We start from the raw sequence: 57,671 nt of genomic DNA, 5'->3' as shown, positions 1-57,671 counted from the left end.
CGTGCGGCTGCCGTCGCTCATGCACGCGCTCCTTCGGGAGCCAGCCGGCTCGTTGAGCCGGAGAGAAGGCGGAAAGAGGGAAACGGAAAAGAGGGGGGACAGGAAGACGTGAAGCGGAGGGGCGAACGAACGGGTCGGGCGAACGAACGGATCAGACGAACGAACGGGTCGGGCGAACGGATCAGGCAGGCAGCCAGATTGGGCAGACAGGTCGGGCGGGCAGATCGGGCAGACAGATTGAGCGGGCAGATCGGGGCGAACGGCCGGTGCGGACCGGTCCGTTACCCCCTCGATGCTAATCCGTATCCGGCGCCCCGGCTGCGCGCTCGCCCGTACGGCTCCGGCACTCGAACGCGCGACCGCCGTCAACCCGCCGCCCCGGCTCCCACGTTCACCCCCGCGTTCACCCCCGCGCCCGCACACGACCACCCCGCCGCTGCCGCTGCCGCCGGCCGGACTGACCCGGCTGGACGGGCTGGACGGGCTGGACGGGCTGGACGGGCTGGACGGGCTCGGCGGGCTCGGCGGGACGTAGGACGTACCCCTCGCCGCGCCGGGTGTGAATCATCGGCGCACGCCCCGCGTCGAGTTTCCGCCGCAGGTAGGAGATGTACAGCTCGACGACGTTGGCCTGTCCGCCGAAGTCGCTGTTCCAGACCCGGCTGAGGATCTGCGCCTTGCTGAGCACCCTGCGCGGATTGCGCATCAGATAGCGCAGCAGCTCGAACTCGGTGGCCGTCAGCCGGATGCCCTCGCCGCCACGGGAGACCACCCGGCTCTCCTCGTCCAGCTCCAGGTCCCCGACGACGAGCAACGCCTCGGCCTGCGGCGGCCGTTCGCGCGGCGCACCCTCCCGCCGCAGCAAGGCCCGCAGCCCCGCGACCACCTCGTCCACCCCGAACGGCTCGGCCACCCAGGCATCCCCCGCGGCGCGCACCCCCGGCATCGGCCCCTCATCCGCGCTCGCGCCCGCGGCCCGCCCGGCAAGGAACAGCGCCGGCACCTCCGGCACCTCCCGCCGCACCAGTACCGCCGCGAACCCTTCCGCCCCGGACGACACGTCCAGCACGAGCGCATCCGGCCGCCACTCCCGCACACACCGCATCGCGCTGAGCATCTCACTCTCCGTCCTGACGGCCCACCCCTCGTACCGGAGGGCCATGCGCACCAGTTCGGTCCGTGACGGCTCCTCGTTCACCACAAGCACCCGCGGTGCTCTCTCGGCCCTTGCTCGACTGTCCATCCACCCACAGTCGGCCGAGCCCGTGAGAGAAGCCTTGCGGGTGCCTGTGAATACGCTGAGAAACTGCGCCCGCCTGCCCTGGCACCCTCCCCCGTGGTTGTCTTGCGGCCCGTCCGACGGCCGGGACGAAAGTGCCTACTTCCTGCGCTTCCGACTCGCGCTTCCGGGAGCCCCGAGCTGATTCTGGGAGCCCGGGGCCGGCTGAGCGTATCGAGTCGCACCGCCCGGACCCGTTGCCCCTTGGTTCTGCCGATCGCTCAGCTCCTGAGATGCCCGGCGCTTCGCCTGCGAGGGAAGGTGCGTACGAGCACCCTGAGCGACGAACTGCTGAAGAGCGGCAGCCCCCTGAAGCGGCTGGGCAGCGGCCGGTTGCGAAGGATGAGCGACCTGCGGGGTGTCCGTCAGGCCCGGCCCGGCCACCGGTGCCTGAGCTCGGCTCTGGCCCTGGGTCCTTTGTGGCTCGGACTGCTGCGAGGCGCTCAGCCTCGCCGCCCTGGCATAGAAGTCCGCTGTCGCAGGCGGCGGCTGGGGTGGCGAGCTGCCCCACGACGGGGCACGGAGGTCCGCCCAGTCCCGGGAGAGCCGCTGGGCCTCACCTCGATGGGTCGCCCACCACTCGGCGTACGACCTGAGGTTGCCGTCCAGGGCCGCGTGTTCGGTGTGCCGGCCGGATCTCAGGTGCCATTCGGCGTACTGCTGACGGAACACGTCGTATTCGGATGCCTGCCCGTTCCGGGCGAACTGGGCGGCTTCTCTGACGCGCTCCCAAGCCGTCTCCCGGTCCAGTTGCGCCTGTGCGGCCCGCGTCTCCGGCGAGGCACGCGGGTTGTTCATAGAACCGATCAACCGGCCGTTCGGATTGAGCTCATCGGGTTTGCTGAACGCGTCGACGCTTCCGAGAAATTCGGGGCGCATCCCCTTCCAGAAGACAACTTCCTGCTGATTCCGATAGGCCACCTCGGGAAGAGAGGCCATGATGTCGATTCCACCGCGGACGTTCGGGGCGCAGTACCGATACGTTTCAACTTCGTCGAGCCATACGGGTTTGGCAGCCGCTGGATCTTTGTCGCGGGTAAAGCTGACCAGCGCCGTGTCTCGGTGATTGTTCTGATAGTACTGGAGGCTGCTGGGTACCAGATTGTTCTTGTTCCGGAGACCAACCTCGAATACGATCTCGGGCCCGCGGGATTCCCAGCGGTACAGCGGCAATTCGTCCAGCCGATAGACGAATTCGTTGTCGCCCGACGGCCCGCTATTGGCCACCCGGATGTCTTGAGGATTTATCCCGTACTTTGAGTCGCCGTAGCCCACCGCCTCAATCCGGGCCCGCCCGCTCATCCGGCCGGGGAAGGCTTCCAGCGCCTCTTGGACCTGCTCAGGATGGTTGTCCCATCCCTCGTACGAACCCTCCATGCTGTCGGCTTCCGAACCGAAGCCTTCGGCGTCGGAGTAGTCAGCCCGCTCCTGGCTGTCCATCTGAGAGTTGCCTCCCTCTCGCGATCAAGCACCCTGCAACGGAGGGGTTCCTCACGGATCCGGCCCGCTTTCCCGGCATGCTTCCCCTTCAGCAACGAACCCGCGATCCATTCAGTTCACCGGGCACTCGCGACCGGGCCACCGAACGCTTCGGCGCCATCGCCCACCAGGCGATCACGCCAACACCCGGTCTGGCGGACGCTCCATGCCGGCGCATCCCCGGTGTTTCGCTCTCACCGGTCCATCTCAGCGCTGCTGTGGCGCAGTTCGCGACGATCAGCGCCCCATGCGCCGAGCCGGTGAATGTGCCCGCAGCGCCTGCTCGCGAGCGCCGCGTCACCGCTCTTCCTGTAGTCGCGTACCTGTCCGACCCGCAGGGCGACCACGGGCAGCAGCGCCGGCATGAACCACCACGGGGACGAGGAAAGGCCGATGACCCCGGTGGTGAGCAGCAGTTCGGCTGCGATGAGGACGGCGAGGAAAGCCCGGTTACGGGCCGGAGTCGCCCAGGTGGCCAAGGTGCGGCGGCCGACAGCCCGGTCACCGACCGCGTCGGCCGTGTTCGCGAACCCGTCGATCAGCCCATGCCATACGCCGACCAGCAGCGCTTGCAGCAACAAGAAAGGAGTGGGCGGGGCGCTGTCCGACAGAGTGAAGGCCGCCAGGGTCAGGACGATGGAGAAGTACGCCATGAGCGCCTTCCCCATGCCGCGGCGGCTCAGCCGCAGCCCTCAGGAGTACTGCGGGGCCACGCCCGCCAGGACGGCGACAAGGATGACGGCCCACGGGGGACGCTGAGCGGCGGTGGCCACGGCCGCGCCCCGGAAAAGCAAACCGGCCGCCCAGCCGCGGACGCGAATCCCAGCGCCTGACTGCGGGTCAGTTCTCCGCTTTGGAGAGGCTTGCGCGACACCTTGCGCAGCCCCACCCCTGCCTGGTAGTTGGCGGCATCACTGCCGTCGCGGTGTCCGCGCACGTCGTCGAGCGCCGCGGCGGCAGTGAACACTCCCGCCGTGCCGAGCGTGATCAGCGTGACGACGAGCGTTGAGCCGGCCGACAGCCGGGACTCAGACGGCAGGGTGGACCAGCCGCAAGGATCGGCAGGAGAAACAGATCGAGGGAATCGGCCTTGGCCAGCCGTAGGTAGGCACCGGGCCGAGCACTGCGAGAGGCGGCAGGGACAAGTGCGGCATCCATCGAGAGGTCACAGCTCCAGAAACATCGGGCGCGCCTCTCCATTTCCGGCGCCCCATGCGGCCCTCAGCTTCCCGGCCACTCAACCGACTGTTTCCTTGACCCCAACGAAGCATCGGACGCGAGGCAACGGAATTCTCGGACCGGACCCCGGCCACCACTCCCACGCCGCCGGACCACTTCTCCCGGCCCGGTGGACCCACCGCGCACGCTCGCACCCCGCGACACCTGTCGCACACAGCACTGCTGAACCGCCCGACGAAAGAGGCCCCCGGGTTATCCCGGGGGCCTCTCACCTGCTGCGCGCTCGGCAGGATTCGAACCTGCAACCTTCTGATCCGTAGATTCGGGCAGGTGCCTGGTGAAGGCTGCGACCACTTCCCCACATGGTGCGTGCGGTGAGGCCCTGGCAGGTGCTGTGTGTCGCCGTTGACGTCAGCGCTGATGTCACTGCGAGGGGGACGATCAGCCCAGGTAGGGCCGCTCGCGGCGCTCCAAGTAGTGACCGATCCTGAGCCGCTGTGTGTGGTGCATGGGCAGCTGGTCAATCTCCCCCAGCTCGACAAACCGCAGTTCCGTTGACTCGTCCGAGATTGCGAGTTGTCCGCCGACCACTCGGGCGGTGAAGCAGACATTGAACTGCCTGCGCACCTCACCGTCCGTGTACGCGATGACGTGGCGGGGGTCGGTGTATGTACCCACGAGACCGGTGATCTCCACGTCCAGGCCGGTCTCCTCCTTCACCTCCCGGACGGCCGTCCCCGGCAACGAGTCGGTCATCTCCATGCCACCACCGGGCAGCGCCCACAGATCATTGTCCCGTCGGCGCTGAAGGAGAATGCGGCCTTCGCCGTCGGTGACCACAGCGGACGCGGCAACTACCAAGCTGTTCGGCTCAGGAGCTGCCGGGTCGTCGTAGTACTCGGTCCGTGCCATGGTCACCCATTTCATGCTGGCCTCGCGGTCTCCCACACGGCATTGAAGCTGTCGGCGTACGTGTCGAACATGCCGCCCTTGCCGCTGCGCCGAAGATGCCATACGGGAGCCGCAAAGGCGTTCACGCCCCAGACATGGGCATTGACCAATGCTTGGTCGTCGGCTCGATAGATCGAGTTGTAGAGCGTGGTGGCGTGTGTCCGTACCTCGATGCCGGCTACCCCGACGAGGGACCGGTAGTGCATGAGGGCCAAGCGACAGCGGGACTCGATCCCGTGGCCGAACCTCTCCTCTTCTCCTCGCTGCCGGATGTTCTCACTCTCCGAATCACCGACCGCGATACGAACCGCGCAACCCTCGGCGGCTCGCTCTCGCAGCAGATCGTTGAGGCGCGGGTACGCCTCATGCAGGAAGACGGCGGCATACACCAGCACGTCGATGTGCTCGCGAGCCGGTTTCAGCATGTCCACGATGGCGGATACCGGGACGTCCGCCCGCTGGTCGTACAGCGCCACCAGTTCCGGACTGACGGCGCGGGCAGGTCGTGCTTGGCGGAGAGCTGGCCAAAGAGCGTGCACGTCTTCTCCTAGCGTCTCAGCAGCCGCAACAGCGGTGGCCCGGCGCGGAGTACGTCCAAGGTTGACCCAGCGCTCTACGGACTTGGGATCGACTTCGACCGTGTCCGCGAGGGTCGCGTACGTCCAGCCTCCGGCCGCCATCGCGGCACGCAGCCTTTCGTTCGGCATGTGAGTCTCTCCTTGGGTCCGGGGACGGCGCTAGGGACGTTCTACCTGATGCGGGACGTCCCGAAGTGGGGTTTGTCGGAGGTTCCTACGTCCCAGGGAATTGCGTGACGCTCCTGTTCATGGGCACCGAGAGGACGACGAGACTCCGCACGGACGTCAACACCGAGGACGTCAAAGCCACGATCAGCGCAGCCTTGGCGGAGCGATCGGCGTTGCCGCGGTACGAAGAGGTCTGCTGCTTGCGCGAGGCCCTGGTGGGGCACATCACGGTGCTGATGCCCTTGGCGGCAAAGCAGATCGATGGGCTATGGCACGGCTCCCTTGAGTGGTACCGGAAGCGTTCCACGCTGAGCACGATCCCGTACCAGGTGGCCGAAGGGCTTGGGCCGGGGCTGCTGACCGCGACCCGCCGTGTGCAGCGCCTGGGCTACACGCTGCGGTTTCTCTACGAGAACTCCGGGCTGGCGGAGCCGGAGGAAGAGAGCGCGGACGTGAACTCTCCTTCCCGTACCGATAGCTGAACGGCACTACGCCGAACAACCGCATACGAAACCGGACCACCCTCAGTCCTTGGCGGGAGAAGGGTGGTCCGGCGGAGAGTCCCAGTTCAGGACCCTGGTGCCGATGGTACCGGGGCGCTCGTCGTGCTCTCACGCACTGCCTCGGGATGGCTGAACAGAGCGAGTGGAGAGGACTTGAACGGGTGCGCGCCACCACTGGGACGAAGCGTCAAGACGAAAATGGCATGCGCCGTCGAACGAATGCCATTGATACCGCAGTTGAGGAAAATCAGCCACGACGGCGGGATAGATATCCGGACACCTGCACGTGGGTCCCTCAACCGCCCACTGTGCTCAGCCACGCTGCGAGGCTTCTGATCTTTGAGCCGCAGACGCCTCCGCGCAGCCCCAGCCGGCCATCTGGCGATGGCGGGACCGGTTCGCAGACCGCGATGAGACCCGGGCGCCGCTCCACGGACCTGGTCGGCATTTCATGCCTGGCAGTACACGGCCGGTGGGCCGCGTGCCCCTGGTCGTGTTGGTGCTGTCGCGCGCTCGCTGGTCGATCCAGTCGGGCGGAGCACGATGTTCGGATTTCTTTGCGGCGTGCGTGGGTTGCTGTTCCGGGCTGCGCGCTGAGCGGTCCGGGGTCGCCGTGAGCGGGGCGGAGACAGGAGCGTGCGGCGGCCACGGGCCGCCAGCGCGCGCGGCCCGCGACAGCGGGCCGCCTTGACACCCAGCGATCAGCTTTCGACCGCGTCGGGGACGCCCTGCGCGACATCAACGAGGGTGAGGACGAGGACGGTCCAAGCGGCGCTCCCGCCGCGATCTGATCGCCCTCTCGGACGGTTGATGTCAGCGTTGATGTCAACGCCAACGCCAGAGGCCCCTTCCCATCCCGGGAAGGGGCCTCTCACCTGCTGCGCGCTCGGCAGGATTCGAACCTGCAACCTTCTGATCCGTAGTCAGATGCTCTATCCGTTAAGCTACGAGCGCTTGCGTTCCGGTGACTTTCGTGCCGGTCGGCGTTGCGGGAACAACATTACATGACCTGCGACGCGAGGCGAAATCCAATCCGCACAGGTGTCCTGACCTGCACAAACGCGCCTTTGGGACCCCGTGATACCGAGCGGAGGCCCTGCACGGCCACGGCCCTGGGGCATGGGGCAGGCAGCGGGACGGGTGGCGCCGGCTGGCGGTGGCGTGCGTCAGGGCGGGGGCAAGACCCGGCGAACGACAGAAGCCCCGGCCGGGGGCCGGGGCTTCGGCGATCTTGTGGATCGAAAGCGGAGGCTCCGGGATTTGAACCCGGGATGGGGGATCACCCCAAACCGCATTAGCAGTGCGGCGCCATAGACCAGACTAGGCGAAGCCTCCAGACACACTCAGCCTCTCCCCGAAGGGCGGCGAGGTGCGTGCTGATGATGGCACAGCCCGTGGGGCTGTCTCCAATCGGGTCCTACCGTACTCGGTCCCCGCACCGCCGGGCAAAGCGTTAGCCGGATGACGTGGAGGGGCGGATGACGTGGAACGGAAGGAGCGCGGGAGGCCCCGGCCCCGGGCCCTGCCGGCCCCCCGGCCGCCGGGCTCGGCGGGCCCAGTGGGGTCCGGCGGGGCGAATGTGGCCAATCCTGTGCGCAACGGCGGGGCACGACGGGCGTTAGGGAGACGAAGGGCCGGCTGCGCCCGGCCTCTCACTCAAAAGGACTCGGCCCCGTCAACCCGGAGCGGTCCAGCGCCCACGCGGGAACCACTCGCGTACCAGCACGGGCACGCCCCGATCAGCGGCGCCGCGGCCCGCACCCTCGCGATCACCTGGAGCACGCATGGCACGCCGTACCGTCACCGTCCTCGCCGCCGCAGCCATCTCTCTCCTCGCTCTCGTGGGCCCGGCGGGCGCCGCCGCCTCCAGCGGCGCGGGGCCCCGTGACGGCGTCCGCGCGGTGAGCGCCCAGGACGCGGTGGGCGCTCAGGACTCGCAGGTCACCTCGGGCGCCCCGAAGGCCAGGGACCGGCTCGTCTTCACGGTCGCCGGCAGCGGCAGCGCCGCGCACGACGGCTCGTACACCATCCGTTGCCGGCCCTCCGGTGGCGACCGTGCCGGTCTCGACGCTGCGCGTGCGTGTGCGGCGCTGGAGCGGGCGACCTCCGGGGGCAAGGATCCGTTCAAGCCAGTGCCCTCGGATGCCGTCTGCACGATGATCCACGGCGGGCCCGCCACGGCTCATGTCACCGGAACCTGGCACGGGCGCAAGGTCGATGCCCGCTTCAAGCGGATCAACGGCTGTGAGATCGAGCGCTGGAACAGTCTCGTCCCCGCACTTCCCAAGACCGCGTAAGGCCCGTTATGTCCGTACGCAATGACCGGGTTGACCCTCACCCCAAGCCGCCGTAAGCCGTACATCGGAGTACAAGCCGGAGTACAAGAGGGCATGTGCCGGAACATGCGGCCACGTGTGCGGGCGTCGGTGCCGCTCCGCCACGGGCTTCCGTACCGGCCCCGTACCGGCTCGCGCGCATCCGCCGCCGCGCGCACCATCGCTGCCCGTAGACTCCCCCCTAGTGACGCGCCCGGGGCGAACGGCAGACTGGCAGTCGTGGCCCGACCGGACCAACAAGGAAGAAACGGGCGGATGGTCACGAGCACCGTGAGGTCAGCAGGGAGGAAATGTCGCCGTGAGCAGCAGGCCATCCCGAGGCGCTGCTCGCCTCGCCGCCATACTCGACGCCCTGCCCGACGCGCTGCTCCTGGTGAACTGCAACGGCACGGTGGTGAACGCCAACACCATCGCGCTGGAAGCCTTCGAGACGCCGGGGACGGCTCTTGTCGGCCGTGGCCTGCTCGACCTGCTCCCCGAGTTCGACTCGAAGCGGATCCCCGGGTCGATGCGCCGCCCCGACGAGGCCGCCGCCCAGGCGCAGGAGCGTCAGAAGCCGACCCGGATGGTCGCGCGGCGCACGGACGGCAGCGAGTTCCCGGTCGAGGTGACCAGCGCGAACCTTGAGGACGGACGCACGCCCTACGCTTCCGCGTTCGAGGCGGCGTTCGCCGACCACGGCGGCAGCGGGCACAGCGGATATACCGGCGACGAGCTGCTGATGCTCGTCGTACGCGACCTCACCGGCACCCTCGACACCGAGGCCGAACTGGCGCGCCAGCAGCGGCAGACCGAGATGATCCTGCGCGCCGCCTCGGAAGGCGTGGTCGGCGTCGATGCCGGGGGCAATGTCGTCCTTGTCAACCCGGCAGCCGCCCAGATACTGGGATACCGCGCGAGCGACCTGGGCGGGCAGCAGCTCCACCCCCTCATTCACCACTCGCGCCCCGATGGCAGCCCGCTCCCCTACGAGGAGACGCCGCTCGCCGACACCCTCCGCTCGGGCCGCAAGCACCGGATGCGCGTGGGGCAGGTGCTGTGGGCGAAGGACGGGCGCGCGGTGCCGGTCGATATGACGACGGCGCCGGTACGGGACGGCGAACAACTGGTCGGCGCGGTGCTGACCTTCGCCGACCGGCGCCCCTACGACGAGGTTTCGGCGCGCCAGTCGCAGCTGCGCGCCGTGCTGGAAGAGTCGCTGCGCGAGCCGCTGGAGCAGTTGCACGGTGAACTGGCGCAGCTCGCCTCCGACCCGGCAGGACAGCTGTGGCCCGAGGCGAACCAGATCCTCCACAGTCTGTCCGCCGGTTACGCCCGGATGATGACGCTCGTCGACAACGTCCTCAGCTATCAGCGGCTGGATTCCGGAAAGGAACGGCTCAGCTGCGAGTCGGTGCCGATGGACGCGGTGGTCTCCGCCGGCGTCGAGGGCGCCATCGAACTGATCGGGCCGGGCCGGGCGCAGTTCGCCGTGCACGCTCCGCCGATAGAAGCGGAAGTGGATCCGGAACGGCTCGCGGTCGCGCTGGCCCACCTCATCGCCGATGTGGCGGGCGTGGACGCGACAGGCCGCACGCCGACCGCGCCGCCGCCGGGTGTCGATCCGACGATCGTGGTCGCCGCAGCGCAGCGGGGGGAGGTTGTCCGCATCGAGGTACGCGGCCCGTACGGCGGCGGCAGCCCCGTGCACGAGCCGCTGGTGCGCGGCATCGTCACCCGGCACGGCGGCGTCCTGCAGACCCACCAGGTGCCGGGGGCGGCCGGCGGCAGCGCGTATGTGCTGGAGGTGCCGGTCGTCGCGGCGCAGGGGAACGCGTCCCGTTCGGGGCGGCCCCGGGCGCGGGCCCGTGCGCAGGTGACGGGCCCCGGCGCGGGGACGGGTGCGGGTGCCGGTACGGGTTCCGACGGGGATACCGGCGGCGGTTCCGGTTCCGGTACTGGGGGTGGCGGGGGGAGTCACGCCCGGGGGCGCGGGCCCGGCAGCACGGGCGGCCGGGGGCGTGGTCGTACTCGTGGGGCCGTTGGTGCGGGTGGTTCCGGTGGCCCTAGTGGTTCCAGCGGTGTTGGCGGTCTCGGTGGCGGCAGTGAGGGCCGGGCTGTCGGTGAAGAGGGCCTCGCGGGGCCCGGCTTCCAGACGGTGCGCGGGACGGACCCGGGGGAGACGACGGTGATGCCCGCTCCGGCAGCCCCCGCACGCGGTACGGCGGGGCAGTCGCCGCACGTTAGGGCGGGGCAGGTGCCGCATGGTGCGGCGGGGCAGGTGTGGGGCCCGGAGCACGACCGGGGGGAGGGCCCAGCTTCTGGACCGGGGGCTGGGTCTGGACCCGGGGCTGGGTCTGGACCTGGTCCTGACGCCGGAGCCGGAGCCGGAGCCGTTGATCGGCCCGGACGTGAGCTGGAGGCGGCAAGTTCCTCGGGCCGGGACAGCGAGTCAGACAGGAGCGGAACCGGAAGCGGAACCGGAGGTGCCGTCGTCCCCGATGGCGGGAGCGGCGCCCCCGCCGGGGCGGGAAACGCGCTTGAGCTGGCTCCCGCGCCGACACCGGACCCCCGACAGGGGCCCACGGGGCTCGGCCAGGTGCCGGACCCCCGGCAGAGCCGTGAGCTGGGGCCGGGGCCGAGCGCGGGGGCAGGCGCTGGTGTTGGCGGTAACGATGTCGGCGGTACTGGCACTGGTGGTGCTGGTGTTGGCGGTACTGGCGTCGGTGGTGTTGGCGCCGGCGGCGGGATTCCGGCTGGGCAGGTGGAGGCCGGGCCGGTCGTACCTGGTCAGGGCCAGCCCGCGCATGACACCCTCGGCCCGGGACAGCACGGACCGGGACAGCACGGACCGGGTCGGACCGCCGGGGATCAGCCGGTCCTGAACGGGCCTGTCCCGGACGAGCCGCAGAGCGGGCCCGAGTTGGGGCCCGGGGGCGGTTCAGCGGGCGAGTCCCAGGTGCCCCCGTCAAGCTTCGACGGGGACGGCTCGGCGCAGCCTCCCGCGCGAGGAGTCCAACTCCCGGCACAGGAGCATTCGCAGACCCCACAGCCCTCGCAGCCCTCTCAGGCCGCGCGGCCCTCGCGTGGTGAGGGCTTCGAGGCCGTCGGCCTTCGCCGGCCCACCGGTCGGCGGCGAGGCCGGCCGAGCCCTGTGGAAGAGCAGCAAGGACAACACGGGCCGTACGGACCCTACGAGCAACAGGAACAGCACGTACAGGCATCCGGTGCGGGTGAGGGCACCCGGGAATCGGCAACCGGAACCTCGGCTGGGGCCGGGGCAGACGCCGGAGCCGGAGCCGGAGCCGGAGCCGCGATTGAGCTTGAGGCCGGATCCGGGTCCGGGTCGGGGTCCGGGAGTGGGCCGTTCGCGCTGCCGCCCGCCGGTAGCGGCAGTGTGCCCGTGCCCGCACAGGGCTCGGGACGGCGTGCCCGGAGGATGTTGGCCGACCCGGCCGAGGCCCGCACAGAGGTGGCACCCGAGGCGCACGGTGCGGGTGAGGCCATCGAGGCGGGGAGCGGAACGGTCTCGCCGCACGAGATGTCCGAGTCCCGCCCGTCGTACGGAACCGACGTCGGTGAAGGGGAGCAGGGCCCGGGCCCGGTCTCCAACGAGCTGGAGCTGCCCGCCGCCAGCGGCGGCGGCGGGCGCAGGGCCCGGCGCATTGCCGCAGCGCGTGCGCGGGCGCAGGCCGAAGCGGAAGCGCAGCAGGGGCCGCAGCACGCGCCGTTCGCGCTGCCGCCCGTGGCGCCTGCGGCCGAGGAGGAGTCAGTGCCGGGACCGCTGCCCGCCCCGGGGCCGCCACCAGGACCTGGCCTGGCGGCCGGTGCCGAGGCTGGTTCCGGGGGCGGAGCCGGAGCCGGGCCGGGAGAGTCGGATGCCGCCGCTTCGTACGAGTACGGCCTGAACGGAGTGAGCGCCTCCGCACCCTCCCCCGGGCCGAACGCTCCCGTTCCGGGCCCGGATCCGGGCCCCGGTTCCGGTTCCGGTTCCGGTTCCGCGGAAGAGCGGAACCAGCGGGAGCAGGCTCAGGGCGGGGCCCGGCCGGAGGGCGAGCCCGAGCCCGGGCGCCGGACCGATCACTCGGTGGTCGCGGCGAGTCCGATCCTGGGCGGAGCGTATCCACAGCACCAACCGCCCCCACAGTCACAACAGTCTCAGCAATCCCAGAGCGCGCCGATGCCGGAGCACGGCCAGCACGGCCAGAGTGGTCCGGGCGGCGTCGGCCCGTACGGCACCGAGCAGGGCCCGCTTGTCAGGACGCTGGGCCAGGGGATGCCGTTCTCCGAACGCGTGGCCGAACAAGCTGCGCACCAGTGGCACGGACAGCCTCTCGGTACGTCCTCGCCCGCTTCGGCCATACCGTCCACCCCCTCCACGCCGCCCGCGCCCCCCGGTTCCGGCCGACGGCGGAAGCTGGCGACTCCGCAGGAGCGGCAGGAAGAGGCCGCGCCGGGAGCGGGGCAGGAACAGGCCGGGCCTGCGGGACAAGGACAAGCCGAGTCCGCCGCCGCTCGGCCGCAGCCCGGCGCACAGCCGACGGGCCGGCCCCGGAACCGGCCCGCGCAGCAAGGCGGAACCCAGCTTCCGGCGGTTCCCGGGCAGAACCCGTCCGGCGCCGGACCACTGCCGGGCCCCATGCCCCAGCCGCGCCCCCAGTCACCACCTCAGCCCCAGCCACAACCGCAGCCGCAGCCGTCGTCCCGTCCGCAGGACGGCACGGAGAGCGGCGGCGGGCACGGCAACGGTCCGCAGCAGTACGCGGTCGGCGCCTCCGTCGGGCCTTCGCTCGCCGAGGGGCCGGAGCCGCTGGACGGGCCCGACAGCCCGGTCGAGGTCTCCGACGGGCGCGGGCTGAGCATGCCCGCGTATGCCAGGGACGACGAGCTGCCGCCGGAGCCGCTCGACAATCCGCGCCGTCTGCTCGTGTGGCCGGAGCCGGACGTCTCCACCCAGCAGGCGCTCTCCGAGCGCGGCTACCGTCCCGTCCTCGTGCACTCGCGCGAGGAGGTCGATGCCCAGATCGCGGCCTATCCCGCCGCGCTCTTCGTCGATCCGCTGACCGGCCCGATCACCAGGACGGCGCTCCAGTCGCTGCGCACGGCGGCGGTCGCGGCCGAGGTGCCGGTGCTGGTGACGGCCGGCCTGGGACAGGCGACGCGCGAGGCCGCCTACGGCGCCGACCCTGCCGTGCTGCTCAAGGCGCTGGCGCCGCGCGACAGTGAGCAGCATCCGCCCAGGGTCCTGCTGGTCGAGGAGAACCACGCCATCGCGGGAGCCTTCGCTGCGACGCTGGAGCGGCGCGGCATGCAGGTCGCGCATGCGCCGACGGACGCCGAAGCCGTGAACGTCGCCGCGCAGACCAGGCCCAACCTCGTGGTGATGGACCTGATGCAGGTGCGGCGCCGCCGCGCGGGCATCATCGACTGGCTGCGGGTCAACGGTCTGCTGAACCGCACCCCGTTCGTCGTCTACACCTCCGCCGACATGGATCCGGGGGAGCTGCACCGGCTGGCCTCCGGAGAGACGGTGCTCTTCTTGGCGGAGCGCTCCACCAGCGCCGAGGTCCAGTCCAGGATCGTCGACCTGCTGACGAAAATAGGCGCCAACTGACGTCGGCCCGTACTCCCTGGTGGCCGTACCGCGTCGGGAGTACGGCCCCGCTCCCGCAGGAGTACGGCCACTGCCCCGACGAGTGCGGCCACTGCCCCGACGAGTGCGGCGCCCCTGGGAGCACGCGAGGATCCGGGAGTCGGCACTGCGCTCGGGCGCGCCGGGGGGCGGTGAGGGCAGGCGGGGTCGGACCGGGCCGGGCGGGGCGGGGCGGGGCGGGTTCAGCCGAGTCTCGTCACCTCCAGCTCTCCGGCCGCGTACTGCGCACGCAGCACCTTCTTGTCGAACTTCCCGACGCTGGTCTTCGGCACCGCCTCCACCGACGCCCAGCGCTCGGGCAGCTGCCAGCGGGCGACGGTCTTGCCGAGGAAGCCGCACAACTCCTCGTAGCCGACCGGCTCCTCGCCCTCCTTCGGGACGACGACGGCGAGGGGACGTTCGCCCCACTTCTCGTCCGGTACCGCCACGACAGCCGCCTCCAGGACGGACTCGTGGGCCATCAGGGCGTTCTCCAGCTCTACTGAGGAGATCCACTCGCCGCCGGATTTGATGACGTCCTTGGCGCGGTCGGTGAGCGTGAGGTAGCCCTCGGGGGTGATGACGCCGACATCGCCGGTGCGCAGCCAGCCGTCGGGGCTGAACTTGTCCTCGGGGCGCAGGGGTTCTTCGCCCGCTCCCCCGAAGTAGGCGGCGGCGATCCACGGCCCGCGCACCTCCAGCTCACCGGCCGAGGTGCCGTCCCACGGTGCGAAGCCGCCGTCCGGAGCGGCCAGCCGTGCCTCGACGCCTGCGGGGAAGCGGCCCTGGGAGATGCGGTAGGGCCACTCCTCTTCGGCGGTGAGGCCGCCCGGTGGGTGGGCGACCGTGCCCAGGGGTGAGGTCTCCGTCATGCCCCAGGCGTGGCAGACGCGGACGCCGTGCAGCTCGTCGAATGCCTCGATCATGGCGGGCGGGCAGGCGGAGCCGCCGATGGTGACGGTCCGCAGGCTGGAGATGTCGCGTGGCCGTTCGGCGAGTTCGGCCAGCAGGCCCTGCCAGATGACGGGCACCGCCGCGGAGTGGGTGGGACGCTCGGCGGCGATCATGTCCGCGAGGGGGCCGGGCTGGAGGAAGCGGTCGGGCATCAGCAGGTTCACTCCGGTCATGAACGCCGCGTGGGGCAGCCCCCAGGCGTTCACATGAAACATGGGCACTACGGGCAGCGTGGTGTCGCCCGAGGTCAGGCCCATGGACTCGGTCATGTTGACCTGCATGGAGTGCAGGTAGACGGAGCGGTGCGAGAAGACGACGCCCTTGGGGTCGCCGGTCGTGCCGGAGGTGTAGCACATGGCGGCGGCCGAACGCTCGTCCACCTCGGGCCAGTCGTAGCTGGTGGGGCGGTCCGCCAGCAGCTGGTCGTAGTCGTGCACCCGAGCGGCGCAGCCCTCCAGGACGGATGCGTCGCCGGGTCCGACGACGACGATGTGCTCGACGGGGGCGAGGCGTGGCAGCAGCCCGGCGAGCAGGGGGAGGAGGGTGCCGTCCACCAGGATGACGCGGTCTGCGGCGTGATTGACGATCCACACCAGCTGTTCAGGGGGCAGCCGCAGGTTGAGGGTGTGCAGCACGGCGCCCATGGAGGGGATGGCGAAGTACGCGTCAACGTGCTGGTGGTTGTTCCACATCAGCGTCGCGACACGGTCGTCCGGCCGGACTCCGAGTTCGTCGCGGAGAGCGTGCGCCAGCTGAGCCGCGCGCGCTCCGGTCTCGTGGAAGGTCGTGCGGTGCGGCTCCCCCTCGCCGGCCCAGGTGGTGATCCGGGAGGTGCCGTGGACTCTCGTTCCGTGGCGGAGGATGCGCGAGATGGTCAGCGGTACGTCCTGCATCGTGCTCTGCACCGGGGCCTCCCGAAGATACGGCGGATTCGGTGGGTTCGATGGGTAGGGCGGTTCGACGGAACGGGGCGTCGCGCACGGTATTACGCGCGAGTACGGGCTCGGTTCCGCGGAAGCCTGCCACCGACCGCACGGTATGTCACGGGGTCGTGCGGAGATCGGCCGATCGGGAGGGGTTCAGGAATCAGGCCGCTACCGGCTCCTGCTTCCGGGTGCCTTCTCCTCCGAATCCCGCGTACTCCCCGTACTCCCCGTACTCCCCGTGGTAGCCGAACTCCCCGTGCTTCCCGTATCCCTGCTGGCCCATGTGACCGGGCCGGCCCACCGGGCTCCGTCGTCCCTGGTGGCTCTCGCGCTGCGCGGGACCGCTGCGTCTGCGAAGACCGGTGGAGCCGGTGCTGTCGCTCTGGGTGCCGCCGAGCACATCCGAGGCGAGCTGTGCGTCCTCGCGGAGCTTCGCCAGGGCGCGGGACACCGCGCTCTTGACCGTGCCGACCGAGACCCCCAGCACCTCGGCCGTCTGTATCTCGCTCAGGTCTTCGTAGTAGCGCAGCACCACCATGGCGCGCTGGCGGGCGGGCAGTTTGAGCACGGCGCGCCACATGGCGTCCCGCATCGCCTGCTGCTCGGCGGGGTCGGGTGCGGGCAGCGGGTCGGGCTCCGGCAGCTCGTCGCAGGCGAACTCGTCCACCCTGCGGCGGCGCCACTGCGACGTGCGGGTGTTGACCAGCGCGCGACGGACATAGCCGTCCAGCGCGCGGTGGTCCTCGATCCGCTCCCAGGCCAGGTACGTCTTGGTGAGCGCCGTCTGGAGCAGGTCCTCGGCGTCGCTCGGGTTGGCGGTCAGGGAGCGGGCGGTGCGCAGCAGCACGGGGCCGCGGGCGCGTACGTAGGAGCTGAAGGTGAGCGGTGATCCCCCGGAGCCTGGCGGCACCGCAGGGGACCCCGCGGTCGTCGAAACGGTGGTCCGGGTGGTCCGAACTGTCCCAGGCGTGGTCATGGCTCAACGCTAGAAGTCGTGGGGTGCCCCCGGGATCGACCGGAGGTCCCGATGGGACGTCCGCCTCAGGGTGTAGGGGTGGTGCTGGCTACACCTCCTGAAGGTGGAGACGGTCCTCCAGGGGAATCAGGGGCGCCTTCGGGAACTCACCCGACGACAGCCACGGGAGCGTCCACGAGGTTCTGGTCGATGTGGGCCGTGTGCCCGCCGTAGGTGCGCTTCACATTGCCCGTGTACTGGTGGATCCGACGGTGCGGCTGCCAGGCCCGGCGGTTGATCCCGCGCTCGCCGTCCAGGGACTTGGGCACGTTCCAGCGCGCGAACCACAAGGCCGTCGGCAGCCCGCGCGCCCCCGCGGCGCGTGCCTTCTCCAGGTGGGAGACGCCCGAGTCGGCGCTGCTGTAGAAACCGGCGACGTAGCCCTGGGCGCGCACCGCGCTGTTCCAGCCCTGGATGAAGCGCAAAGTGGTGGCGGCGCAGCTCTTGTCGCGGTAGCTGTACGCCTCCATGTCGAGGTAGACGGCGCTGTGGCGGACCATGTGGAACCGCTTGGCCTGGCGCACCGCGTCCAGCCCTTCGCGCTTGCCCTGCGCGTAGGGGCCGCTGGTGCTCATGCGGACCTTGCGCTTGTGGGCGGCGCGGACGCAGGGGGACTGGGAGCCGACGTAGAGCGGCAGCAGCTTCCAGCCCAGTTTGTGCACGCCGCGCACCCACTCGGGCGTCAGGTGTTTCTGACGCGGACACGCCCGGCCGCGTCCGCCGATGTAGACGCCCACCGCGCCGAAGGGAGAGGCGCGCTTCCAGGCCCGCATGGTGGCGGCGGACGGTGCCTGGCAGGCGTCGAAGGCGTAGCCCTTGTAGACCTCCGCGCCGAAGGAACGCGGATCGCCCCGAATGAGTGACGGCTGTCCTCCGGGAACATCGGGGGCGCCGGGCGCCGTCGGGTCCTCGGGCGCGTCGGGGGCCGCCGGGTCGAGCAGCGTGCGCGGCTCGGAAGGCTCAGCGGGCTGGGACGGTTGGCCGGACTGGGAGGATTGGCCGGGCTGGGACGGCACGCCCGGTGCTGGGGGCGTGTTGTCCGAGGAGGGCTGGCGCTGCGAGCCGGGGGGCGCCTGACGGGAGGGCCCGGAGGGTACGGCGGCCCCCGGGGGCGCGGCCGGCTGCCGCGAGGCTCTTGGGGCGGACGATGCCGCTGTGCCGGAGGCCGCTCCGGGTGACGGTGGCGCCGGAGGCACGGCCCGGGGTGAGGGAGGCACCGGAGGGTGGCTCGTGACGGGATCGGCCGGTGCCGCCTCGCTTCCGGCGGCGGGCAGCACCCCGGAGGTGAACAGGGCGGCGAGCGCGGCCAGCAGAACGGTTCCCCGGCGAATCATCTTATTTTCGTTGGCCATGTGGCGAGTGAAACGAGTCCCGGCGCATGGATCCGTTCAGGCTCGCCCGCAAGGCCCCCGGATTCAGCCATCTGCCCTGCCCGCCGGCCGCCGGACCGACGGCGCCGTTGCCGCGCCCGGGCTGCGGCGGACAGCAGCCTCCGGACCGGGGGCTTACAACCCGGCCAGCACCAGGCCGGACGTCGGTACTCCCGTACCCGCCGTGACCAGCGCGCGCTCCACGCCGTCCACCTGGTTGACGGCCGTGCCGCGGATCTGGCGTACGGCCTCCGCCATGCCGTTCATCCCGTGCAGGTACGCCTCCCCGAGCTGGCCCCCGTGGGTGTTGAGCGGAATGACCTCCTCCGCCACAAAATCGGCGCCCTCGCCACGCGCGCAGAACCCGAACTCCTCCAGCTGCATGAGCACGAACGGGGTGAAGTGGTCGTACAGAATGCCGACATCGATGTCGCGGGGCACCAGCCCGCTTGTGCGCCACAGCTGCCCGGCTACGACGCCCATCTCCGGCAGCCCCGTCAGGTCGTCGCGGTAGAAGCTCGTCATCTGCTCCTGCCGCCGTCCGGCCCCCTGCGCCGCCGCGGCGATCACGGCGGGCCGGTGCGGCAGATCGCGAGCGCGCTCCACGGAGGTGACCACCAGGGCCTGACCGCCGTCGGTCTCCTGGCAGCAGTCGAGCAGCCGCAGCGGCTCGACTATCCAGCGCGAGGCGGCGTGCTCGGCGAGCGTGATCGGCTTGCCGTAGAAGTAGGCGGCCGGATTGGTCGCCGCGTACTTCCGGTCCGTCACGGCGACGTGCCCGAAGACCTCGGGGCTCAGCCCAAAGGTGTGCAGGTAGCGCCGCGCCGCCATGGCGACCCAGGAGGCGGGTGTGAGCAGGCCGAAGGGCAGCGACCAGCCGAGCGCCGTGCCTTCGGCGGACGGCTCGCGCCGCTGGACACCCGAGCCGAAGCGCCGGCCCGAGCGCTCGTTGAACGCCCGATAGCACACGACCGTCTCGGCGATTCCCGAGGCGACGGCCAGCGCCGCCTGCTGGACGGTGGCGCAGGCGGCACCGCCTCCGTAGTGCACGCGCGAGAAGAACGACAGTTCGCCGATGCCCGCCGCCTGCGCCACGGTGATCTCCGGGCTGGTGTCCATGGTGAAGCTGACCAGGCCATCGACGTCATCCGGTACGAGACCCGCGTCCTCCAACGCCGCCTGGACGGCCTCGACCGCGAGCTTGAGTTCGCTGCGGCCGGAGTCCTTGGAGAACTCGGTGGCACCGATGCCGGCGATCGCCGCACGGCCGCCCAGTGTGTCGCGGCTCCGGAGGCTCATATGTCCGCGCCTTTCTGGACGGTGTCCTGGTCGGCGTCCGGAAAGGCTTCTCGGGCGGGCCCTTGAACGCCCACTTGAACAGCTCCCTGGCCTGGCCCTTGGTCAGCCCCTTGAACGGCTCCGCTTTCCGAATCCCGCGTCCGGATGGTGAGGAGAAGGGTGACCGCGCCTGTGACATGAGCACCCAGACTGTTCCTGCCGAGTACGGCGATCCCGGCCTCCAGAATCGAAGCATCCGGTGCGCCCGTTCCCGTCCCACCGGATGCCGTGACGGAAGTGACGCGGCCGGTCAGTGTCAGGGTGTCGCCCGGGTAGTTGGGGGCACCCAGCCGGATGGCGACCCTCCGCAGCCGCGCGTACGGGCCCGCCCACTCCGTCACGTAGCGCCCCACCAGGCCGTTGGTGGTCAGGATGTTCATGAAGATATCGGGCGAGCCCTTGTCCCTGGCCGCCTCCGCGTCGTGGTGCACGTCCTGGAAGTCGCGTGAGGCGATGGCCCCGGCGACGATGAGCGTGCGCGTCACCGGCACGGCCAGCGGCGGCAGTTCGTCCCCCTCACGGGGCACTGGAGCGTCCACGGGCGCGCTCGTCATCACAGCTCCTCCGTCGCGGTCAGTTCCTCCGCCGGTCACCGGTTCCACCGTCGGCACCTGTTCTTCCGTTGCGGCCGGGCCCTCCGTTGCGGCCGGAGTCCCGCCCCGTTCGGCGAGGAGGGTGCCTGGCGTACCTGGCATGCAGGCGTGCCGAGGGTGGGGTCCATCAGGCCGGCCCCCGGAAGACGGGCAGTTCGAGGTCCTCGTCCACGCGCAGGAACTCCAGCTCGACGGGCATCCCGATGCGCACCTTCTCGCACGGCACTCCGGTGATGTTGCTGACGAGGCGAACGCCCTCGCCGAGTTCGACGAGCGCTACGGCATAGGGCGGCTCGAAGGCGGGGAACGCAGGATGGTGCATCACCACGTAGGAATAGACCGTTCCGTGCCCCGCCGACTCAATGGCCGTCCACGCGCCGGAGCCGCACGCGTGGCACCCGGGCAGCCAGGGGAAACGCGGCGTGGCGCAGGCGTCACACCGCTGGAACAGCAGCTTGTGGCGGGCGACGCCCTCCCAGAAGCCCGCGTTGTCCCGGTTGACCACCGGCCGGGGCCGCCGGGCCGGCGCACCGGGGGCCGCAGCCTGCCTCTCAGCGGTCCTTCCGCCTTCCGCAGGGCGGTACTTGAGGATCCGGAAGCGGTGCGTCCCCACGGTGTCGTCGCCGGTCCGGATGTCCATCCGGGTCGTCACGAAGTATCCGGTGCCCAGTTTCGTCGTCTTGCGCGGCGAAACCGATTCGATCACCGCGTCGAAGGTGATCTCGTCTCCGGGATACAGCTCGCGCACGTACTCCTGTTCGCAGTCGGTGGCGACGACCGAGGTGTACCCAGCGTCCTCCAGCGTGCCCAGCAGCGCGTCGTACGGGCCCGCGCGTCCCTCCCGTCCGCTCATCCCGGCCATCGTCCAGACCTGGAGCATCGTCGCGGGCGCCGAGCCGTCCGGCGGCACGGGGTGTCCCAGGGCCTCGCACCAGTGCCGGACCATCGTCTCGTTGACGGGGTCCCTGCCCCGTGCGGAGGTTGCGGCCGGGCGGCCCTCGTACTCCAGGAGGGTCTCGTGGAGCGCGTCGTCACTCACCGCCGCCTCCTCCGCCGTGCCGCCGACCGTCGTCGCGACGCCGCCTCGCTGGACCTCGCTCACGCCGCCTCCGGGGATGTTGACCTGCGCCCCACGGTTCGTCCGCCCAACTCGACGCCCTCCTGCACGCTTCGCTGCCGTGCGCGGTGGGGGATGGGGCTTTCCTGACTGTCCGTCAGTTCTGGTGAGCCTGTCAAGGTCACCTCTCTCGCCCCCTGGTCCGGGCCAGCCCCCCGAGCGCCGCAGCGCACCCCGACCGGGCATCCCAACACCCCGTGCTCCAGGGCACATTCCTGCCCCCTCCCGGCACACAGAAGCAGCCGCGCGCCCGCGAATGATTCGCGGACGCGCGGCTTCGGTCCATCCCCATGAACGTTCCGGCCGAGTAGCCGGTCAACCCGTCAGATGTTCACCACAGGCTCGTTGATTGTCACCACAGGTTGGTGAAGACGACGGTGTTCGTCTTGTTGTGGGTCTCGTTGGACTGGTCAACAACCGCGCCGTTGCCATTGACGGTGGCATTGTTCGCGTTGTTGGTGTTGTTCCCGTCCCCCCTCGCGCTCTGCGCCTGGGTACTGACACTCGCATTGGAATTCGATCCGTCGTCCGCGAATGAGCCGTTGTCCGCCTGCGCCACCCCGGACATGACGGCGAGGGCGAAAGGAAGGGCGGCGGCAGCTGCGATGACGCGGGCGGTACGGATGCGTGCCATGTTCATTCCTCCAGGAACCATATGTGGGCCGCGAACGCGGCATTGCACCAGTAAGTGCGGTGTTTTTCGGGCGGTTGGCCATCCGCCCGGACGTTGCCTTGCGACGTCGCGGAACCAGAGTTGCCCACCGAATCCCCCGCGAACCACACCTGGCGGAATGATTCGCCCGCAAGTATGACGACGTGTCGATAAACTCCCTTCATGCCCCCAACTCCCCTTCGCCACCACGCACGACAGCCGTCGCGCGGGCTCCGCGCGCATGAAGGATGGCGCAACGGCCCTTCATCCGAGTCCAGTTGAAGGTCTGATGAGGTCCGATCAGGGCGGCACGCAGGCCGAATTCCTTCCGGATACCAAACTTCCGTACGAAGCAGGGTTTATGGGCTTGCTCGCGCATAAGCGCGTGCCGACCAGCCATCGGCGGGAAACCGCCATCGGCCGGGAAACCGCTGTGCACGCGCTCTCCCTCGGCGAGCTTCCGCCTCTCCGCCGGCCACCCCGCGCACACGACCCGCGAGCGCCTCCCCGGGCTCCCGCGCTACCCCGCAGGGCCCTCCGCGGCCGTCACGGGTGGCCTAATGACACCCCTTTGGAGGGGCTGCTCTGTCACGGACGGCCCGGGCCGGGCCGTACGCGGCGCCCTTCCGCCCTCCAGCGCCGACGGAACAGCGCAGCGCCCGGCACGTTGGGCGGCCTCACGTCCCCGTAGGGCGCCAGGCGGGGTCGCGTCCGGTGAGCGCGACCACCCGGTCGAGCAGAGGTGCGTCCTCGGGCACCTGGACGACCGGCCCGAAGAGCCCCTCCCCGCCGTTCCCCCGCACCGCGTCCGCGAGGAACGTGTGTACGGTACGCAGCGACTCCTCGTCGAACCCCGGCTCCTGTCCGGTCGCACGCGCAACGTCCCAGCCGTGCACGACCAGTTCGTTCAACAGCACGCGCCCCGCCACCGCTCCCGTCAGCGAGACCCCGCCCGCCTGGGTGTCGCCCTGCCACGCCGCCGGCGAGCGCCAGGCCGCTGTCACGGCTTCCAGGCCACGGGCGAGCTGCGCGCGCCAGTCCTCGGGCAACGGGCCGGGGCCGTGCTCGGAGGGGGCACGCTCGGTGCTGTCGCCCAGTTCCTTGCGCGCCGCGTACTGGAAGCCCACCGACAGCTCGATCACATGTGCCAGCAGATCGCGCAGCGCGAAGCGCTCGCAGGGCGTGGAACTGTCCAGCGCCGCGTCCCCGGCCCCGTCCACCAGCACGGCCATCCGCCGCGCCGCCGGCCCGATGTCGATCCCCGTCTCCGTCATGCCGCTCGCTTCCCTTTCCGCCGTACGCGTTCGCCGTCTCCGCTCACGACGGACTTCCTACAGAATCCGCCCGGAACCGGTCATCCGCAGTTCGGAGCAGACCATGCACGCCCAGACGCAGGCCGCGGCCGGTCCAGAACCGACCGTTTCCAGCCCGGCACCGAACCCGGGCAGACCGGGGCCGAACGCGCACAGTTCAGGGCGGGCCGCTCGCACCGGACCGGAACAGACCATCCGGGACAGCCGGAGCCGCCGCTTCCCGGCACGGTCGCGTGGAGCGCGGCGGTCACCCGGGCGGCCCCATCGGCGCGCGAGCCTGTCGAACGGCGCCGGAAAGCGGGGAGGGACCCAGGGTGCGCGATGTCACCGATCCTCTGCTGAACCTCGTCCGGCGGCGCCGGGAGCCCGTGGTCGCCCAGACGGCCCGTTCGACCGTCGCCGCCGTGATCGCGTATGTCGTCGCCCGTCAGCTGAGCAGTGAGCCCGCACCGCTCACCGCTCCCCTGACCGCGCTGCTGGTCACCCAGGTCACTCTCTATACGACGCTGAAGACCGGCATGCGCCGGGTGAACGCGGTGGTCGCGGGGGTGCTCATCGCGACCGGCTTCAGCTCCCTGGTGGGGCTCACCTGGTGGAGCCTGGGCGTCGTCATCCTCGCTGCCCTGGTCATCGGCCGTTTTGTCAAGGCCGGAGAGTTCGTCCCGGAGACCGCGATCAGCGCCATGCTCGTCCTGGGCGTGACCCAGGTGGCCGCCATGGCCTGGGACCGGGTGCTGGAGACCTTGGTCGGCGCCGTAGTAGGGCTGGCGTTCAACGTGCTGTTCGTGCCACCCGTATGGGTGCAGCCCGCCAGCGAGGCCGTCATCGACCTCTCCGGCCGGATGCGGCGGCTGCTGCTGAGCCTCGGCGAGCAGGTGCGCGGCCATTCCCCGGTGACGCGGGCCGCCGAACGGCTGCACGAGGCACGGCGGCTCGACCAGGACATCGAACAGGTGGACGCCGACCTGCGCCGTGCCGAGGACAGTCTCCGGCTCAACCCCCGGGTCAAGGAAGGAGCACTCTCCCGGGTGGTGCTGCGCACCGGCCTGGACACCATGGAGATCTGCGCGGTCGTCCTGCGCACGGTGTGCCGGACGCTGGTCGATCTCGCGAAGGCGCGCACAGAAGAGCCACTCTTCGCGCCGCATATCGCCGAGGGACTGCACGAACTGTTCACCCACATGGCCAGTGCGGTCGAAAGCTTCGCCGTACTGATCACCACGCAGGTCAGCACCAACGCGGAGGAGGCCGAGTCACAGCTCGTCCGGGAACTCGACGCCAGCCGCGCCAGCCGCGACACCGTCGCTCTCCATCTGTTGGACGGCGTACAGGAACACCCCCGCCAGTGGCAGCTGCACGGCGCGCTGCTGGCCGAGGTCGATCGCATCCTGGACGAGCTGGACGTGGAGAAGCGCTCCCAGCGGATGTGGGAGGAACTGGACCGGCAATCCCGGCAGCAGCGTGACCGCTACCGGATGCTGCGCGCAAAGCTCGGCTGGCGGCCACGGACGGACGGCGGACGGGAGGAAAACGGCAGGCAGGAGGAGCACGACGAGCGGGGGAAGGACGACCGGATCGAGGAGGACTGAGCCTTCGCCGCCCGCGAGGACAGCGGCCCGAGCCGCCCCCGGCCCCGAGCCGCCCCCGGCTCCGCGCCCCCCGGTTCCGCGCCCCCGGCGGGCTGTACGGCAGCGCCGACGCCGCGTCCCGTACAGCGCCGGCGCCCCGTTCAGGGCAGCGAGCGCCGCAGGTAATCAGCTGTGTGCGTGCGGGAGATGCGCGCCATCTCCTCCGGGGTCCCGGCGAATACGACCTCGCCGCCGTCCGCCCCGGCCTCCGGACCGATATCGATCACATGGTCGGCGTGCTTGACCACATCCAGATCGTGCTCGACCACGATGACGGTGTTGCCCGCGTCCACCAGCCGGTCCAGCAGCGCCAGCAAGGTCTTTACGTCGGCCATGTGCAGCCCCGTCGTCGGCTCGTCGAACACGTAGACGCTCCCCGTCTCGTGCAGCCGGTGCGCGAGCTTGATCCGCTGCCGCTCGCCCCCTGACAGCAGCGACAGCGGCCTGCCGAGGGTGAGGTAGCCGAGACCGACCTCCCGCAGTGGGGAGAGCCGGCGCAGGATCGCGGGGTCGGTGAAGTGTTCCAGGGCCTCCTCGACGGTCATGTTGAGCAGGTCCACGACGTTTTTGCCGTGCATCCGGTACGAGAGAACCTCCGCGCGGAATCGTCGCCCCGCGCACCCCTCGCACACGGTGGTCACCGGGTCCATGAACGCCATGTCCATCGTGACGCTGCCCCGCCCCCGGCAATCCGGGCACGCGCCTGTGGTGTTGAAGCTGAACAGCCCGGCATCGACCCCGTGACGCCGCGCGTACATCCTGCGCACCAGGTCCCAGATGTCGGTGTACGTCGCGGGCGTCGAACGCGCCGAGATCCCGGCGGCCGACTGGTCGAGGACGATGGCCTCCGGATGCCGGGCCGCGAACACCCCGACCAGGGTGCTCTTGCCGGACCCCGCGAGGCCCGTGACGACGGTGAGCACTCCTGCCGGGATGTCCACGCTCACGTTTTTGAGGTTGCGGAACGACGCCGCCCGCACCGTCAGCACGCCCGACGGCCACCTGCGCCGCGCAGTCGGCTTCAGCCCGGTGCGCTCCCGGAAATGTCTGCCGGTGGTCGTGCCGCTCTCCGCGAGCTCGCCGACGGTCCCTTCGAAGACGATCTCACCACCGGATGTGCCGGCTCCAGGACCCACATCGACCACATGATCGGCGATTTCGATCACATCCCGGTCGTGCTCGACGATCAGTACCGTGTTGCCCTTGTCGCGGAGCGCGAGCAGCGATCCGTTCAGCCGGTCCACCTCACGTGCGTGCAGCCCGACGCTGGGCTCGTCGAAGATGTACGTCATGCCCGTGAGGCTGCTGCCCAGGTGGCGCACGGTCTTCAGCCGCTGTCCCTCGCCTCCCGAGAGCGTTTTGGTGGGGCGCTCCAGGGTCAGGTAGCCGAGCCCCACCGCGTCGATGCGCCCCAACGCCGCGAGCGCCGCCCCGACCGCCGGGCCACCCACCGGATCCCGCGCAACGGCCAGTCCTCCGAGTACTCGCGTCAGTTCGCGGATCTCCATCGCACACAAGTCCGCGATGCGGTAGCCCTCGATACGGGACGCCAGCGCGCGCTCGTTCAGCCGCGCTCCCCCGCACTCCGGACAGGCGGCCTCGGTGACGACCCGCTCCGCGCTCTCGCGCTCGCGATCGCTCAGCGACTCCAGCCCCGGCTTGATGAAGCGGCGGGTGAAGCGCGGCACCACACCCTCGTAGTCGTTCAGCGCGACGTGCCCCGGGCCGTCGCCGTGGGGACGCTGGGTCCGGAAGCCGCCGCCGTACAGCAGCAGTTCACGCTCGCTCTCCGAGTAGTCATGAAGCGGCTTGTCCGGGTCGAAAACGGTCGCTGCTTCCGCCAGCCCCGGTCCTCCCGCGCCCTTTACCGTCGGATCGCGCATAACGCTTCCAGTAGTTCGTCCCCACCGCGAACGCCGGATGCCGGATGGCCCCTTCGTTCAACGACTTCGACTCATCCAGCAGCTTGTCCAGATCCAGCCGCACCGCCCGCCCGAGCCCGTCGCACGCAGAACACATCCCCTGCGGATCGTTGAACGAGTACAGATGCGACGGCCCGGCGCTCGGCTCCCCGCACCGCGAGAACAGCACCCGCAGCACCGGGTTGACCTCGGTCATCGTCCCTACCGTCGAACGCGAACCGCCCCTGACGGGCTTCTGATCGACGATGATCGCCGGTGTCAGGTTCTCCATGAACTCGAACTTCGGCCGCTCGTAGCGCGGCAGACGGTTCCGGACGAACCAGGGGAAAACCTCGTTCAGTTGCCGCTGCGACTCGATCGCCACCGTGTCGAACACCAACGACGACTTGCCCGACCCCGAGACCCCCGTCACCACGGTCACCCGGCCCAACGGTATACGCAGCGTCACCCCTCGCAGGTTGTTCTCCCGTACGCCGCGGATCACGATCTCCCCCGCCACCCGTTCCTCCTCCCCACGTCCGGCCCCACTCTCTTCCACCCTCCCCCAGAAACCGGACACCTCTTGTCGAGTTTCCCCGGCCCCGTCCAGCCGGGTTCTGCCCGGGGTGACGAGAAGAACGGGACAAGCAGAGGAACGGGAAAACGCGAGGGGAAACGCGGGAGAAGCCAGGCACAGAACCGGCAGAACGAGCCGACCGCACATACGGCTGACCGCCGCCTCTTGTGGAGACGACGGTCAGCCGATCACCGCTCCCTCCTGGGCGGAACACTCGGGGGCGGAATATTCCCGAGGGGGCGGAATTCTCTATGTGGCTTTACGTAAATCCATGGACCCGCGGACCGCGGACGTGCGCCGGAGCAGAAGCCCCCGTCAAAGACCGCTCTCGCCAAGACCGCTCTCGTCAAGGGAAGGGAGGATCCCAATAGCGCGCCGGGCCGCCGTACACCCGTCAGCACTCGGGCCGCGCGAGACCGGCATCAGCGGCATGCCGCGCTCTCCCGGAGGGGCATCATCCGCCCTCGTACCCCCGCCGACCGCCGCGCTCCCGCACGGTGCGGGGAGGCACCAGCCGCCACCTCCACCGGCTTGATCATCTCCTTGGGCTTCACCAGGGCCCGCCCCTGGTCTTCGCCGCTCTCCCCGTTCGCTCCCGCGCTCTCCGCGACATAGGTGCGCCAGGTGCCGACCCCCAGCACAACTCCGGCGACGAGCGCGAGGACAGCCATCACATCGGCTGGACGAACACGGGATCGACGCCCTTCACCAGATTGCCGGCCGGCCTCGCCCACGGTCTCGCCGTGCCGGACCCGCCACCTCGTCTCCGTGCCGTTGTTCTGTGGCTCACCCACTGCTCTCACCTGCCCTCATCCCTGCTCCTCGCCGGACGGCCGTCCTTCGGCCCGCCTTCTCACGGACCACGAGCCGCACCAACCCGTCCTCATGTGTGATGCGGCCCCTGGCCGAAAAGTTCACGGCCTCTTTCAGCCGGTTCCAAAGCGAGGCCGGACCGGTTCCGAAGCGAGGCCGGTCCGGGGCCCCAAAAGCCCCCTGTGCCCCGTTCCTCAACTCCCAGGAGAGATCGAGCAGCACTCAGTATTCAGCAGTAACCGCCGCTCCAAACCGCCCACTTCACCCCCATCGGACTTCGCCGTCCGCGAGCACGGGTGGACCCGTCAAAGCATGTGAGAAGGGGCACCCGGGGGGAGCCGGGTGCCCCTTCTCACGTGACGCTCACTCCCGCCCGCTGGTCTCCAATTCCCCATTGCTGTACAGAACCGCACCCGCGGGGGAATGCTCTCCCGAGATGTGAGTGCGGATCGACATGAGGTAATCGTGGCGGTTCACGCGTCCGTCGCCGTCGGTGTCGAGTGCCTCGAAGGCGGCCTCGGCGTTGCCGACAGGATTGTTCAGCGCCGTACGCAGCGTGATGAACTCCGGTCGGCTGAGGGAGCCGTCCTTGTCGGTGTCCGCGAGGTCGAACAGGGCGCCGAGTGCCGGCGAGCAGATGTTGTCGAAGGCGTCGACTCCCACCCATGCCAGATACTCGTCTTCGGTCATCTTGCCGTCACCGTCCGCGTCCATGACGGCCCATGCCTGTTCCCCGGCGGCACGTGCGTGGACGACCATGGGGTCGTCGTCTCCGCGTCCCGTTGCCGCTGTCACCCGATCGATCCGTGTGAAGTAGTCCTCCCTGGAGATCACTCCGTCCCCGTCCGTGTCGAGCATGGCGAAGACGAGCCGCTTGGCAGCCATTCCGCTCACTGGGCACCCTTTCAGTCAGGCCGGCCATCACGTCACCGGCCGAATTCCTGGCTGACCTGTCCTCCCCCTCGCACTTGTGCGGTCAAGCCCGCCGTACGGGTGTCGTCCCGCCCAGGGGTGACTTGTGGCCGGTCGTTGCGCAGAGAGGATCACCTGCGCCCATGTGCCCCGACAGGCTGTGACCGGACCGGACCGCTACATCTCCGCGGCCGGCCCACAGCCGGCCCGCGACTGGCGGCGCACGCTGGTCAGGGCCGGGAACACAAGCGCACAACGCACAGGCTGAGGCACCACACACAGCGAAGGCATCCCACGGCGAAGGGGCACCACCCACTGGTGGTGCCCCTTCATGAACTGGGCCTTGAGCCGGGTTCAGACTGCGGAGGCGGTGGGATTTGAACCCACGGAGACATCGCTGCCTCGACGGTTTTCAAGACCGTTCCCTTCGGCCGCTCGGGCACACCTCCCCGCGCCGTCCGTGGACGACGCGGGGACCAGCCTAGCGTGTGGTCACTTGTCGCCCTTGCGGGAGCCGAGGGTCAGCTCGGCCGTGTGCGCCTTGCCGTCCCGTTCATAGGTCAGCTTGACCTTTTCGCCCGGCTTGTGGGTCCAGATGGTGCCGATGAGGGTGGGGCCGCTGTCGATGACCGTGTCGTTGAGCTTGGTGATGCGGTCGCCGGGCTTCAGGCCCGCCTTCTCGGCAGGGCTGCCGGAGGGGATCGATTCGCTGCCGCCCTCGCCGTTCTGGGAGATGGTGGCGCCGTTGCCGCCGCCGCCCAGTTCCACGGTCGCGCCGATGACGGGGTAGACGGGCTGGCCCGTCTTGATCAGCTGGCCGGCCACCCGCTTGGCCTGGTTGACGGGGATCGCGAAGCCGAGGCCGACGCTTCCGGACTGGCCCTGGCCGCCCATGCCGCCGCCTCCGCCGCCGCCCGCCGGCTGGATCGCGGAGTTGATGCCGATCACGGCGCCCTGCGCGTCGAGCAGTGGGCCGCCCGAGTTGCCAGGGTTGATCGACGCGTCCGTCTGGAGCGCGCTCATGTACGAGGGGTTGGCGCCCTGGCCGTCGCTGGAGGCCACCGGACGGTTCTTCGCGCTGATGATGCCCGTGGTGACCGTGCCCGAGAGGCCGAAGGGGGCGCCGATCGCGATCGTCGCGTCGCCGACCGCCACTCCGCTGGAGTTGGCCAGCGGGAGCGGGTTGAGCTTGCGGTCGCCCGCGCCCTTGAGCTTGATGACGGCGACGTCGTAGCCCTGGGCCTCGCCCACGACCTGCGCGCTGTACTTCTTGCCGTCGGAGAACGTCGCCGTGAGCTTGCCGCCGCGTGCCCCGTTGGCCACCACGTGGTTGTTGGTGAGGATGTGGCCTTCCTTGTCGAAGACGAAGCCGGTGCCCGTGCCCTCCTCGCCCCCGCCGGACGACTGGATCGTGACCACGCTCGGCAGCGCCTTCGCGGCTATCCCCGCGACCGACTTGGGCGAGCGGTTCAGCGTCTTGGGGTCCGAGGAGGAGGTGATGGTGGTGGTGTCACCGTTCGAGCCTCGGTCGGCAGCCCAGAAGCCGAGGCCGCCGCCCACACCACCCGCGACGAGCGCCGCGACGACGACCCCGGCGAGCAGCGCACCGCGGCGCCTCTTGCCCTGATCCGGGCCGGGGCCACCCGCCGGCGGCATCGCCCAGGGGTCGTGCGGCGGAACGCCGCCCGGGCCGCCGGGACCGGCAGGCCCTGCGGGGCCGCCACCCGAGCCGTACGGCGGAACCGGTGGGGGCGTCGGCGTATTCGGGCCGTAGCCCCAGCCGCCGCCCTGGCCCGCCCCGCCTTGGCCGACGCCGCCTTGGCCCGTGTCCCCCGGCTCCGGCTTGTTCATCGCGACGGGCGGGCCCGCGGGCGGAGCTGGTGTGCCGACACCGGCTCCGGAGCCAGGAATCGCACCGCCACGAGCGCCCGCATCCGCACTCCCGCCCGGTGCCGTGGATCCGGGGCCTTCCGTCGAGGCGTTCGTCGGGCTGTCCGACCGGGTTTCGTGCTGCGGCTGCATGACGAAGGTGTCCTCCGCGGTGCCCCTCTCGGGTACTACACCGTCCTGGACGGCTGGGCCATCCTGCGTACGGTCGGCGGCAGGCGAGTGGGATGAGGAAGTGGGGGTGGTTGCGCCGGAAGAAGGAGAAGAGGCGCTAGAGGTGGGGGAGTCGGGCGAGGTCAGCGGGGAATCGCTGCCCCCAGGGCTCGTCGGGGCGCCGGTCGACGGGGCGTCCGCCGACGCCGGGGGCGTGGGGTTCGGCCCCGCCGCAGGCGTCACGGCAGCGCCCTCGTTCTCGGTGCTCACAGCTCACTCCTCATCAGGTACACGACATCGCAGGGATGGGACATTCACATATTCGGGTATCCGCAGACAGCTTTTCCCATCAGGTGTCAGACGGGCGTAAGCCGGCACACAGCCTCGGCTGCGCGGTTCTTACATCCGGCCAACACTGGTCAATACCGACAGGGCGCCCTCTTCGCTCTCACTCACTCATGCGTTCCACTGCTACGCCCTCCGTGATCACGGGTCCAGCGTAGGCGCGGCCGGGTCGCACCGCTCCTCGGCGCCGGAACTGCCGTGCGAACGGGCGCGCGGCCCGCCGGGAAGCCCGCCCGTACGCCGCCCGGCGGCCGAGTGCGGCCCTGCGGCCCGGAGTCCGGGGCCGAGCGGTCCCGCGAAGCCGTACGCAAGTTCGTGCGCAAAGCCCTGCACAACGTGTTCGCCGACCCGGTGGCACGATAACCCGGTGAGCTATGAGATCGACGCCGGGTCGCGCCGCCGTCTCACCCGCCCTCTGTCCGTCATCGCCCACCGGGGGGCCTCGATGGAGGCCCCGGAACACACCCTCGCCGCCTACCGCCGTGCCATCGAAGAGGGCGCCGACGGCTTGGAGTGCGACGTGCGGCTGACCGCTGACGGCCATCTCGTCTGTGTGCACGACCGCAGGGTCAACCGGACCTCCAACGGACGCGGCGCCGTCTCCGCCCTGGAGCTGGCCGATCTCGCCGCCCTCGACTTCGGCTCCTGGAAGGGCAGGCACGCCGACCCGTACGAGTCACCGGATACCGACACGGACACCGATGCGGTGCCCGCCCCGGGAGCACGCATCTCCGCGCAACCGGATACCGGCGTGAAAGCGGCCGACGGCGACGGATCGCCGGACCGCGCCGGAGGCCGGACCGAGCGCACCTCGGTCCTCACTCTCGACCGGCTGCTGCGGCTCGTGGCCGAAGCACCACGTCCCGTCGAACTGGCCATCGAGACCAAACACCCCACCCGGTGGGCCGGGCATGTGGAAGAGCGCCTCCTGGAACTGCTCGACCGCCACCGGCTGAGCACCCCCGTGCGCGTCATGAGCTTCTCCGCCCGCTCCCTCCAGCGGGTCCGCATGGCCGCACCGCACCTGCCGACGGTCTACCTGACGCAGTTGCTGCTGCCCCGCCACCGGGACGGCAGGCTGCCGCACGGGGTGCGCATCGCGGGCCCGAGCATCCGCATCCTGCGCTCACACCCCGAATACGTGGCCCGCTCCCACCGCGCCGGCAACGAGGTGCACGTATGGACGGTGGACGAGCCGGAGGATGTGGAGCTGTGCGCCCGCCTGGGGGTTGACGCGATCATCACGAATCGCCCCCAGCAGGTCCGCTCCCAACTGGGGCTCGGCTGAGCCGAACTCGTCCTGCCCCCGCACCACCCCGATTCGCCCCTCCGGCTCATCACCTCAATTCACCGCATTCACGGATCACTTACCGGGGGTGCTCCGGCGCATCCGCTGCGTAGTGCAGAGCCGTGTGTGCGTCAAGAGAGCGGACATGGCCGGTTTCCTGTGCACTCGTGTGGGGCATTCATCCGATGGCGTGGGGCAAAGGAGGTCTCGGGGGTGGCGTTGGTGGTGGCACAAGAGGTGCCTACATCGTCGGCGATGGCCGTGTCCCATGGCCCGTCGGCCGTGGGGGTCGCGAGGCGCAGGATGCGCGAGGAACTTCTCGCCAGCGGTGCGCCGGACGCGGTGATCGACGATGCGATTCTGATCCTTTCCGAACTGCTCAGCAACGCGTGCCGTCACGCACGCCCGTTGAGCACGGGAATCACCAGATCGAACGGTACGAGCAGAGCGAACATAACGAACGGCGACAGCAGGAACGGCACAAGCGGCGAGAGCGCTCCGGATACCCCGGACGCCGCGGACATGACGCATCCGGCCAACGGCGCCGGGGGCGTCGTCGAAGCCGCCTGGCACAGGGACGCACGGGGGGAACTGACTATTTCCGTCACGGACGGCGGTGGCCCGACCCGGCCACTTCCGGCCACCCCCTCGGTCACCGCGCGCGGCGGCAGAGGACTCGCCATCATCACGTCACTGGCCCGTGACTGGGGCGTCAGCACGGCACGGAAAGGCTCCAGCAACGGGGGCGGGGCAGAGGGAGTGACGGTCTGGGCGGTTCTGCCGCCGAGCGGCTCCTTCAGCAGCCGGGTCGCCGCGAGCCTGGATCTCGACCTGGCCTCCCTGGAAGAACTGGGCTGACCGGCCGCCCACCGGATACGCGCTGCCTTCCGCGCCCTCTCGCACCGCGAGCGGAGCGTGAGAGGCAGCGCGTCCGTCACAAGGACTAGGATCGCGGCTCCCGGACACACCGCCGCACACCTGGAGAACCGCTCGCATGGCCAAGAAGCGCCGCCCCCAGTCAACCCCCGCGAGCAGCGCGGGAAGCTACCCGGTCGTCGGCGCCCGTCAGCCGTGCCCCTGCGGTTCGGGCCGCCGCTACAAGGCGTGCCACGGCAGGGAAGCCGCGCATGCGGCGACCGAACTGGTGCGTCGCCCCTTCGAGGGGCTGCCCAACGAGAGCGACTGGGTCGCCCTGCGCGAGCTGGTTCCCGCCGGAACGGCACGGCTGACGCTCAAGGAGGGGCTGCCCGAGGGCGTTCCCGCCGTGACGCTCGCGACGGTGCTGCCGATGGCGTGGCCCGCCCTGCGCCGGGACAGCGGCGAGGTCCTGCTCGGCCTCCAGAACGACACGGCCTCCGGCGACATCAGCCGCGACCTGGCGGGCACGCTGGGCCGCGCGCTGGCCGCCGAGCCGGGCACGCCCGTCGCCGCGGGCAGACCCGATCCGCAAGGGCCGCGGCTGCAGGATCTGCTGGACCTGGACGCGCCGTTCGAGCCCGTGGTGCACAGCGGCTTCGAGTTCTGGATCGACGGGGAGGACCAGCCCGCCGGCGAGGTCGCCGCGTCCTTGGAGAGTGCCAATTCGGCCGCCATCCCGACGGCCCGGCTCTCCGGGGTGGAAGGCGCGTATTGGTGTGAGGCGCCGGAAAAGAACCATCTGCGCTGGGTGATGACCCACCCGGAGGAGCGGCTCCTGGACGCGCTCGCACGACTGCACGCACAGGGCGCCTCCACGCTGGGTGAGGTTTCCGGAACGTCCGCCACCGAGGGGTCCCGTCTGGTGGGCTCCTTCCGCGCGCACGGCCTGACCGTTCCGGTATGGGATCTTCCGTCCGGGATGACCTCGGAGGACTGCGAGAAGCCCGCCGCCGCCTTCGCCGAGCGCCTTGCCGAGGCACTGGCGACCACCGCCCCGCTGACGGCGGAGGAGCGCAGGGCGCGCAGCGGTCTCACCAACCGTCAGGTGACGCTCAGCTAAGGGTTGTCGGCGGATTCCGAAACGGGTGTGCGAAGAAAGTGTGACCGTGACTCGTGTCACACCGGAGGTTCAACTCCCCGTACTCACAGGTAAATCGGCGTCCGGATATGGGCGATCGAATTTGCGAACGGCCGATCTCTTGTTACCGTTCTAGGTGCCCGGTCGCTGGTGCATCCCCCGTCGCCAGCGACCGGGTTTTTCCATGCCCGCACTCCGGTGCGTCCTAGGGCCCTGCCTCGGCCCCGTGGCTCCGCCACCCGTCGCCCCCCCAACCGGCTCCCTAACTCCGCGTCTGCCCGGGCGAGTTGCTGCCGGAGCGCAGCAGGCGTCGCTCACCATCCGCCGAGGCGACCTCCGCGACCGCCGAGTACAGCCCCTCCCCCGCTTCGTCATCGGCGCTGCCGCCCGCCCTGCCGCCCGAGTGCCGTGGCGTCTCGCAGATCCCCGGCTCGTCCGCCGCCGGCAGCGTGCAGTGCACCTGGAGGTTCCGGCCGTCGGGACGCATCAAGGTGAGGACTGCGGGCAGCTGGCTGTTTGTCGCGTTTCTGTAGTACGTCCGTGCCCAGGTGTCCCCATCCTCCGCCAAGACACAGGTCTGAGCCTCCACACCTTCGGGTGACGCGGTTTCCGGGCCGCAGGAGGAGGCGGCGGGACGTGCGCCCCGGCCCCCGGACCGGTCGGCCAGCTCCGGAACGTCCGCACCCGCGGGGGGTTTGCCGTCGTCTCTCCCGGACGCGTCCTCCCCACGCGCGTCCGACGGCCCCCGTCCGGCCTCCCCGGCGGGCCCGGAGCCGCGCTCCGCGCCACTGAGCCCGGCACGAGCGGCCTCGGACGCCCTGGACGCCAGACGTGCGTCCTCGCCGGCGACCGCCGCGGCGAGCGGCAGTGCGACGGCGAGTGCGACCGTGCTGGCGAGCGCGACGACACGGAGCCGGGACGCGCGCTGTTGCGGCTGGTGCATGAGGGACCCCACCTGGGACTGGAGGAACGGAGGGAGCGAGAAGAGGGGAGGAGAGCGAAGAGAGGACGCGGGGCGGGAGGTGCCGCCGTACCGGTGGGGTGAACATATCGGGGGAAGGGGCGCACACCGCCGTCCGGCCGTCCGTTTCCCGTACAACTGCGGCCAGCTCTTACCCATACGAGTGAAGGTGCGGGGCGCACGCCCCCGCACCTTGGAACCTCGCGCGCGCCGGGGGCACGAGCCGCACGACCTTCATCAGCCGCACGACGTCCGCACGACGTTCATCGCATCGTCGAGTCGGGGGCCAGCGGGCACCGAGCCGACGCAGGGCGCGACCGCGCGGCGATGTGCGTCAGTAGGCCAGCCTGCTGCCCGAACCCGGGGTGGCGGCGCTCTCCTCGATCAGCACATCGAGGAGGTTCTCCATACGGGGCAGCCAGGGCCGGCCCGTGCTCCCCTGCTCCGGCTGACGCTCCCAGCGGGCCTGCCCCGCACCCGTGCGGGAGGGGGGCAGCACCACATATCCGCCGTCCCCGTGGAAGCGCAGCGAACTGGGCACCCAGTCCTGCGCATACAGCAGTTCGCCCAGTTCTTCGATCGCGTACGGCTCCACCAGCACCGAGAACCGGGTGGGCGTGGCGATGACGGGGCCGAGCCGCACCCCCGTGCGCTCGAACGTGGCCAGAGCGCGCGCCCCGGCGACCGCCGGCAGGCTCAGCGCGCAGGGCGCGGTGCCGCCGGTGGCCAGGATGACCGGCGCCTCCGGCCTGTTGGTCCACCACCAGCGCACCATCGCCGCATCCGTGGTTGCCGCCAGCAGCACCGGGTCGAAGGGGTGCGCACCCGGCACCGCGCACTCCGGGTCGGGACAGGAGCAGGACGCCTGTTCCCCCTCGGCGAGCGTCTGTTTGGACTGGCGGCGCGAGGGGGAGGGAGCAAGAGCCGCGCCTGGCACGACGGGCCAGCGCCACTCGGTGGCGGCGGTGAGCGCCATGCTTCGCATCGGTGACCTTTGGGAATGCCGTCGGGGCCGTGCCCAGAACCTTCGGCCTGTGAGCTGCCCCCAGGCCCAGAGGGAGCGTCGCCTTCCGAGGATCTCGCGCATGAGCGCTCGTTCCTTTCCGTAAACGCCAACTGACCGTCTCGTCCGAGATCTAGCCCATGAACACCACGCGGAACGTTCGTGACCGTGCGTGTCGAACAGCGCATCATGCCGCGGGTCCAGCGTGAAACGTGGCGCGGGGTGGCGCGTGCATGGCGTTCGCGCTGTGGACTGCCACCTGTGCCGGTGCTGCTCGTACTTGCTCGTTACTTGCTGAGAACTGCTCGTAATCCGCTCGTACCGCGCCTGTGCTGCCTGGTGCAATCCCGCCGGGAGGAAGCCGGGTCGGGCCCGCTGCTACCTAGGACGTCATGTCCTCTCCCAGGGTTCCCGTACCCGCAGCAGCTGTGCCAACGCGCTGTCGAATGGCCTCAGTCGACAGCAATATGCATGTCACGTGAGCGGTTTTGCGCCAATCTCTCATACGCCTCGGTCCACCCGCACGTCGCAGGGCTATCTCATGGAAACCCCCGGCACCGCAAGACCAGTGCTGGACATCCCGTCAACAGTGTGTGTACATGTAGTGGCATTGATAGCGGAGCAGCATGACATGGGGGTTTGCGATGCTATTGGGACCGTTCACATGCAGCGTAAGCCGTTGCCCATGACCTCCCCGCGCCTGCCAAAAGTGGCTGGAATCAAGCCGGTGATTTCCCCGCCCTCGCAGACTGCCCCCTCCTCTGCCGAGAGTTCCCCGGCCGACCGGACGACCGGTTCCGAGCGGCACCGCGACGCGGAGCAGGTCACCGATCACGACCGCGTCACCGATCTCTCCTCGCTGCACGAGCTGACCGCACTGCTCGCGCGCACCGAATCCCTCGACTCCGCGCTCCACGAGACGCTCCGCGCCGGCGCCACCCTGCTCGGCGCCCGCCGGGGCCTGATCGCTCTCGAACCGGGCACCGACCCACGCAGCGCCCCTGGCGGCCCCGGTGTTGGCGGAGGCCCCGGCGCCCGTGCCGCGGACGCCGCCGGGGCCTTCGGCCGGGCCGACTCCTCGCCCGAGCGCACCATCGGCCTCGGCCTCGGCCACTCGGACCTCAGCCAGATCGAGACGGTGCCGCGCGCCTCCGCCGCCTACGCCCGTGTCCTCGACCGCGAGAACGGCTGCACGGAAGGGGCCGGGCCCGCCGCGTCCCGTACCGGCACCGCAGCCGCCGCACGGGACAGCACCCCTTCGGCTTCGCGGACGCGGAACACGTCACCGGATGGTGCGCAGCATGCGGCTGCGGATGGTGCACGGAACGCGTCGCCGGATGCCGCTTCCCCGGATACCCGGGCACCGGATGCCGGGGCGCGGCGTACCGGAGCACAGTCCTCCGTCGCAGCCGCCCGGAGCGGGATCGCCTGTCCGGACATCGCCGCCGACCAGGAACTCTCCCCCCGCCACCGCGAGGTGGCCGCCCGGCTCGGATACGCCGCCACCTACGCCGTCCCCCTCGCCACCGACGACGGGACCCGGCTGGGGGCCGCCGTCTGGCTCTACGACGAGCCCGGCGAGCCGACCGCGCGGCAGCGGGAACTGCTCGCCAGTTATCTGCGGTATGCCGCCGAACACTCGGTCCGGCTCGGTGAACTCGCCCGCACTCGCGCCGATATGGCCACGCTGCGTGAGGAACTGATGCCCAGCGCGCTGCCCCGGGTCCCCGGCGTCGCGCTCGCGGCGCGGCACCGTACCGGGCCCCGCGGGGGCGGCGACTGGTACGACGCGCTGCCGCTGCCCGAACGCGCGCTCGGGCTCTGCGTCGGCGGTGTCACCGGCGGCGGGCCCGCCGCCGTCGCGGCCATGGGGCGGCTGCGGGCCTCGCTGCGGGCCTATGCCGTGATGGAGGGCGAGGACCCCGTCGCCGTGCTCTCCGATCTGGAACTGCTGCTGCGGCTGACGGAACCGTCCTGCTCGGCGACCGCGCTGTTCGCGTACGCCGAGCCCGCCAGTCGCAAGATCCTCCTCGCCGGGGCCGGGCACTGCCCGCCGTTGATCATCGGCCCGCGCAGGATCGAGCCGGTGGAGACGGCCGTCTCCGCGCCGTTGGGCATGCTCGCGTGCTGGGAGGCGCCCAGCGCGGAAGTCGTCCTGCACGAGGGCGAGACCCTGCTGTGCTACACCGACGGTCTGCTGCACCGCACCGGAGACTCCATGGACCGGGCGTTCGCCCGGCTGCGCTCGGCGGCGGCGAGTGCGCCCCGCGCCGCGCGGGAGGATCCGGACACGCTCGTGGACCACGTACTGCGGACCGTGCTGCCCGGGCAGCCGGCCGAGCAGCACGACCACCCCGAGGACGTCGTACTGCTCGCGGCCCGTTTCTGAGCACGGGAGAGCACCGAGGTCCGGTCCGGCCACCGGCCCAGGCTCCCGCTCGCCCTGAGCACGGATTCCTCCACGCCCCCGGGCCGCTCCGGCCCGGGCGTCCGCGTTTCCGCGCCGTCCCGCGCGCCGTGAGGCTGAACGTCACACCCACATGGCCCTGGACCAGCCGCGTGCCGCCCATACGATGGAAGGTGGTTTTATCCGTCAAAGAGGAGGCAGACGTGACAGACGCCGCTGGGGAACAGCCGATCAAGCAGCGGAAGAACGGCCTGTACACGGGGGTCTCCGACGAGCTCGCCGAGAACATGAAGACGGGCTGGGCGGACACCGAACTGCGGGAGCTGGAACCGATCACGCAAGCCGGCGAGGCCGCCGCACGCCGCGCGAAGCTCTCGGCACGCTTTCCCGGCGAGCGCCTCGTCATCCCGGCGGGAAACCTCAAGACCCGTTCCAACGACACGGAATACCCCTTCAGGTCGTCCGTGGAATACGCGTACCTCACCGGCGACCAGACCGAGGACGGCGTTCTCGTCCTGGAGCCGGCCGCTGCCGACGGGCACTCCGCGACGCTCTACCTCCTGCCGCGCTCCAACCGCGAGAACGGCGAATTCTGGCTCGACGGGCAGGGGGAGCTGTGGGCCGGGCGGCGGCACAGCCTCTCCGAGAGCGAGAAGCTCTACGGGCTGCCCTGCGCCGACATCCGCACCGCCACCGAGGCGCTGCGCGAGGCGAGCGGCCCGGTGCGTGTCGTGCGCGGGCACGACGCGGGGATCGAGGCGGCGCTGGAGGACAAGACCACGGCCGAGCGGGACGAGGAGCTGACGGGTTTCCTCTCCGAGCTGCGGCTGGTCAAGGACGAGTTTGAAATCGGCGAGCTGCAGAAGGCGGTCGATTCGACCGTGCGCGGTTTCGAGGACGTCGTCCGCTCCCTCGACAAGGCCCAGGCCACCTCGGAGCGCTACATCGAGGGCACCTTCTTCCTGCGCGCGCGGGTGGAGGGCAACGACGTCGGCTACGGCTCCATCTGCGCGGCCGGCCCGCACGCCACCACGCTGCACTGGATGCGCAACGACGGCGCGGTGCGCTCCGGCGAACTGCTGCTGCTCGACGCCGGAGTGGAGACCCGCACCCTCTACACCGCCGATGTGACCCGCACCCTCCCGGTCGATGGCCGCTTCACCGAGTTGCAGCGCAAGATCTACGACGCGGTGTACGAGGCCCAGGAGGCGGGCATCGCCGCCGTCAAGCCGGGTGGGAAGTACCTCGACTTCCACCACGCCGCACAGCGTGTGCTGGCCACGAAGCTCGTCGAGTGGGGCCTGGTCGAGGGCCCGGTGGAGCGGGTGCTGGAACTGGGCCTCCAGCGGCGCTGGACACTGCACGGCACCGGCCACATGCTCGGCATGGACGTGCACGACTGCGCGGTCGCCCGGCGCGAGACCTACGCCGAAGGCACGCTGGAGCCGGGCATGTGCCTGACCGTCGAGCCGGGGCTCTACTTCCAGGCGGACGACCTGACAGTGCCGGAGGAGTACCGGGGCATCGGCGTGCGCATCGAGGACGACATCCTCGTCACCGAGGACGGCAACCGGAACCTGTCGGCGGCACTACCGCGCGCGAGCGCCGACGTCGAGACATGGATGGCCGAGCTGAAGGCGTGACCAGCAGCCGTACGAGCTGGGCACGCTGACCGGCGCGCGCCGCGCCCCCGCCGCCGAAGAGCGCGCCCCCCCGGCCGCCGAAGAGGAAGAGAGCACGCCTTGGTACCCCGGTTGCGTACCGGACTGCTGTCCGCGTTCCCCTTCCTCGCCATGGGGGTCGTGTGCGCCGTCGATCTCACCGGCGGGCCCGGGATCGGGCTGCTGCCGATGATGGCGCTCGGCCCGGCCTTCGCGGGGCTCACCGGCGGCAAGCGGCGCACGGCGCTGGTCGGGGCGCTGGCGATAGCGCTGTCCGTCGCGCTCAGCTCGTACAACGACCAGTTCGGCGAGCGGCGCGGCAACGCGACGCTGATCTCGGTGACGGGCGTCTCCGTCGCCGCGCTGCTGGCCACCGCCATGCGGCAGAAGCGCGAGGCGGAGCTGGCCAACGTGCGTTCGATCGCCGAGGCCGCCCAGCGGGTGCTGCTGCGCCCGGTGCCCAGGGGCGCCGGGCGGCTGCGGGTCGCCGTCTCGTACACCTCCGCGGTCGCGGAGGCCAGGATCGGCGGGGACCTGTACGAGGTCGTCACCTCGCCGTACGGCGTACGGCTCATCGTGGGTGACGTCCAGGGGAAGGGGCTGGAGGCGGTGGAGACGGCGGCCATCGTGCTCGGCGCCTTCCGCGAGGCCGCCTACAACGAACCCGACCTGCCGGCGGTCGGAGAACGGCTGGAGCGCGCGCTCTCCCGGCACCTGCTGGGCGAGAAGTTCGTGACGGCCGTGCTGGTCGAGGTCCGCGACGATCGGCACGGGGCCACCGGCGCGGAGACTCCGGTGGGGCCGGGTCGCCCTGATGAGGGCGTGGTGGTGACGGAGGAGGGTCTTCCGGCCCTCTCCCCCCTCTCCCTTCCGGAGGGGCCCCTGGCGGAGGAACGCCTTCCGGAGAGGGCGCATGGTGGCGGCGGACGGCCCACGGAGACCGCCACGCTCCTCAACTTCGGGCATCCGGCGCCGCTGGCCGTACGCCAGGACGGCAGCGTGCACTTCGCCGAGCCGGCGCAGCGCTGCCTGCCGCTCGGCCTGGGCCTGCACGGGATCGAGCCGCCCGAACCGCACGAGGTGCCCTTCGCACCCGGCGACCAGCTGCTCTTCTACACCGACGGCGTCACCGAGGCGCGGGACGCCGACAACCGGTTCTACCCCCTCGACCAGCGCGCCCACCTGCTCAAGGACCCCGACCCCGAAGGGGCTCTGGAGGCCGTACGGCAGGACATCCAGGAGCATGTGCGCTCGCCGCTCAACGATGACGCGGCCATGCTGCTGCTGCGGTACCGGGACGTGGGGCCGCTACTGCCGGTGCCAGGCGAGGCCGGGGCGGCAGACGTGCTCGTCCGGGAGTAGCCCCGGACGAGCATGTCCGGGGGAGCGGCACGGGGCGTCGGCCGGAAGCGGTCCGGGCCGGTCTGGACCGGACCGGTCTGGACCGGACCGGACTGGACCGGACTGGATCGGTCGTGGCGCCTCCGGAGGCAGCCGGGGGTGGTCGCGGGGTGGTCGGGGGTGATCGGAAGCGGGCCGGAGCGGTCGAGGGCGGTCCGGGACGGTTGGCCGCAGTCCGGGGCCCGGTCGGCTGCGGCCCCGGGGGCTGTCCGGAGTCCGGTCGGGAGCTGTCCGGACCGCGCGGGCTCCGGATCGGCCCCGGCCCTCTGGTGCGGCGGGCTCTCAGGACGCGGTCAGGAGCGTGTCCCCGCGGCGGGCGAGGACCTTGTCGAAGCTGACGACGGCACCACGACTGCCCGGCCTGTTACGGAAACGGACGTGATCGGCAAGGGACTCGATCAGGAACAGTCCACGTCCGCTTTCCGACACGCTCGCTCCGGTCAGTGGTTCGGATTCCGGGGGGAAACCCGGCCCGGTATCCGCCACCTCGATACGGCACCTGTCGCCCTCCAGGTAGGCCGATACGCGGTACGCGCCGGATCTGCCCCTGTTGTCCCCGCCGTCGCTGCCGTGCTCGACGGCGTTCGCACACGCCTCCGAGAGGGCGAGGGACATGTCGTAGGCGATGTCAGGATCGACGCCCGCCGCTTCCATGGAACTCAGCAGCAGGCGCCGCGCGAGCGGCACGCTGGCAGCTTCGCGCCGTAGCCGGAGAGACCACCACAGGCTGCTCATGCTCACCCTCCACACGGCTCGACACACGGGTCTACCTATTGCCTGGGGCGAGGAGCACTACTCGGCACCGCCGCTATGACCCTCGTACGGCGGAAGCGGGGGCGCCGGGCGCGTGCGGTGGGGCGCCACGTGCGGGTACGGCGGGAGCGCGCGGCGCCCGCGCACGCCCCGCCGCCGCACCGGAGTCCCGGTGATTTCGCCGGGCTCCGCACCCGGCCTCTTCTCCAGCTCCGACGCCGCGTCCGGCCTGCTCGCCGCGTCCAGTGCTCCGTCTCCGGCCTCGTCGCCGCGTCCGGTTCTCCGCGTCCGCCCTCGTCGCCGGTTGTCCTGGCCGGGCCCCGAGCCCGGCTGGAGGCGGCGCCTCGACCCCTGCTGGAGTGGTGCCGCCCTGCCGTATACCGGTGGGGCGGCCGGTGAGATGATGGCGCGGCCATGACTGCCGGTGCGGACTTGAGACTGCTGCGGGCCGCGGTTTTCGCCGCGGTCTGCGTCACCGTGTCCGCCGCCGGGCATATTTTCGCCGGCGGGTTGGGAGTCCCCTTCGCGTCGCTGGCGCTGGGCTTCGCCTGCGTGTTCGTAGTGGCTCTGCTGCTGGGGCGGCGCGAGCGTGCGCTGCCGGGCATCGCCGGGCTCCTGGCGCTGGGGCAGATCGGCCTCCACCTCCTCTTCTCCGCCGGACCGCACTCGGCGTCCGCCGCCGGTATGCCGGCCGGCTCGGGCGCAGGCGGTGCGGGCGGCGCGGGCGGTTCCGCCGGCGGGATCAAGGCGCTCGCCGGGAAACTGCTGTGCGACAACAGCGCGATGGGCATGTCCGAGGCGCAGGCCCACCGCGTCGTCGTACGCGCCGGGCTCTCCCCCGACTCCGCCGCAGCCGCCGCGACCACCGCGGGCGGCCACCCGGCGCACGGGGGCGTGACACACACGGGCTCGGCGCACGGCGGGGCGGGGCACGCGGCGCACGCTGCCGCCTCCCTGCCCTTCCCCGAGACCCCGCTCGACTGTCTGCGCGACGCCGCACGGATCGCACTGGGCACGCTCGACCTCCCGATGCTGCTGGGCCACCTGCTGGCGGCGCTGCTGCTCGGCTGGCTGCTGCGCCGGGGCGAGGCGGCCCTGTGGCGCATGGTGCGGCTCTCCGCGGACGTGGCGGCGGTGACGGACGAGGTGGTGGCCGCACGCGCGCTGCGGCTGGCCTTCGCCTTCGTCCGGGCGCTGCACACAGATCTGCTGCCGTGGGCCTTCCTCCACGTCATCTTCCGGACCCGGCACGAAGAGCCGGCGCCCCGGCCCGTCGCCCTCCAGCACTCGGTGCACCGGCGCGGCCCGCCCGCGGCGTGCGACGACGCGTTCGCACTCGCGGCCTGAAGCGCCTGCCACACCCCGGCTCCTGAACATCCGTCCCCGGATGGGCGGCAAAGCCATGACAACGGCGGGCGCACGCGCCGGACTGCGCGCACGCGTGCGTACACCGCGTTTTCTCCCGGCATCCGGTTGCTCGCCGAACGCGAGGCCATCCGGTTCGTCGCCGCGCGCGACGCCATCCGGTGCCACGCCACGCCATGCCCTGTCATGTCCTGCCGCCACGTCCTGGGTCACCCGGGGCGTCCTGTACCACTCAGGAGCGCACACTCATGAAGATCACCCACCGTCGTGCCGCGACCGTCACCGCACTCGCGGCCGGCGTCGTCCTGCTGGTCGCCGGTCCCGCTTCGGCGCATGTCAGCGTCGATCCGCAGGAGGCCGCCAAGGGCGGCTACAGCGTCGTCAACTTCAAGGTCCCCAACGAGCAGGACGACGCCTCCACGGTGAAGCTCGAAGTCACCTTCCCCACCGATCACCCGCTGGCCTCCGTCATGCCGCAGCCGGTGCCCGGCTGGGATGTGAAGGTCGACAAGGAGAAGCTGGACAAGCCGATCGAGATGCACGGCGAGAAGATCACCGAGGCCGTCTCCAAGGTCACCTGGAGCGGCGGCAAGGTCGAGCCGGGCCGGTTCCAGCAGTTCCCCGTCTCGATGGGCCAACTGCCCGAGGACGCCGACCAACTCGTGTTCAAGGCCCTCCAGACCTACGACAACAAGGAGGTCGTACGGTGGATCGAGGAGCCGAAGGAGGGTGCGGCCGAGCCTGAACACCCCGCTCCGGTTCTGCGGCTCACGGCCGCCGAGAAGGGCGGGTCCGGCGCGGGCGACGCCTCGGCGGACGGCAAGTCGGCGGAGAAGGCCGCGGCATCCTCGGGCTCCGACTCCGGTTCCGGTTCCGGTTCCGGCGACAGCTCCGACACCACCGCGCGCGTGCTCGGCGGGGCCGGGATCGTCGTCGGGATCGCGGGCGTCGTCTTCGGCGTCCTGGCCGGGCGCCGCCGCAGCGCCTGACCGACCCTGCCCTCTACGGCGGTGCGGCCCGCACCGCGGCCCGGCACAGCGCCCCGTACGGACGCGCCCCAGGTGTGTCCGTACGCGGTGCGGCCGTGCTCCGGCGCACGCGCCGGGCCGCGCCGTCCGACAGCACATTGGAAAGCAGCACTATGCGCACAACGAGAACAGCCACGATGGCCGCCGCGTTCGCCGTGGCAGCCGCTCTCAGCCTCACCGCCTGCGGTTCGGGCGACTCCGGCTCCGATGACGGAAGCGCCGTGGACAAGCCCGCGACGGTCGAGAAGCAGAAGAAGGGCGGCGTGGTCCTCGACCAGCCTTTCGAGAAGCCCGACCTGACGCTGACCGACACCCACGGCAAGTCCTACGACATGGTCGAGAAGACGAAGGGCCACCCCACGCTTCTCTACTTCGGCTACACCAACTGCCCGGACATCTGTCCACTGACGATGAGCAACATCGCCGTCGCCAAGGCGAAGCTCTCCAAGGAGGAGCGGAAGAAACTCCGGGTCGTCTTCGTCACCTCCGACCCCAAGCGGGACACCCCCAAGGAACTGGGCAAGTGGCTGCGCGGCCAGGACCCCTCCTTCACCGGCCTGACCGGGGACTTCGCCACTATCCGGGCGGGTGCGCGCAGCGTGGGCGTCAGCCTTGAGCCTTCGTACAAGAAGAAGAACGGCGACATCGTCTCCACACACGGCGCCCAGTTGCTGGCCTTCTCCCCCAAGGACGACAAGGCCCACGTCCTCTACACGGAGGGCAACGCCACACCGGAGATCCTGGAGAAGGAACTCCCCAAGATCATCAAGGGAGAGACCCCGTGAGCCCGCGCCACCCCAGCCGCTCGTACCGTCGGGGCTTCTCCGGCGCCGCCGCCGTCTGCACGGTGGCCGCGCTGACGCTCGCTCTGGGCGCCTGCTCGTCCACCGACGACTCCGGTCCGGGCAGCGGCACGGATACCAAGAAGGGGGACGGCCGCCCTGAACTGAAGGTCACCGGCGCCTATGTACCGCAGCCGCCCACGGGCAAGATGGCCGGCGGCTTCCTGACGGTCCGCAACGGGGGCTCCGCACCGGACAAGCTCACCTCCGTCTCCAGCGACCTCGCCGGCGAGGTGGAGATACACGAGACCGTCAAGCAGCAGATGCGCCAGGTCAAGTCGTTGAAGGTGCCCGCGAACGGCGCCCTCGAACTGGGCCGGGGCAGCAACCATCTGATGCTCATGGACCTCAAGCACAAGCCGGTCAAGGGCGACGAGGTCACCTTCATCCTGCACTTCGAGAAGTCCGGCTCCGTCACGGTCAAGGCCCCCGTCGAAGCGACGAACTACACACCGGAGAAGTGAGGTTCGCAGGCGTGCCGTACACCACCATCGCGAGAGGACGAGGCTGTCGTACCCGCACAGCCCGTTCCGCTTCCGCCCTGCCCCACGCTCTGCTGGCCGCGCTGCTGGGCGCCGTCGCGCTGCTGGGTGTGCTGGCGACAGCCACCCCCGCAGCGGCGCACGCGGCGCTCACCGGTAGCAGTCCCGCGGAGAGCACGGTGGTGCGCGGCGCGCCGCCCCGACAGGTCACGCTCGACTTCTCCGAGGGCGTGGCCATGTCGGACGGGGCCATCCGCGTCCTGGATCCGCGCGGCAAGCGGGTCGATACCGGCAAGGTCCGCGACACCGGCAAGGGCGGCACCGTTCAGCGGGCGACGGGACTTGAACCCGGCCTGGCCGAAGGCACCTACACCGTCGCCTGGCAGGCCGTCTCCGCCGACAGCCACCCCGTCTCCGGCGCCTTCACCTTCTCCGTCGGCGCACCGTCCAAGACCTCGGCCGCCGTGCCGGAGCAGGACAAGGAGGCGGGCGGCGGAACCGTGGGCGCGCTCTACGGCATCGCGCGCTACGCCGCCTATGCGGGCTTCATCCTGCTGGTGGGCGGCGCGGCGTTCGTACTGTTGTGCTCCTCCCGGGCCGCCTCGGCCCGGCCGGTACAGCGGCTGACCGTCACCGGATGGGTCACGCTGACGGCGGCGACGCTGGTGCTGTTGCTGCTGCGCGGGCCGTACACCGGTTCGGGAGAGCTCGCCGACGTGTTCGACCTCGGCGCGCTCAAGGACGTGGTGTCCACCAAACCGGGCGCGGCACTGGTCTCCCGGCTGCTGCTGCTCGCCGCCGCCGCGCTGTTCGTCTCGGTGCTGTTCGGGACGTACGCGAGGCGATTCGAGGGGGCGGAGCGGGAGAGGGCCCGGACTTCCGACGGGGCCCGGACTTCCGACGGGGCCCGCGAGGCCGACCGGGCCCGGGAGGCCGACGAGGTGGGCCCCGACGGCGCGGCTTCGGATGGGGACAGGGATTCGGCCGCGGAGGAGGCGCGGATCCGGCGGGATCCGCTGTACGGACTGGCCGTCGGCGGCACCGTCCTCGCCGCCGGGCTGGCCGCGACATGGGCCATGGCCGAGCACGCCTCGACCGGTATCCAGTCCGCGCTCGCCATGCCCGTTGATGTGCTGCACCTGCTGGCGGTCGCGCTGTGGCTGGGCGGCCTCGGCGCGCTGTTCGCGCTGCTGCGCTGGGGCCCGTCGCCCGAGCGGAAGGCCGTGACCCGCTTCTCGCTGCTCGCCTTCACGAGCGTCACCGTGCTGGCGGCGACGGGCCTGTACCAGTCGTGGCGGCAGGTCGGATCCTGGAGCGCGCTGACGGGTACGTCCTACGGCCAGCTGCTGCTCGTCAAGGTGGCGCTGGTCGCGCTGCTGGTGGGCTTCGGCTGGATGTCGCGGCGGTGGACGGCACGGCTGGCGGCGAGCCCCGAGGAGCAGGCGGACGAGGCGGCCGGCTCGCGGAAGGCGGCAGAGCGGAAGGCGGCAGAGCGAGGGGCGGCAGAGCGAGGGGCTTCGGCTTCTGCTTCGGCCACCACGCGGGCCGCGGTCCCGGGCAGGCGCAACCCGGAACGGGTCACCGTCAGTGCCGCCCCGGACGGCGGCGCACCGGATGGAGGCGAAAAAGGCGGCGCGGGTACGGGAGAGCGTGCCCCGGCCGACCCGGTGCGGGCCGCGCAGCTCGCCCGACAGCGGGCGGCGGCCAACGCGGCGAAGCGGCGGCAGGAGCGGGATGCCGACCCGCGCCGGGGCGGGCTGCGCCGCTCGGTACTGGCGGAGGCCGCGATCGCCGTCGTTCTGCTGGCCGTCACCACGGTCCTCACCAGCACCGAACCCGGGCGTACGGAGGAGCAGGCGCGCGCGGCGGGCAGTGCCGCGGCAGCGGACCGGCCCAGCGGCCCGGTCGATGTGAAGGTGCCCTTCGACACCGGAGGCGCGGGGGGCAAGGGCACCGCCGAGCTGGAGATCGACCCGGGCACCAGCGGCGACAACACGCTCGACCTGCGCACCACCAGCCTCAGCGGTAAGCCTCTGACGGCCCCGGAGGTGAAGATCGCGCTCACCCTGCCCGCCAAGGATGTCGGGCCGCTCCCGGTCACTCCGAAGCCGGTCAAGGGAGAGAAGGGGCACTGGAGGGCAGAGGGGGTGCAGCTCCCCATGGCTGGAAAATGGAAGATCGCGGTGACGGTGCGCACCTCGGACATCGACATGGTCACCGAGACCACGACCGCGACCATCGGCTGAGCGAGCCGGACCGAACGGAACGACCGGAACAATGAGCACACAGCGGAACGACAAGCGGGGCAGCGGCCCTGGACGGACCGGAACGGGGTCCGGGGCGGGGTCCGGGACGGGATCCCGCCCCGGTGCTGGGGCCGTCCCCGGCCCCAGCACCGGGGAGGCCACCGAGGCGACCGCGAAGGGCACGGGCGCGGGTACCGGTCCCGGGGCCGGTACCGCCGGGACCGGTACCGCCGGGGCGGGCGGTTCCGGGGCCTCATCCGGTGCCGCCGACCCCGCGGGCGGGTTCTCGCGGCGCCGGCTGCTGGGGACGGCCTCGGCCGCCGGCGTCGCCGGGCTGGCGCTCGGCGGGGCGGGCGGCGCCTACGCGCACGCCGCGGCGCAGGACGCACCGCCCGCGCCGCTGACGAGCCTCGGCTCGGCCGAAGTGCCCTTCCACGGCGCCCACCAGGCGGGCATCCTCACGCCCGCTCAGGCCCATGGTCACCTGGTCGCCTTCGACCTCGTACCGGATGCCGGGAGAAGACAGGCGGCGGCCCTGCTGCGTCGCTGGTCGGAAACGGCTCACCGGATGATGCGCGGCAAGCCCCCGGTCGGCGGGGAACACGACACGGGCATCGCCCTGGACGCGGGCCCCGCCGGACTCACGGTGACCTTCGGCTTCGGGCGGACCTTCTTCGCCCGGACGGGCCTCAAGGACCGGCTGCCCGCGCAACTCGCGCCGCTGCCGGACTTCTCGGCCGACGCCCTGGACAAGAAGCGCTCGGACGGCGACCTGTGGATCCAGATCGGCGCAGACGACGCCCTGGTCGCCTTCCACGCGCTGCGCGCCCTCCAGCGTGAGGCGGCGGGCACGGCGCGGCCACGCTGGCAGATGACGGGCTTCAACCGCTCCCCCGGCGCCACCGACCGGCCCCGCACGACCCGCAATCTCATGGGACAGATCGACGGCACGAACAACCCCCGGCCGGATGAGAAGGACTTCGCCGAGCGGGTCTTCGTCCCGGCATCCGGTCAGCCCTCGTGGATGGCCGGCGGCTCCTACGTGGTGCTGCGGCGCATCCGGATGCTGCTGGACGAGTGGGACAAGCACTCCGTCGGCGACCAGGAGAAGACCATAGGACGCCGCAAGTCCGACGGCTCGCCCCTGTCCGGCGGCGGCGAGCACACGGAGCCCGACTTGGACAAGCGCGGCAAGGACGGTTCCCCGCTCATCGCCGCCGACGCGCACATCCGCGTCACCTCCCCGGACTCCAACGGCGGGGCCGCCATGCTGCGCCGCCCCTTCTCCTACCACGACGGCTTCCGGGACGACGGCGCACCGGATGCCGGGCTGCTCTTCCTCGCCTGGCAGGCGGACCCGCTGCGCGGCTTCGTCCCCGTGCAGCGGAAGCTCGACCGGGGGGACGCGCTCTCGCGCTTCCTGCGGCACGAGGCGAGCGCGCTGTTCGCCGTTCCCGGCGGTCCACGCGAGGGCGAGTACGTGGGCCAGGGGCTGCTCGAAGGCTGAGGTCGGCGCACGGAGGCGCGCCGACCGCGACTACCGTTGTCGCATGTCACCTGCGAGCCGCTATACGTACCTCGGTCCCGAGGGGACCTTCACCGAAGCCGCGCTGCACACTCTGCCCGAGGCCGCCACGCGCCAGCTCACGCCGATGGTGTCGGTGCCGGCCACCTTGGATGCCGTGCGCAACGGCGAGGCGCAGGCAGCCTTCGTACCGATCGAGAACTCGGTGGAAGGCGGGGTCACGGCGACTTTGGACGAGCTGGCGAGCGGCCGTCGGCTGATGATCTACCGGGAGGTGCTGCTTCCGATCGCGTTCGCGCTGCTGGCGCGGCCGGGGACAGGCATGGAGTCCGTCAAGACGGTGACCGGGCATCCGGTGGCGCAGCCGCAGGTGCGCAAGTGGCTGGCCAAGCACCTGCCGGATGCCTTGTGGGAGTCGGCGGCCTCCAACGCGGACGGGGCCCGGCTGGTGCAGGAGGGCCGCTACGACGCGGCGTTCGCGGGGGAGTTCGCCGCGGCGACGTACGGGCTGGAGCCGCTGGTCACCGACATCCACGACGCGGAGAACGCGACGACGCGCTTCGTACTGCTGGGCCAGCCGGCCCGCCCCTCGGCCCCCACCGGAGCCGACAAGACCTCGGTGGTCTTCTGGCTGCGCGACGACCATCCGGGAGCGCTGCTGGAAGTGCTGCACGAGTACGCCTCGCGCGGGGTCAACATGATGCGGATCGAATCGCGGCCCACCGGGGAGGGCATCGGCCGCTACTGCTTCTCGATCGACTGCGAGGGCCATGTGCAGGACCGGAGGGTCGGGGACGTGCTGATGGGGCTGAGGCGCTCCTGTCGCGAGGTGCGCTTCCTCGGTTCGTACCCGCGCGCCGACGAGCAGCCGCCCGCGCTGCGCTCGGGCACCGCGGACGAGGATTTCGTGGCCGCCGCCGACTGGCTGACCCGCTGCCTCGACGGCCGGGAGTGAGCGGGAGCGCTTTCTGAGGGCGTACGGACCGGCGGTGGACAGCCAGTGGACAGGCTCCGGTCCGCGTCGCATGATCATGGGTCGGCGCCGGGGAGCACGGGCCACGGACCGGCGCCGGGGGATTCCTGGTACGGAGCGGCGGGGCAGGCGGCAGGCGGGGCAGGCGGGCTTCGGCGACGGGAACGCCGTTCGGCGAGGGAAGTGCGGTTCGGCGAGCGAAGCGCGGTCGGCTGCGGGTGAGCGGGGGACAGCGGTGTGTGCACAGACTCGGCGAAGTTATCCACAGGGCTGGGTGCCGACCTGTGCACAAGTCGACAGACAAAACGGACTCTGTCGACAAAGCAGCATGCAGACCGCATCTCCATCCACAGTGCCCGACTCCCTCCCCGTCACTGCGATTCCCTTGATCAACTCTTTGGAGTGAGCCAACGCCGCTCGATTGAGTGTGTATTTCGGGTTTGGTCCGGGAATTCCGCGCCTGCCGAACTGGCACCGGAACCCACTGCTCCAATTTCCACAGCGGCACGCCCATGCCTGTGGAAAAGTCTGCGGACAACCAGCCCGCTGTGGATAAGTCAGAGGGGAGCTCCTCTCAACTCCCCTCGCGGGGGCCCGAGTCAGGCTGCCGCCCCGGTGCTTTCCGTATACCGCGAATTTCCCCGGACCCACCTCCGGAAGGACTGGCAAATACCTCAATGCGGACAAAACATGCGCAAAGCCATATGGATTCGAGGGGCCGGACACCCACCGGTACCCTGGGCGGGTGATTGACCTTCGCCTGCTCCGTGAGGACCCCGACCGTGCGCGCGCCTCCCAGCGTGCCCGTGGAGAGGACGTCGGCCTCGTCGACGCGGTGCTCTCCGCCGACGAGCGACGCAGGTCCTCCAGCGTCCGCTACGACGAACTCCGCTCCGAGCAGAAACAGCTCGGCAAGCTCATCCCCAAGGCGGAGGGCGACGAGAAGGCGGAGCTGCTGAGCCGCACGGGCGAGCTGTCCGCCGCGGTGAAGGCCGCCGACGCCGAGCAGGACGAGGCCGCCGCGGAGACCCAGCGGCTGCTGCGCCAGCTCGGAAATCTCGTGCATCCGGACGTCCCGGTGGGCGGCGAGGAGGACTTCACCGTCCTGGAGACGGTCGGTGTCCCCCGCGACTTCGGCGCCGAGGGTTTCGAACCCAAGGACCACCTGGAGCTGGGCCAGAAGCTCGGCGCCATCGACGTCGAGCGCGGCGCCAAGGTGTCGGGCTCGCGCTTCTACTACCTCACCGGTGTCGGCGCGCTGCTGGAGCTGGCGCTCGTCAACGCCGCGATCGCACAGGCGAACGAGGCCGGGTTCACGCCGATGCTGACGCCCGCGCTCGTCAAACCGCAGGCCATGGACGGCACCGGCTTCCTCGGCCAGGCCGCGCAGGACGTCTACCACCTGGACAAGGACGACCTGTACCTCGTCGGCACCTCCGAGGTGCCGCTGGCCGGGTACCACATGGACGAGATCATCGAGGCCGACCGGCTGCCGCTGCGCTACGCCGCGTTCTCGCCGTGCTTCCGGCGCGAGGCCGGCTCGTACGGCAAGGACACCCGGGGCATCTTCCGCGTCCACCAGTTCGACAAGGTGGAGATGTTCTCCTACGTCGCCCCGGAGGACTCGGAGGCCGAGCACCGGAGGCTGCTGGAATGGGAGAAGGAGTGGCTGACCGGCCTGGAACTGCCCTTCCAGGTGATCGATGTGGCCACCGGTGACCTGGGGGCCTCCGCCGCGCGCAAGTTCGACTGCGAGGCGTGGATCCCCACCCAGGGCAAGTACCGCGAGCTGACCTCCACCTCGGACTGCACCCAGTTCCAGTCCCGCCGGCTCTCCGTCCGGATGCGCGACGGCAAGCACGTGAAGCCGCTGGCGACGCTCAACGGGACGCTGTGCGCCGTGCCGCGCACCATCGTCGCCCTGCTGGAGAACCACCAGCGCGAGGACGGCTCGGTGTGGCTGCCGCCGGTGCTGCGGCCCTACCTGGGCGGACGCGAGGCGCTGGAGCCGGTCGCCAAGTGAACCAGGACCCCGCCCCGGCCTTCCCCTACCGGATGATCGCCACCGACCTCGACGGCACGCTGCTGCGCTCCGACGAGACCGTCTCGGAGCGCACCCGCGCCGCGCTGGACGCCGCGTGCGCGCGCGGTGCGGTCCACGTCGTGGTCACGGGCCGGGCCGTGCCCTGGACCAAGCACGTCCTCGCGGACCTCGGATACCAGGGTCTGGCGGTGTGCGGCCAGGGCGCACAGGTCTACGACGCGGGTTCCGGACGGCTGCTGACCTCCGTCACGCTCGACCGGAAGGTCGCCGAACTCGCCCTCGCCAAGATCGAGAAGGAGGTGGGCACCCTCGCGCTCGCCGCCTCCCGGGACGGGGTGGACGGCGAGGTCGTCGTCGGCCCCGGATACCGCGAACACGGCGCGGGGCTGCCCTCCACCCCGTTCGAGAACCGCGCGGCGCTGTGGGCCGAGCCGCTCAACAAGCTTTATGTGCAGCATCCGGAGCTCGACGACGACGCGCTGGCGAAGGCCGCGCGGGAGGCCGCCGGAGACCTGGTGACCCTCGCGCTCTCGGGCGAGAACATCGTCGAAATACTGCCCCTGGGCCTCAGCAAGGCCAAGGGCCTCGCCCTGGCGGCCCGCCGGCTGAAGGTGCGCTCCGCCGAGACGATCGCTTTCGGCGACATGCCAAACGACCTCCCGATGTTCGCCTGGGCCGGTCACGGCGTTGCCATGGCGAACGCCCACGAGGAACTGCTGTCGGTGGCCGACGAGGTGACGTCCTCGAACGACGAAGAGGGCATCGCACTCGTCCTGGAGCGCCTTCTCGGCGAGAGCTGACACGGCATCCGGCTCGCCGTCCGCACCCGGTGTCCGCTCCTGCCGGCGTGGCGGCTCACTCCCAGCCGTCGCGGAGCGGGAGCACCTCGGGGAGTTCCCCCGTCTCGTACAGGGCCGTGATCCCCGCCGCCCTGCGGGCCATCTCCTGACGGGCCTGGGGCGGGTCAAGGACCTCGACGGACGTGCCGCACTGGAGCAGCTGAGGGGCCGGGCGCCGGGGGCGATGTGTGTGCTGAGCATGCGCCACCTGGGAGGGGCGTTCTCCCGTGTCCCGGAGGTGCCGAACGCGGTGGGCCACAAGGAAGCGGCCTATCTGCTGTGTGTGCTCTCCCGGTTGGAAGGCGCGGGCGAGGAGGCGGTGCGCGCACTGCACGCGAAGGCGTTGTCCCCGGCGGAGGACCGGATGGTGGGCCGCAGCCTCAACTTCCTCTACGGGCCGCAGGATGAGGAGACCAGGCGGCCGGTATTCGACCAGGGGACAACGGCCCGGCTACGGCGGCTGAGCGCCGCCCATGACCCGAAGGGGCTCCTCCGCTTCAACCATGGGGCGTTCAGGGCGGGTTGATGAACAGAGTGCGCGCCCGGCGTCGGAGAACGTCAGCGCGATCGCGTAACTGTACGACCTTCGCATCGTTGTACTTGTTGCGCGGAGGCGACTGGAGAAGAGGCGACGAGCGAGTGTGAAGTGGCGGTTGCCGGTTGAGGCTTGGCCCGAGAAGGGCACCTTGCCGGTCGTGCGGTATGTGGACGACATGAGCTGATCTCCGCTCCTGGCTCCTGGATACGGACACCTGACGGCCCCCAGGCGATCGGGGCTTCCCCGTCATGTCCGTCCGGACCCAGGAGGTTTCCCGCATGTATTCCGATTCCGTCCTGCTGGAGTCGCGCAGCGCGCGCTCCGGTATGGCACACCGGGTCGAAGTGCTCGACAAAGTGAAGGCGTTGGCGTTTTCCACAGGTAGTACACAGGCCACCACCAAGGATGTGGCCAACTACTTCGAGGTGGCGCTCAACACTGTGGAAAAGGTGGTAAGTCGGCACCGGGAGGAGCTGGAGAGCAACGGTCTGCACGTCCTGCGGGGCGTTGACCTGCCGGAATATGAGACTGACAAGTTGTCAGTCTCATCGGAGGCGCAAGGGAGTTATCCACAGCGTCGCAGTGGACTGACCGTCTTCAGCCGCCGCGCCGTCCTCAACGTCGCCATGCTCCTGCGGGACAGCGACATCGCGCGCAGGGTGCGGGTCTACCTCCTCGACGTCGAGGGGAACGTCCAACCGCACGGCGCGAACGGGGCCGTGCGGTGCCCGGACGAGGAACTGAGGAACACCGTGCGCACGCTGGCTCTCGGCTACGGCCCTCTGGACCGGCGCGTCACGGGGCTTGAGTCGGCCGGGGCCGAGTTGGGGGCCGTGCTCCGGGAGTTGGGCCCGGTGATCGGGCGGATCTCCGAACGGCTGGAGCGCATGGACAGCCGCTTGGTGCAGACCGAACGCAGGACCGAGAACACCGAGAAGGTGGTGTGCGCGATGAGCCGGCGTCTCACCGATCTGGGCGAGGAGATGCGGGAGATGCGCGGGGACCTGCGCGACGTGATGCGGGCGACCGGTGCCAAGCCGGTCACACGGCGTCCTCGTAGCTGACCTCACCCACCCAGCGCCCTCCGGCCGGCCCTCCAGGTCGGCCGGAGGGCGCCGACCGGTCGGATCGGTACCGGGCCCCGCTCGGGAGTCGGAGGGCCGCCTTCGGCCGGACGACGCACGCACGTCAGGCATCCGGAGCACCCGGAACGCCAGGAGCCCGGAACGCCGGGAGCCCGGGAGCGGCAGGCGCAGGTGCTGTGAGGCGGGTCTCTTTGGTCAGCGCCTCGCTTTCCTTCGGTCAGTTGTAGGATGACTGGGCAACCGGGCGAATCGAGTACGAACGGAACGGAAGGGCTGGGCATGGCGTTGCAGGCCGCTGGACGGCAGTCGCTCGTGGACACCGTGGTCGATGAGCTGCGGGCGCAGCTGACCGCGGGCGAGTGGCCGGTCGGGGGGCGCATTCCCACCGAGCACGCGCTGGCCGAGCAGCTCAAGGTCGGGCGCAACACCGTCCGCGAGGCGGTCCGGGTGCTCGCGCACGCCGGGATGCTGCGCTCACGTCAGGGCGAGGGCACCTTCGTCGTCGCGACGGCCGACCCCGGTGACCTCATGCGCGGGGTTCAACGGGCCGACGTACGCGATGTGCTGGAGCTGCGTATCGCGCTGGAGGCCGAGGGAGCGCGGCTGGCGGCCCAGCGGCACAGCCCTGCGGACATCGCCCGCATGCGGGCGGCCCTCGCCGCCCAGACGGCCTTCAGCGACCGCGAGGGCCAGCCCGCCGACGGGCAGTACGAGCTGTACGCGGAGCACGACATCGAGTTCCACGTCGCCGTCGTGGACGCGGCGCACAACGCCGCGCTGAGCGCGACCTACGGATGGTTCAGCAGTTCGGTACGGGACGCGCTGGTGGCGTCGCTGCACGACCGGCAGATGCCGCGCATGCACCACTCCGATCACCACGATCTGGTGGACGCCATCGAATCCGGAATCCCGGAAATCGCCGAGCGCGCTGCCAGGGAACTGCTCGCCAAACCGAAACAGGCGGTCGAGGCGCTGCTCAGCGCCGAATAGGCACTGGCACTCGAGGGGCGCCGAAGCGCGGGACGCCGGGGCGTTGGGGAGTCGCGGCGTCGGGACGCCGGGACGTCGAAGCCCCCAGGGCCCTTATGACGCCCGGGGCGCCAGGGTGACGCCGGGCCGTTTCGACCGGGCATCCGGTGCGGCGTTTCCTTCTCCGCCCAGCGCATCCCCGCCTTCACCACCGCCAACCCCACCACTCGCACGTTGAAAGAGGCACTACCCGCTATGTCACCGTCTCCGAAGGAAGGGCTCAGCACAGAAGAGCTCATAGAGGCCGAGTTGTTCGACGCCGAGGAGGATCTGACTCCGTCCCCACCCGTCGCGGCGGCGCGGCGGCGGCTGCGTACGCATCCGGTGCTGCTGTTGGTGGGCATCGTGCTCGCCTCCTTGAACATGCGCGCCGCGCTCGCCGGAGTGTCGCCCGTACTCGGTGAGATCAGCGACGACTTCGGGATGACCTCCACGGTCAGCAGCCTGGTCACCACCATTCCGCTCATCTTCATGGGCGTGATCTCGCCGCTGGCGCCGAAGCTGGCGCGCCGTTGGGGGACCGAGACGGTGCTGTTCGGGGCGCTCTTGCTGCTGGCCGGCGGCATCGCGCTGCGGATCGCACCGCCTGTGGTGGCGCTGTTCGCGGGCTGTGCGGTGGTCGGTTCG

General features: G+C 70.8%; 44 protein-coding genes, 3 tRNA genes and 2 pseudogenes (2 of these 49 only partly in view). 23 read left to right on the top strand and 26 right to left on the bottom strand.

Annotation, left to right across the window (positions count from 1 at the left end; all coding sequences use genetic code 11):
- The 6 genes from ABD339_RS13120 to ABD339_RS13095 form a co-directional block, all read right to left on the bottom strand.
- On the bottom strand, nt 1-21 hold the beginning of the coding sequence (locus ABD339_RS13120; RefSeq protein ID WP_344565485.1) for a TetR/AcrR family transcriptional regulator. Its footprint begins 873 nt before the window's first position; the window shows 21 of its 894 coding nt (coding positions 1-21); it begins with the start codon at nt 19-21; the stop codon falls past the left edge of the window.
- Between the two features lie 382 nt (nt 22-403).
- Nucleotides 404-1,243, bottom strand: a complete 840-nt coding sequence (locus tag ABD339_RS13115; RefSeq protein ID WP_344565483.1) for a response regulator transcription factor — start codon at nt 1,241-1,243, stop codon at nt 404-406.
- Between the two features lie 135 nt (nt 1,244-1,378).
- On the bottom strand, nt 1,379-2,719 hold the full coding sequence (locus ABD339_RS13110; RefSeq protein ID WP_344565481.1) for a scabin-related ADP-ribosyltransferase: 1,341 nt from the start codon (nt 2,717-2,719) through the stop codon (nt 1,379-1,381).
- A 233-nt stretch (nt 2,720-2,952) separates the two neighbouring features.
- Nucleotides 2,953-3,411 carry a UbiA prenyltransferase family protein gene (locus ABD339_RS13105; protein WP_344565479.1) on the bottom strand — a complete coding sequence of 153 codons (459 nt, stop codon included), beginning with the start codon at nt 3,409-3,411 and terminating at the stop codon, nt 2,953-2,955.
- A gap of 967 nt (nt 3,412-4,378) precedes the next feature.
- Nucleotides 4,379-4,849, bottom strand: coding sequence for an NUDIX domain-containing protein (locus ABD339_RS13100; RefSeq protein WP_344565477.1), 471 nt, complete (start codon nt 4,847-4,849; stop codon nt 4,379-4,381).
- An 11-nt stretch (nt 4,850-4,860) separates the two neighbouring features.
- Nucleotides 4,861-5,595 carry an XRE family transcriptional regulator gene (locus tag ABD339_RS13095; protein WP_344565475.1) on the bottom strand — a complete coding sequence of 245 codons (735 nt, stop codon included), beginning with the start codon at nt 5,593-5,595 and terminating at the stop codon, nt 4,861-4,863.
- A 104-nt stretch (nt 5,596-5,699) separates the two neighbouring features.
- Here ABD339_RS13095 and ABD339_RS13090 point away from each other — a divergent pair, with 104 nt between their 5' ends.
- Nucleotides 5,700-6,116: a DUF6415 family natural product biosynthesis protein gene (locus ABD339_RS13090; RefSeq protein ID WP_344565473.1), complete on the top strand. Its 417-nt coding sequence runs from the start codon at nt 5,700-5,702 to the stop codon at nt 6,114-6,116.
- A gap of 902 nt (nt 6,117-7,018) precedes the next feature.
- Here ABD339_RS13090 and ABD339_RS13085 read toward each other — a convergent pair.
- Nucleotides 7,019-7,091, bottom strand: a tRNA-Arg gene (locus ABD339_RS13085).
- 291 nt (nt 7,092-7,382) lie between these two features.
- Nucleotides 7,383-7,472, bottom strand: a tRNA-Ser gene (locus ABD339_RS13080).
- 449 nt (nt 7,473-7,921) lie between these two features.
- Between ABD339_RS13080 and ABD339_RS13075 the strand changes: the two genes are divergently transcribed.
- Both ABD339_RS13075 and ABD339_RS13070 read left to right on the top strand, forming a co-directional pair.
- Complete coding sequence (locus tag ABD339_RS13075) at nt 7,922-8,434, top strand: SSI family serine proteinase inhibitor (RefSeq protein ID WP_344565471.1); 513 nt, start codon at nt 7,922-7,924, stop codon at nt 8,432-8,434.
- Between the two features lie 337 nt (nt 8,435-8,771).
- On the top strand, nt 8,772-14,066 hold the full coding sequence (locus ABD339_RS13070; RefSeq protein WP_344565469.1) for a hybrid sensor histidine kinase/response regulator: 5,295 nt from the start codon (nt 8,772-8,774) through the stop codon (nt 14,064-14,066).
- A gap of 221 nt (nt 14,067-14,287) precedes the next feature.
- Here the strand turns inward: ABD339_RS13070 and ABD339_RS13065 are convergent, their stop codons facing one another.
- From ABD339_RS13065 to ABD339_RS13025, 9 genes and pseudogenes are all read right to left on the bottom strand, one after another.
- Nucleotides 14,288-15,943 (bottom strand): long-chain fatty acid--CoA ligase, encoded by a 1,656-nt coding sequence (locus tag ABD339_RS13065; RefSeq protein ID WP_344565468.1) that lies wholly within the window; start codon nt 15,941-15,943, stop codon nt 14,288-14,290.
- 427 nt (nt 15,944-16,370) lie between these two features.
- Nucleotides 16,371-16,940, bottom strand: a pseudogene (locus ABD339_RS13060) (SigE family RNA polymerase sigma factor); the annotation flags it as partial.
- Nucleotides 16,941-17,086: 146 nt separating this feature from the next.
- Complete coding sequence (locus tag ABD339_RS13055) at nt 17,087-18,331, bottom strand: DUF1906 domain-containing protein (RefSeq protein WP_344565467.1); 1,245 nt, start codon at nt 18,329-18,331, stop codon at nt 17,087-17,089.
- Nucleotides 18,332-18,484: 153 nt separating this feature from the next.
- A complete protein-coding gene (locus ABD339_RS13050) occupies nt 18,485-19,648 on the bottom strand; it encodes a lipid-transfer protein (protein WP_344565465.1) in 1,164 nt (387 codons plus the stop codon).
- Nucleotides 19,645-20,241 (bottom strand): MaoC family dehydratase, encoded by a 597-nt coding sequence (locus ABD339_RS13045; protein ID WP_344565463.1) that lies wholly within the window; start codon nt 20,239-20,241, stop codon nt 19,645-19,647. Before ABD339_RS13045 ends, ABD339_RS13050 begins: the two co-directional genes overlap by 4 nt.
- 166 nt (nt 20,242-20,407) lie before the next feature.
- Complete coding sequence (locus ABD339_RS13040) at nt 20,408-21,319, bottom strand: Zn-ribbon domain-containing OB-fold protein (protein WP_344565660.1); 912 nt, start codon at nt 21,317-21,319, stop codon at nt 20,408-20,410.
- A 430-nt stretch (nt 21,320-21,749) separates the two neighbouring features.
- Entirely contained in the window at nt 21,750-22,031 is a 282-nt protein-coding gene (locus ABD339_RS13035) for a hypothetical protein (protein WP_344565462.1), read from the bottom strand.
- 199 nt (nt 22,032-22,230) lie between these two features.
- The gene (locus tag ABD339_RS13030) at nt 22,231-22,488 is read right to left on the bottom strand and encodes a hypothetical protein (protein ID WP_344565461.1); all 258 of its coding nucleotides are present in this window, start codon (nt 22,486-22,488) and stop codon (nt 22,231-22,233) included.
- Between the two features lie 238 nt (nt 22,489-22,726).
- Nucleotides 22,727-23,323 (bottom strand): TIGR03086 family metal-binding protein, encoded by a 597-nt coding sequence (locus tag ABD339_RS13025; RefSeq protein ID WP_344565459.1) that lies wholly within the window; start codon nt 23,321-23,323, stop codon nt 22,727-22,729.
- A gap of 353 nt (nt 23,324-23,676) precedes the next feature.
- Here ABD339_RS13025 and ABD339_RS13020 point away from each other — a divergent pair, with 353 nt between their 5' ends.
- Entirely contained in the window at nt 23,677-24,951 is a 1,275-nt protein-coding gene (locus ABD339_RS13020) for an FUSC family protein (RefSeq protein WP_344565457.1), read from the top strand.
- A gap of 140 nt (nt 24,952-25,091) precedes the next feature.
- Here ABD339_RS13020 and ABD339_RS13015 read toward each other — a convergent pair.
- The 5 genes and pseudogenes from ABD339_RS13015 to ABD339_RS12995 all read right to left on the bottom strand — a co-directional run bounded on the left by ABD339_RS13015 (nt 25,092) and on the right by ABD339_RS12995 (nt 31,215).
- Nucleotides 25,092-27,411 (bottom strand): annotated as a pseudogene (locus ABD339_RS13015) (excinuclease ABC subunit UvrA).
- Between the two features lie 479 nt (nt 27,412-27,890).
- Nucleotides 27,891-28,262, bottom strand: coding sequence for a hypothetical protein (locus tag ABD339_RS13010; RefSeq protein WP_344565455.1), 372 nt, complete (start codon nt 28,260-28,262; stop codon nt 27,891-27,893).
- A gap of 382 nt (nt 28,263-28,644) precedes the next feature.
- Entirely contained in the window at nt 28,645-29,166 is a 522-nt protein-coding gene (locus tag ABD339_RS13005) for an EF-hand domain-containing protein (RefSeq protein ID WP_344565659.1), read from the bottom strand.
- Between the two features lie 389 nt (nt 29,167-29,555).
- A tRNA-Ser gene (locus ABD339_RS13000) sits at nt 29,556-29,642 on the bottom strand.
- A 43-nt stretch (nt 29,643-29,685) separates the two neighbouring features.
- Nucleotides 29,686-31,215 (bottom strand): S1C family serine protease, encoded by a 1,530-nt coding sequence (locus tag ABD339_RS12995; RefSeq protein WP_425575970.1) that lies wholly within the window; start codon nt 31,213-31,215, stop codon nt 29,686-29,688.
- A gap of 730 nt (nt 31,216-31,945) precedes the next feature.
- Here ABD339_RS12995 and ABD339_RS12990 point away from each other — a divergent pair.
- From ABD339_RS12990 to ABD339_RS12980, 3 genes are all read left to right on the top strand, one after another.
- Nucleotides 31,946-32,866, top strand: a complete 921-nt coding sequence (locus ABD339_RS12990) for a glycerophosphodiester phosphodiesterase family protein (RefSeq protein ID WP_344565452.1) — start codon at nt 31,946-31,948, stop codon at nt 32,864-32,866.
- 213 nt (nt 32,867-33,079) lie between these two features.
- Complete coding sequence (locus ABD339_RS12985) at nt 33,080-33,724, top strand: ATP-binding protein (protein WP_344565451.1); 645 nt, start codon at nt 33,080-33,082, stop codon at nt 33,722-33,724.
- A gap of 136 nt (nt 33,725-33,860) precedes the next feature.
- Nucleotides 33,861-34,844: a DUF5926 family protein gene (locus ABD339_RS12980; RefSeq protein WP_344565450.1), complete on the top strand. Its 984-nt coding sequence runs from the start codon at nt 33,861-33,863 to the stop codon at nt 34,842-34,844.
- 280 nt (nt 34,845-35,124) lie between these two features.
- On the opposite strand, the gene ABD339_RS12975 is transcribed toward ABD339_RS12980, so the two are convergent.
- A complete protein-coding gene (locus tag ABD339_RS12975) occupies nt 35,125-35,805 on the bottom strand; it encodes a hypothetical protein (RefSeq protein ID WP_344565449.1) in 681 nt (226 codons plus the stop codon).
- 352 nt (nt 35,806-36,157) lie between these two features.
- Nucleotides 36,158-36,910 (bottom strand): bifunctional DNA primase/polymerase, encoded by a 753-nt coding sequence (locus ABD339_RS12970; RefSeq protein ID WP_344565447.1) that lies wholly within the window; start codon nt 36,908-36,910, stop codon nt 36,158-36,160.
- A 601-nt stretch (nt 36,911-37,511) separates the two neighbouring features.
- On the opposite strand from ABD339_RS12970, the gene ABD339_RS12965 reads away from it, so the two are divergent.
- The 3 genes from ABD339_RS12965 (at nt 37,512) to ABD339_RS12955 (ending at nt 42,256) form a co-directional block, all read left to right on the top strand.
- Nucleotides 37,512-39,215: a PP2C family protein-serine/threonine phosphatase gene (locus tag ABD339_RS12965; RefSeq protein WP_344565445.1), complete on the top strand. Its 1,704-nt coding sequence runs from the start codon at nt 37,512-37,514 to the stop codon at nt 39,213-39,215.
- 221 nt (nt 39,216-39,436) lie between these two features.
- Nucleotides 39,437-40,876, top strand: coding sequence for an aminopeptidase P family protein (locus ABD339_RS12960; RefSeq protein WP_344565443.1), 1,440 nt, complete (start codon nt 39,437-39,439; stop codon nt 40,874-40,876).
- A gap of 150 nt (nt 40,877-41,026) precedes the next feature.
- Nucleotides 41,027-42,256: a PP2C family protein-serine/threonine phosphatase gene (locus tag ABD339_RS12955; RefSeq protein ID WP_344565658.1), complete on the top strand. Its 1,230-nt coding sequence runs from the start codon at nt 41,027-41,029 to the stop codon at nt 42,254-42,256.
- Between the two features lie 321 nt (nt 42,257-42,577).
- Here the strand turns inward: ABD339_RS12955 and ABD339_RS12950 are convergent, their stop codons facing one another.
- Nucleotides 42,578-43,030, bottom strand: coding sequence for an ATP-binding protein (locus ABD339_RS12950; RefSeq protein ID WP_344565441.1), 453 nt, complete (start codon nt 43,028-43,030; stop codon nt 42,578-42,580).
- Nucleotides 43,031-43,462: 432 nt separating this feature from the next.
- Here ABD339_RS12950 and ABD339_RS12945 point away from each other — a divergent pair, with 432 nt between their 5' ends.
- The 9 genes from ABD339_RS12945 to ABD339_RS12905 all read left to right on the top strand — a co-directional run bounded on the left by ABD339_RS12945 (nt 43,463) and on the right by ABD339_RS12905 (nt 54,353).
- A complete protein-coding gene (locus ABD339_RS12945; protein WP_344565439.1) occupies nt 43,463-44,395 on the top strand; it encodes a hypothetical protein in 933 nt (310 codons plus the stop codon).
- Between the two features lie 266 nt (nt 44,396-44,661).
- Nucleotides 44,662-45,402, top strand: a complete 741-nt coding sequence (locus tag ABD339_RS12940) for a YcnI family copper-binding membrane protein (RefSeq protein ID WP_344565437.1) — start codon at nt 44,662-44,664, stop codon at nt 45,400-45,402.
- Nucleotides 45,403-45,554: 152 nt separating this feature from the next.
- Nucleotides 45,555-46,226, top strand: coding sequence for an SCO family protein (locus ABD339_RS12935; RefSeq protein WP_344565435.1), 672 nt, complete (start codon nt 45,555-45,557; stop codon nt 46,224-46,226).
- Nucleotides 46,223-46,747 carry a copper chaperone PCu(A)C gene (locus ABD339_RS12930; RefSeq protein ID WP_344565433.1) on the top strand — a complete coding sequence of 175 codons (525 nt, stop codon included), beginning with the start codon at nt 46,223-46,225 and terminating at the stop codon, nt 46,745-46,747. Before ABD339_RS12935 ends, ABD339_RS12930 begins: the two co-directional genes overlap by 4 nt.
- 11 nt (nt 46,748-46,758) lie before the next feature.
- Complete coding sequence (locus tag ABD339_RS12925) at nt 46,759-49,011, top strand: copper resistance protein CopC (protein WP_344565431.1); 2,253 nt, start codon at nt 46,759-46,761, stop codon at nt 49,009-49,011.
- Between the two features lie 31 nt (nt 49,012-49,042).
- Nucleotides 49,043-50,518 (top strand): iron uptake transporter deferrochelatase/peroxidase subunit, encoded by a 1,476-nt coding sequence (gene efeB / locus ABD339_RS12920; protein ID WP_344565429.1) that lies wholly within the window; start codon nt 49,043-49,045, stop codon nt 50,516-50,518.
- A 43-nt stretch (nt 50,519-50,561) separates the two neighbouring features.
- A complete protein-coding gene (gene pheA, locus ABD339_RS12915; protein ID WP_344565427.1) occupies nt 50,562-51,491 on the top strand; it encodes a prephenate dehydratase in 930 nt (309 codons plus the stop codon).
- Between the two features lie 763 nt (nt 51,492-52,254).
- Nucleotides 52,255-53,532 (top strand): serine--tRNA ligase, encoded by a 1,278-nt coding sequence (gene serS, locus ABD339_RS12910; RefSeq protein ID WP_344565425.1) that lies wholly within the window; start codon nt 52,255-52,257, stop codon nt 53,530-53,532.
- A gap of 32 nt (nt 53,533-53,564) precedes the next feature.
- Nucleotides 53,565-54,353, top strand: coding sequence for an HAD family hydrolase (locus ABD339_RS12905; RefSeq protein ID WP_344565657.1), 789 nt, complete (start codon nt 53,565-53,567; stop codon nt 54,351-54,353).
- A 55-nt stretch (nt 54,354-54,408) separates the two neighbouring features.
- On the opposite strand, the gene ABD339_RS12900 is transcribed toward ABD339_RS12905, so the two are convergent.
- Nucleotides 54,409-54,600 carry a WCX domain-containing protein gene (locus ABD339_RS12900; protein ID WP_344565423.1) on the bottom strand — a complete coding sequence of 64 codons (192 nt, stop codon included), beginning with the start codon at nt 54,598-54,600 and terminating at the stop codon, nt 54,409-54,411.
- Here ABD339_RS12900 and ABD339_RS12895 point away from each other — a divergent pair.
- From ABD339_RS12895 to ABD339_RS12880, 4 genes are all read left to right on the top strand, one after another.
- Nucleotides 54,592-54,918: a hypothetical protein gene (locus tag ABD339_RS12895; protein WP_344565421.1), complete on the top strand. Its 327-nt coding sequence runs from the start codon at nt 54,592-54,594 to the stop codon at nt 54,916-54,918. The genes ABD339_RS12900 and ABD339_RS12895 overlap by 9 nt on opposite strands.
- A gap of 290 nt (nt 54,919-55,208) precedes the next feature.
- Nucleotides 55,209-55,994, top strand: a complete 786-nt coding sequence (locus ABD339_RS12890; protein ID WP_344565418.1) for a hypothetical protein — start codon at nt 55,209-55,211, stop codon at nt 55,992-55,994.
- Between the two features lie 300 nt (nt 55,995-56,294).
- Complete coding sequence (locus tag ABD339_RS12885) at nt 56,295-57,005, top strand: FadR/GntR family transcriptional regulator (RefSeq protein WP_344565655.1); 711 nt, start codon at nt 56,295-56,297, stop codon at nt 57,003-57,005.
- A 234-nt stretch (nt 57,006-57,239) separates the two neighbouring features.
- On the top strand, nt 57,240-57,671 hold the 5' end (the start) of the coding sequence (locus ABD339_RS12880) for a CynX/NimT family MFS transporter (RefSeq protein WP_344565415.1). The gene runs 933 nt beyond the window's last position; 432 of the gene's 1,365 nt are visible here — the first part of the coding sequence; its start codon is at nt 57,240-57,242; its stop codon lies beyond the right edge, outside the window.

It is taken from the genome of Streptomyces axinellae, from assembly GCF_039532135.1.
Classification (GTDB): Bacteria; Actinomycetota; Actinomycetes; order Streptomycetales; family Streptomycetaceae; genus Streptomyces; species Streptomyces axinellae.
The sequence above is the reverse complement of the archived record's forward strand: the minus strand, read 5'-3'. Positions and strand labels throughout refer to the sequence as shown.

What these genes read in the sequence shown, in the direction of transcription:
- ABD339_RS12995 (WP_425575970.1), bottom strand. Translation starts at nt 31,215, where the DNA reads ATGCAGCCGCAGCACGAAACCCGGTCGGACAGCCCGACGAACGCCTCG.
- pheA (WP_344565427.1), top strand. Translation starts at nt 50,562, where the DNA reads ATGTCACCTGCGAGCCGCTATACGTACCTCGGTCCCGAGGGGACCTTC.
- ABD339_RS13100 (WP_344565477.1), bottom strand. Translation starts at nt 4,849, where the DNA reads ATGGCACGGACCGAGTACTACGACGACCCGGCAGCTCCTGAGCCGAAC.
- ABD339_RS13005 (WP_344565659.1), bottom strand. Translation starts at nt 29,166, where the DNA reads ATGGCTGCCAAGCGGCTCGTCTTCGCCATGCTCGACACGGACGGGGAC.
- ABD339_RS12965 (WP_344565445.1), top strand. Translation starts at nt 37,512, where the DNA reads ATGACCTCCCCGCGCCTGCCAAAAGTGGCTGGAATCAAGCCGGTGATT.
- ABD339_RS12980 (WP_344565450.1), top strand. Translation starts at nt 33,861, where the DNA reads ATGGCCAAGAAGCGCCGCCCCCAGTCAACCCCCGCGAGCAGCGCGGGA.
- ABD339_RS12950 (WP_344565441.1), bottom strand. Translation starts at nt 43,030, where the DNA reads ATGAGCAGCCTGTGGTGGTCTCTCCGGCTACGGCGCGAAGCTGCCAGC.
- ABD339_RS12935 (WP_344565435.1), top strand. Translation starts at nt 45,555, where the DNA reads ATGCGCACAACGAGAACAGCCACGATGGCCGCCGCGTTCGCCGTGGCA.
- ABD339_RS13115 (WP_344565483.1), bottom strand. Translation starts at nt 1,243, where the DNA reads ATGGACAGTCGAGCAAGGGCCGAGAGAGCACCGCGGGTGCTTGTGGTG.
- ABD339_RS12905 (WP_344565657.1), top strand. Translation starts at nt 53,565, where the DNA reads ATGATCGCCACCGACCTCGACGGCACGCTGCTGCGCTCCGACGAGACC.
- ABD339_RS12940 (WP_344565437.1), top strand. Translation starts at nt 44,662, where the DNA reads ATGAAGATCACCCACCGTCGTGCCGCGACCGTCACCGCACTCGCGGCC.
- ABD339_RS13075 (WP_344565471.1), top strand. Translation starts at nt 7,922, where the DNA reads ATGGCACGCCGTACCGTCACCGTCCTCGCCGCCGCAGCCATCTCTCTC.
- ABD339_RS12975 (WP_344565449.1), bottom strand. Translation starts at nt 35,805, where the DNA reads ATGCACCAGCCGCAACAGCGCGCGTCCCGGCTCCGTGTCGTCGCGCTC.
- ABD339_RS13055 (WP_344565467.1), bottom strand. Translation starts at nt 18,331, where the DNA reads ATGGCCAACGAAAATAAGATGATTCGCCGGGGAACCGTTCTGCTGGCC.
- ABD339_RS12970 (WP_344565447.1), bottom strand. Translation starts at nt 36,910, where the DNA reads ATGCGCGAGATCCTCGGAAGGCGACGCTCCCTCTGGGCCTGGGGGCAG.
- ABD339_RS12885 (WP_344565655.1), top strand. Translation starts at nt 56,295, where the DNA reads ATGGCGTTGCAGGCCGCTGGACGGCAGTCGCTCGTGGACACCGTGGTC.
- ABD339_RS13095 (WP_344565475.1), bottom strand. Translation starts at nt 5,595, where the DNA reads ATGCCGAACGAAAGGCTGCGTGCCGCGATGGCGGCCGGAGGCTGGACG.
- ABD339_RS13110 (WP_344565481.1), bottom strand. Translation starts at nt 2,719, where the DNA reads ATGGACAGCCAGGAGCGGGCTGACTACTCCGACGCCGAAGGCTTCGGT.
- ABD339_RS13035 (WP_344565462.1), bottom strand. Translation starts at nt 22,031, where the DNA reads ATGGCACGCATCCGTACCGCCCGCGTCATCGCAGCTGCCGCCGCCCTT.
- ABD339_RS12945 (WP_344565439.1), top strand. Translation starts at nt 43,463, where the DNA reads ATGACTGCCGGTGCGGACTTGAGACTGCTGCGGGCCGCGGTTTTCGCC.
- ABD339_RS13045 (WP_344565463.1), bottom strand. Translation starts at nt 20,241, where the DNA reads ATGACGAGCGCGCCCGTGGACGCTCCAGTGCCCCGTGAGGGGGACGAA.
- ABD339_RS12895 (WP_344565421.1), top strand. Translation starts at nt 54,592, where the DNA reads ATGCGCCACCTGGGAGGGGCGTTCTCCCGTGTCCCGGAGGTGCCGAAC.
- ABD339_RS13025 (WP_344565459.1), bottom strand. Translation starts at nt 23,323, where the DNA reads ATGACGGAGACGGGGATCGACATCGGGCCGGCGGCGCGGCGGATGGCC.
- ABD339_RS12955 (WP_344565658.1), top strand. Translation starts at nt 41,027, where the DNA reads ATGGGGGTCGTGTGCGCCGTCGATCTCACCGGCGGGCCCGGGATCGGG.
- ABD339_RS13050 (WP_344565465.1), bottom strand. Translation starts at nt 19,648, where the DNA reads ATGAGCCTCCGGAGCCGCGACACACTGGGCGGCCGTGCGGCGATCGCC.
- ABD339_RS13105 (WP_344565479.1), bottom strand. Translation starts at nt 3,411, where the DNA reads ATGGCGTACTTCTCCATCGTCCTGACCCTGGCGGCCTTCACTCTGTCG.
- efeB (WP_344565429.1), top strand. Translation starts at nt 49,043, where the DNA reads ATGAGCACACAGCGGAACGACAAGCGGGGCAGCGGCCCTGGACGGACC.
- ABD339_RS12890 (WP_344565418.1), top strand. Translation starts at nt 55,209, where the DNA reads ATGTATTCCGATTCCGTCCTGCTGGAGTCGCGCAGCGCGCGCTCCGGT.